Annotated in this window: 53 protein-coding genes, 2 tRNA genes and 1 other RNA gene (2 of these 56 cut by a window edge); 29 read left to right on the top strand and 27 right to left on the bottom strand. The window is 44.1% G+C overall.

Going from position 1 to position 57,671, the window contains the following annotated elements; genetic code table 11:
- The 4 genes from ABNE31_RS16265 to ABNE31_RS16250 form a co-directional block, all read left to right on the top strand.
- Positions 1–893 carry the 3' portion of a glycoside hydrolase family 30 protein gene (locus ABNE31_RS16265; protein ID WP_349351884.1) on the top strand. Its footprint begins 622 nt before the window's first position, so the window shows 893 of its 1,515 coding nt (coding positions 623–1,515); the start codon falls outside the window, past its left edge; the stop codon is at positions 891–893.
- A gap of 11 nt (positions 894–904) precedes the next feature.
- Complete coding sequence (locus ABNE31_RS16260; protein ID WP_293282939.1) at positions 905–2,470, top strand: MFS transporter; 1,566 nt, start codon at positions 905–907, stop codon at positions 2,468–2,470.
- A 15-nt stretch (positions 2,471–2,485) separates the two neighbouring features.
- Entirely contained in the window at positions 2,486–3,394 is a 909-nt protein-coding gene (locus ABNE31_RS16255; protein ID WP_349351883.1) for a glycosyl hydrolase family 17 protein, read from the top strand.
- Between the two features lie 134 nt (positions 3,395–3,528).
- A complete protein-coding gene (locus ABNE31_RS16250) occupies positions 3,529–4,173 on the top strand; it encodes a flavin reductase (RefSeq protein ID WP_349351882.1) in 645 nt (214 codons plus the stop codon).
- A gap of 205 nt (positions 4,174–4,378) precedes the next feature.
- Here the strand turns inward: ABNE31_RS16250 and ssrA are convergent.
- Positions 4,379–4,777, bottom strand: a transfer-messenger RNA (tmRNA) gene (gene ssrA, locus ABNE31_RS16245).
- A 331-nt stretch (positions 4,778–5,108) separates the two neighbouring features.
- Between ssrA and ABNE31_RS16240 the strand changes: the two genes are divergently transcribed.
- From ABNE31_RS16240 to ABNE31_RS16220, 5 genes are all read left to right on the top strand, one after another.
- Positions 5,109–6,314: an NAD(P)-dependent oxidoreductase gene (locus ABNE31_RS16240; protein ID WP_349351881.1), complete on the top strand. Its 1,206-nt coding sequence runs from the start codon at positions 5,109–5,111 to the stop codon at positions 6,312–6,314.
- Between the two features lie 82 nt (positions 6,315–6,396).
- Complete coding sequence (locus tag ABNE31_RS16235) at positions 6,397–6,666, top strand: hypothetical protein (protein ID WP_349351880.1); 270 nt, start codon at positions 6,397–6,399, stop codon at positions 6,664–6,666.
- Between the two features lie 107 nt (positions 6,667–6,773).
- Positions 6,774–7,229 (top strand): small multi-drug export protein, encoded by a 456-nt coding sequence (locus tag ABNE31_RS16230; RefSeq protein ID WP_349353057.1) that lies wholly within the window; start codon positions 6,774–6,776, stop codon positions 7,227–7,229.
- Between the two features lie 106 nt (positions 7,230–7,335).
- Positions 7,336–8,205 carry a DUF808 family protein gene (locus ABNE31_RS16225; RefSeq protein ID WP_349351879.1) on the top strand — a complete coding sequence of 290 codons (870 nt, stop codon included), beginning with the start codon at positions 7,336–7,338 and terminating at the stop codon, positions 8,203–8,205.
- Between the two features lie 20 nt (positions 8,206–8,225).
- Positions 8,226–8,594, top strand: a complete 369-nt coding sequence (locus ABNE31_RS16220) for a DUF1801 domain-containing protein (RefSeq protein ID WP_349351878.1) — start codon at positions 8,226–8,228, stop codon at positions 8,592–8,594.
- A gap of 4 nt (positions 8,595–8,598) precedes the next feature.
- Here ABNE31_RS16220 and kdsA read toward each other — a convergent pair whose 3' ends face one another.
- On the bottom strand, positions 8,599–9,417 hold the full coding sequence (gene kdsA, locus ABNE31_RS16215) for a 3-deoxy-8-phosphooctulonate synthase (RefSeq protein ID WP_293283120.1): 819 nt from the start codon (positions 9,415–9,417) through the stop codon (positions 8,599–8,601).
- Between the two features lie 73 nt (positions 9,418–9,490).
- Here kdsA and ABNE31_RS16210 point away from each other — a divergent pair, with 73 nt between their 5' ends.
- Entirely contained in the window at positions 9,491–10,066 is a 576-nt protein-coding gene (locus tag ABNE31_RS16210) for a hypothetical protein (RefSeq protein ID WP_349351877.1), read from the top strand.
- Between the two features lie 106 nt (positions 10,067–10,172).
- On the opposite strand, the gene ABNE31_RS16205 is transcribed toward ABNE31_RS16210, so the two are convergent.
- The 5 genes from ABNE31_RS16205 to ABNE31_RS16185 all read right to left on the bottom strand — a co-directional run bounded on the left by ABNE31_RS16205 (position 10,173) and on the right by ABNE31_RS16185 (position 12,010).
- On the bottom strand, positions 10,173–10,475 hold the full coding sequence (locus tag ABNE31_RS16205; RefSeq protein ID WP_349351876.1) for a HigA family addiction module antitoxin: 303 nt from the start codon (positions 10,473–10,475) through the stop codon (positions 10,173–10,175).
- A 13-nt stretch (positions 10,476–10,488) separates the two neighbouring features.
- Positions 10,489–10,770: a type II toxin-antitoxin system RelE/ParE family toxin gene (locus ABNE31_RS16200; protein ID WP_349351875.1), complete on the bottom strand. Its 282-nt coding sequence runs from the start codon at positions 10,768–10,770 to the stop codon at positions 10,489–10,491.
- 241 nt (positions 10,771–11,011) lie between these two features.
- Positions 11,012–11,335 carry a type II toxin-antitoxin system PemK/MazF family toxin gene (locus tag ABNE31_RS16195; protein ID WP_349351874.1) on the bottom strand — a complete coding sequence of 108 codons (324 nt, stop codon included), beginning with the start codon at positions 11,333–11,335 and terminating at the stop codon, positions 11,012–11,014.
- Complete coding sequence (locus tag ABNE31_RS16190) at positions 11,326–11,571, bottom strand: AbrB/MazE/SpoVT family DNA-binding domain-containing protein (protein WP_349351873.1); 246 nt, start codon at positions 11,569–11,571, stop codon at positions 11,326–11,328. Before ABNE31_RS16190 ends, ABNE31_RS16195 begins: the two co-directional genes overlap by 10 nt.
- 94 nt (positions 11,572–11,665) lie before the next feature.
- Positions 11,666–12,010, bottom strand: a complete 345-nt coding sequence (locus ABNE31_RS16185; RefSeq protein WP_349351872.1) for a hypothetical protein — start codon at positions 12,008–12,010, stop codon at positions 11,666–11,668.
- A 118-nt stretch (positions 12,011–12,128) separates the two neighbouring features.
- Between ABNE31_RS16185 and ABNE31_RS16180 the strand changes: the two genes are divergently transcribed.
- Both ABNE31_RS16180 and typA read left to right on the top strand, forming a co-directional pair.
- Positions 12,129–12,686 (top strand): hypothetical protein, encoded by a 558-nt coding sequence (locus tag ABNE31_RS16180; protein WP_349351871.1) that lies wholly within the window; start codon positions 12,129–12,131, stop codon positions 12,684–12,686.
- Positions 12,687–12,783: 97 nt separating this feature from the next.
- On the top strand, positions 12,784–14,583 hold the full coding sequence (gene typA, locus ABNE31_RS16175) for a translational GTPase TypA (protein WP_293283126.1): 1,800 nt from the start codon (positions 12,784–12,786) through the stop codon (positions 14,581–14,583).
- A gap of 151 nt (positions 14,584–14,734) precedes the next feature.
- On the opposite strand, the gene ppgK is transcribed toward typA, so the two are convergent.
- The 4 genes from ppgK to ABNE31_RS16155 all read right to left on the bottom strand — a co-directional run bounded on the left by ppgK (position 14,735) and on the right by ABNE31_RS16155 (position 18,035).
- Entirely contained in the window at positions 14,735–15,493 is a 759-nt protein-coding gene (gene ppgK / locus ABNE31_RS16170; RefSeq protein WP_179384398.1) for a polyphosphate--glucose phosphotransferase, read from the bottom strand.
- 96 nt (positions 15,494–15,589) lie between these two features.
- Positions 15,590–16,273 carry an ATP-binding cassette domain-containing protein gene (locus tag ABNE31_RS16165; RefSeq protein WP_179384397.1) on the bottom strand — a complete coding sequence of 228 codons (684 nt, stop codon included), beginning with the start codon at positions 16,271–16,273 and terminating at the stop codon, positions 15,590–15,592.
- Positions 16,274–16,350: 77 nt separating this feature from the next.
- On the bottom strand, positions 16,351–17,481 hold the full coding sequence (locus ABNE31_RS16160; RefSeq protein ID WP_349351870.1) for a DUF3137 domain-containing protein: 1,131 nt from the start codon (positions 17,479–17,481) through the stop codon (positions 16,351–16,353).
- Between the two features lie 8 nt (positions 17,482–17,489).
- Complete coding sequence (locus ABNE31_RS16155; RefSeq protein ID WP_349351869.1) at positions 17,490–18,035, bottom strand: LemA family protein; 546 nt, start codon at positions 18,033–18,035, stop codon at positions 17,490–17,492.
- Between the two features lie 257 nt (positions 18,036–18,292).
- Between ABNE31_RS16155 and ABNE31_RS16150 the strand changes: the two genes are divergently transcribed.
- From ABNE31_RS16150 to ABNE31_RS16130, 5 genes are all read left to right on the top strand, one after another.
- Positions 18,293–21,316, top strand: a complete 3,024-nt coding sequence (locus ABNE31_RS16150; protein WP_349351868.1) for a tetratricopeptide repeat protein — start codon at positions 18,293–18,295, stop codon at positions 21,314–21,316.
- 12 nt (positions 21,317–21,328) lie between these two features.
- Entirely contained in the window at positions 21,329–23,077 is a 1,749-nt protein-coding gene (locus ABNE31_RS16145; RefSeq protein ID WP_349351867.1) for a TonB-dependent receptor, read from the top strand.
- Between the two features lie 102 nt (positions 23,078–23,179).
- Complete coding sequence (locus tag ABNE31_RS16140; RefSeq protein ID WP_349351866.1) at positions 23,180–24,268, top strand: OmpA family protein; 1,089 nt, start codon at positions 23,180–23,182, stop codon at positions 24,266–24,268.
- 109 nt (positions 24,269–24,377) lie between these two features.
- Complete coding sequence (locus ABNE31_RS16135) at positions 24,378–24,974, top strand: hypothetical protein (protein WP_349351865.1); 597 nt, start codon at positions 24,378–24,380, stop codon at positions 24,972–24,974.
- Positions 24,971–26,590 carry an amidohydrolase gene (locus ABNE31_RS16130; protein ID WP_349351864.1) on the top strand — a complete coding sequence of 540 codons (1,620 nt, stop codon included), beginning with the start codon at positions 24,971–24,973 and terminating at the stop codon, positions 26,588–26,590. Before ABNE31_RS16135 ends, ABNE31_RS16130 begins: the two co-directional genes overlap by 4 nt.
- On the opposite strand, the gene ABNE31_RS16125 is transcribed toward ABNE31_RS16130, so the two are convergent.
- The gene (locus tag ABNE31_RS16125; protein ID WP_349351863.1) at positions 26,578–27,195 is read right to left on the bottom strand and encodes a DUF2911 domain-containing protein; all 618 of its coding nucleotides are present in this window, start codon (positions 27,193–27,195) and stop codon (positions 26,578–26,580) included. The genes ABNE31_RS16130 and ABNE31_RS16125 overlap by 13 nt on opposite strands.
- A gap of 238 nt (positions 27,196–27,433) precedes the next feature.
- On the opposite strand from ABNE31_RS16125, the gene asnB reads away from it, so the two are divergent.
- Positions 27,434–29,104, top strand: a complete 1,671-nt coding sequence (gene asnB / locus ABNE31_RS16120; protein WP_349351862.1) for an asparagine synthase B — start codon at positions 27,434–27,436, stop codon at positions 29,102–29,104.
- A 119-nt stretch (positions 29,105–29,223) separates the two neighbouring features.
- Here the strand turns inward: asnB and ABNE31_RS16115 are convergent, their stop codons facing one another.
- The gene (locus ABNE31_RS16115; protein ID WP_349351861.1) at positions 29,224–29,739 is read right to left on the bottom strand and encodes a hypothetical protein; all 516 of its coding nucleotides are present in this window, start codon (positions 29,737–29,739) and stop codon (positions 29,224–29,226) included.
- Positions 29,740–30,075: 336 nt separating this feature from the next.
- Between ABNE31_RS16115 and gyrB the strand changes: the two genes are divergently transcribed.
- Both gyrB and ABNE31_RS16105 read left to right on the top strand, forming a co-directional pair.
- The gene (gene gyrB / locus ABNE31_RS16110; protein ID WP_293283147.1) at positions 30,076–32,016 is read left to right on the top strand and encodes a DNA topoisomerase (ATP-hydrolyzing) subunit B; all 1,941 of its coding nucleotides are present in this window, start codon (positions 30,076–30,078) and stop codon (positions 32,014–32,016) included.
- Positions 32,017–32,089: 73 nt separating this feature from the next.
- Entirely contained in the window at positions 32,090–33,100 is a 1,011-nt protein-coding gene (locus tag ABNE31_RS16105) for a DUF6588 family protein (protein ID WP_349351860.1), read from the top strand.
- Positions 33,101–33,180: 80 nt separating this feature from the next.
- Here the strand turns inward: ABNE31_RS16105 and ABNE31_RS16100 are convergent, their stop codons facing one another.
- Complete coding sequence (locus tag ABNE31_RS16100) at positions 33,181–33,552, bottom strand: hypothetical protein (protein ID WP_179384384.1); 372 nt, start codon at positions 33,550–33,552, stop codon at positions 33,181–33,183.
- 246 nt (positions 33,553–33,798) lie between these two features.
- Here ABNE31_RS16100 and mdh point away from each other — a divergent pair, with 246 nt between their 5' ends.
- Positions 33,799–34,725, top strand: a complete 927-nt coding sequence (gene mdh, locus ABNE31_RS16095; RefSeq protein ID WP_179384383.1) for a malate dehydrogenase — start codon at positions 33,799–33,801, stop codon at positions 34,723–34,725.
- Positions 34,726–34,948: 223 nt separating this feature from the next.
- Positions 34,949–37,915: a protein translocase subunit SecDF gene (secDF, locus tag ABNE31_RS16090; RefSeq protein WP_349351859.1), complete on the top strand. Its 2,967-nt coding sequence runs from the start codon at positions 34,949–34,951 to the stop codon at positions 37,913–37,915.
- Positions 37,916–37,973: 58 nt separating this feature from the next.
- Here the strand turns inward: secDF and ABNE31_RS16085 are convergent, their stop codons facing one another.
- The 7 genes from ABNE31_RS16085 to ABNE31_RS16055 form a co-directional block, all read right to left on the bottom strand.
- Positions 37,974–39,437, bottom strand: a complete 1,464-nt coding sequence (locus tag ABNE31_RS16085) for a glycosyltransferase (protein WP_349351858.1) — start codon at positions 39,435–39,437, stop codon at positions 37,974–37,976.
- Between the two features lie 82 nt (positions 39,438–39,519).
- Positions 39,520–40,770 carry an ATP-binding cassette domain-containing protein gene (locus ABNE31_RS16080; RefSeq protein ID WP_349351857.1) on the bottom strand — a complete coding sequence of 417 codons (1,251 nt, stop codon included), beginning with the start codon at positions 40,768–40,770 and terminating at the stop codon, positions 39,520–39,522.
- A gap of 47 nt (positions 40,771–40,817) precedes the next feature.
- Positions 40,818–41,303: a DUF192 domain-containing protein gene (locus ABNE31_RS16075; RefSeq protein ID WP_349351856.1), complete on the bottom strand. Its 486-nt coding sequence runs from the start codon at positions 41,301–41,303 to the stop codon at positions 40,818–40,820.
- A gap of 3 nt (positions 41,304–41,306) precedes the next feature.
- Positions 41,307–42,269 (bottom strand): prolipoprotein diacylglyceryl transferase, encoded by a 963-nt coding sequence (lgt, locus tag ABNE31_RS16070; RefSeq protein WP_179384378.1) that lies wholly within the window; start codon positions 42,267–42,269, stop codon positions 41,307–41,309.
- A gap of 69 nt (positions 42,270–42,338) precedes the next feature.
- Positions 42,339–42,560, bottom strand: coding sequence for a membrane protein insertion efficiency factor YidD (gene yidD / locus ABNE31_RS16065; protein ID WP_166248910.1), 222 nt, complete (start codon positions 42,558–42,560; stop codon positions 42,339–42,341).
- A 63-nt stretch (positions 42,561–42,623) separates the two neighbouring features.
- Positions 42,624–43,010 carry a DUF779 domain-containing protein gene (locus ABNE31_RS16060; protein WP_257023973.1) on the bottom strand — a complete coding sequence of 129 codons (387 nt, stop codon included), beginning with the start codon at positions 43,008–43,010 and terminating at the stop codon, positions 42,624–42,626.
- Position 43,011: 1 nt separating this feature from the next.
- Entirely contained in the window at positions 43,012–44,535 is a 1,524-nt protein-coding gene (locus tag ABNE31_RS16055) for an aldehyde dehydrogenase family protein (RefSeq protein WP_293283165.1), read from the bottom strand.
- A 210-nt stretch (positions 44,536–44,745) separates the two neighbouring features.
- Between ABNE31_RS16055 and ABNE31_RS16050 the strand changes: the two genes are divergently transcribed.
- A complete protein-coding gene (locus tag ABNE31_RS16050) occupies positions 44,746–45,657 on the top strand; it encodes an AraC family transcriptional regulator (protein ID WP_349351855.1) in 912 nt (303 codons plus the stop codon).
- On the opposite strand, the gene cysS is transcribed toward ABNE31_RS16050, so the two are convergent.
- The gene (gene cysS, locus ABNE31_RS16045) at positions 45,654–47,135 is read right to left on the bottom strand and encodes a cysteine--tRNA ligase (protein WP_349351854.1); all 1,482 of its coding nucleotides are present in this window, start codon (positions 47,133–47,135) and stop codon (positions 45,654–45,656) included. The genes ABNE31_RS16050 and cysS overlap by 4 nt on opposite strands.
- A 15-nt stretch (positions 47,136–47,150) precedes the next feature.
- Positions 47,151–47,831, bottom strand: a complete 681-nt coding sequence (folE, locus tag ABNE31_RS16040; protein ID WP_179384373.1) for a GTP cyclohydrolase I FolE — start codon at positions 47,829–47,831, stop codon at positions 47,151–47,153.
- Positions 47,832–47,964: 133 nt separating this feature from the next.
- On the opposite strand from folE, the gene ABNE31_RS16035 reads away from it, so the two are divergent.
- Complete coding sequence (locus tag ABNE31_RS16035; protein WP_349351853.1) at positions 47,965–49,767, top strand: T9SS type B sorting domain-containing protein; 1,803 nt, start codon at positions 47,965–47,967, stop codon at positions 49,765–49,767.
- 115 nt (positions 49,768–49,882) lie between these two features.
- Entirely contained in the window at positions 49,883–51,325 is a 1,443-nt protein-coding gene (locus tag ABNE31_RS16030; RefSeq protein WP_349351852.1) for a T9SS type B sorting domain-containing protein, read from the top strand.
- Between the two features lie 52 nt (positions 51,326–51,377).
- Here the strand turns inward: ABNE31_RS16030 and ABNE31_RS16025 are convergent, their stop codons facing one another.
- Both ABNE31_RS16025 and ABNE31_RS16020 read right to left on the bottom strand, forming a co-directional pair.
- Positions 51,378–52,880, bottom strand: a complete 1,503-nt coding sequence (locus tag ABNE31_RS16025; protein ID WP_349351851.1) for an outer membrane protein transport protein — start codon at positions 52,878–52,880, stop codon at positions 51,378–51,380.
- A 39-nt stretch (positions 52,881–52,919) separates the two neighbouring features.
- Positions 52,920–54,239: a hypothetical protein gene (locus ABNE31_RS16020; RefSeq protein WP_349351850.1), complete on the bottom strand. Its 1,320-nt coding sequence runs from the start codon at positions 54,237–54,239 to the stop codon at positions 52,920–52,922.
- Positions 54,240–54,333: 94 nt separating this feature from the next.
- Here ABNE31_RS16020 and proS point away from each other — a divergent pair, with 94 nt between their 5' ends.
- The 4 genes from proS (at position 54,334) to rpsT (ending at position 56,388) form a co-directional block, all read left to right on the top strand.
- Positions 54,334–55,809: a proline--tRNA ligase gene (gene proS, locus ABNE31_RS16015; RefSeq protein ID WP_349351849.1), complete on the top strand. Its 1,476-nt coding sequence runs from the start codon at positions 54,334–54,336 to the stop codon at positions 55,807–55,809.
- Between the two features lie 81 nt (positions 55,810–55,890).
- Positions 55,891–55,962 (top strand) — tRNA-Glu (locus ABNE31_RS16010).
- 67 nt (positions 55,963–56,029) lie between these two features.
- Positions 56,030–56,101: transfer RNA gene (locus tag ABNE31_RS16005), tRNA-Glu, on the top strand.
- 35 nt (positions 56,102–56,136) lie between these two features.
- On the top strand, positions 56,137–56,388 hold the full coding sequence (gene rpsT / locus ABNE31_RS16000) for a 30S ribosomal protein S20 (protein ID WP_179384367.1): 252 nt from the start codon (positions 56,137–56,139) through the stop codon (positions 56,386–56,388).
- Positions 56,389–56,453: 65 nt separating this feature from the next.
- Here the strand turns inward: rpsT and ABNE31_RS15995 are convergent, their stop codons facing one another.
- Together ABNE31_RS15995 and ABNE31_RS15990 are read right to left on the bottom strand one after the other, a co-directional pair.
- Positions 56,454–57,140 (bottom strand): hypothetical protein, encoded by a 687-nt coding sequence (locus ABNE31_RS15995; RefSeq protein ID WP_306013460.1) that lies wholly within the window; start codon positions 57,138–57,140, stop codon positions 56,454–56,456.
- A 104-nt stretch (positions 57,141–57,244) separates the two neighbouring features.
- Positions 57,245–57,671 carry the 3' portion of a hypothetical protein gene (locus ABNE31_RS15990; RefSeq protein ID WP_349351848.1) on the bottom strand. Its footprint extends 263 nt past the window's final position, so 427 of the gene's 690 nt are visible here — the last part of the coding sequence; its start codon lies off the right edge, out of view — the gene reads right to left on this strand; it ends in the stop codon at positions 57,245–57,247.

Genomic DNA, 57,671 nt, shown 5'->3' with positions numbered 1-57,671 from the left:
CTATCTGGGGAATTACCGTGGAGAACGAACCCTTGGGCAACGATAACAACTGGGAGAGTATGCATTTTACCCCGGATGAAATGACCGCATTTGTAAGGGATTATTTAGGGCCACAATTGGAAAAGGATGGACATCAGGTCAAAATATTGGGGTATGATCAGAATAGGGAGCATTTGGATACTTGGGTAGACAGTATGTATCGTGACGAATCCACTTCCAAATATTTTGATGGGACCGCCATACATTGGTATGCCAGCACCTACGAAGTGTTTCCAGATGCATTGCAATATGCCCATCAAAAGGCACCCAATAAACATTTGATTCAAACCGAGGCCTGTGTGGATGCCGAAGTTCCCAAATGGAAAGACGATGCTTGGTATTGGAGCAAAGAGGCAACGGATTGGGGTTGGGATTGGGCCCCTGAAAGCGAAAAACATTTACATCCCAAATACGTTCCGGTTTATCGGTATGCCCGGGATATAATCGGCTGCCTGAACAATTGGGTAGACGGTTGGGTGGATTGGAACATGGTTTTGGATAGGCAAGGAGGCCCAAATTGGTTCGAAAATTGGTGTGTGGCCCCTGTGATTGTAGATCCTGACCAGGATGAGGTTTATTTTACTCCTCTGTTCCATACGCTACAACATTTTAGTAGGTATATCCGTCCCGGAGCCTTCCGTATTGGGTTTGAGAATTCCGATGAAACCTTACAGGTAACAGCAGCACAGAATCCCGATGGGTCTATCGTTGCTGTAGTACTCAACCAAGCTTCCGAGGAGAAGCGGTTTGCGTTATCCTTGAACGGAGCGAGCAAAAATATACGTATTTCAGCCAATGCCATACAAACACTGACCATCAATAAAAAACCAGAGACAAGCACAAAAACTGACTAAACCAAACAATCATGGAAATCGTAAAAAAACTTTCAAAGGACAAAGTCCCGGTAGGGCAAAAGGCCGCTTTTGGGGCAGGTCATTTCATCTTAAATATCCTACCGGGTACGCTGGGAGTGTTCATACAGTTCTTTTTGTTGACCGCATGGGGGGTAGACCCCTTGTGGGCCGGACTTTTAGGAGGTTTACCGCGAATTTTTGATGCGATTACCGACCCTATTATGGGATTCATTTCGGACAATACAAAATCAAAATATGGAAGACGCCGACCTTACATTTTCTTAGGAGCCATCATCAGTGGTGTGCTTTTCTTTTTAATGTGGCAGTTGGATGATAATGCCTCCCAAACGTACATTATCTGGCATGTTATGGTCATTCAAATACTGTTTTTGGTTGGAAATACCATGTTTGCCACCCCATTGGTGGGTCTGGGCTATGAAATGACCTCCGATTACAACGAACGCACGAGGTTAATGAGTTTTGCCAACAGTATGGGTCAGATTGCATGGATGATTGTTCCATGGCTTTATGTCATCATTCCTGACTCCAATACCTTCAACACACAGACAGAGGGCGTAAGGACCATGGCATTGATAGTGGGGACCATGTGTGTGGTGTTCGGTATCCTGCCTGCTCTGTTCTGTAAGGGGATTGATGCGGCCCACATGGAAAACAGAAAAGAAATCAATTTTAAAACCTTGTGGTCCAATATGAAAGAACTGTTCAGGGGTATAGTGCAGGTTTCGAAAAACAAGCCCTTTATGAAGTTGTGCGGTGCGACATTCCTGGTTTTTAACGGTTTCCAATTGGTAGCCGCCTTCGGGGTTTTTATCATCGTGTTCTACATGTACAGTGGGAGCTACGAAATGGCAGGCACTTGGCCAGCTTGGTTCAATACCATTAATGCGATGATCACAGCGTTTTTGGTGATACCCATTATCACTAAAATGTCCAACAAATGGGGTAAAAAGAGAGCTTTCATCATTTCTACCGCATTGTCGGTTGTTGGTTATCTTTTAAAGTGGTGGGGATTTGATAAAGAACTGAACAATCAATTCAATGAAACAGGCTTTGGTAAAAGCTTGACTGCGGGAGTAGGGTCACTTTTTGAGTACCTAAACCCTATATTGAACGATGTAGGAATGTCTTGGTTCTCCATCAACCCCGATAACGATATCCCATGGCTCATCTTTGTACCCATACCTTTATTTGCCTTCGGAATGGGGGGACTCTTTACCTTGATGATGTCCATGACCGCCGATGTATGCGATTTGGATGAATTGGAAAATGGTATGCCACGTAAGGAAGGCACCTTTGGTGCCATTTATTGGTGGATGGTGAAACTCGGACAGGCCATTGCCCTAGTGTTGGGCGGTGTTATCCTAAAAATCGTGGGCTTTGACCCGAATATTACAGAACAGACTTTGGAAACCATGAACCGACTGAGGATTGCCGACATCATTATACCGTCATCCACGGCCGCACTTGCCATTTGGGTGATGTGGAAGTACAGTTTATCCGAACAGAGAGCCAAGGAAATCAAGGAGCAGCTTGTAGCCCGAAGAGGCGAACTCTAACCAAAAAAATAGCATATGTCATACAGAAAGGAACATCAATTTTCGTTGTCCAAAGCCGGGTATACCGACGGTTTGGGACTGGATTTGTATAAAATAACCGAAAAGGAGCTTAGGGAGCTATGGTTGGAAACAGTGCAGAGCGGAATGCACGGGCTTTGCTTCAGTATCTATGAGGACGGACAAAGTCCCGGTGATATTATTTCCAAGGAACAGGTTAAACGGAGGATGCAAATCATAAGGCCATATACCCAATGGGTGCGCTCGTTTTCCTGTATTGAAGGGAATGAACATGTTCCCGTAGTAGCCAAAGAATTGGGCATGAAAACCTTGGTAGGTGCTTGGTTGGGCTCGGATATGGAACTGAACGCCAAAGAAGTGGAAGGTCTCATTAAACTGGCCAAGGAAGGTTACGTGGATATCGCTGCAGTAGGCAACGAGGTCATGTATCGAGGTGATTTGACGGAGGAGCAATTGCTGGAATACATCCACACGGTAAAAAAGGCACTCCCGGATGTCACCGTGGGTTATGTGGATGCCTACTATGAGTTTTCCCACAGACCGAATATTACCAACGCCTGCGATGTCATTCTTTCCAATTGCTATCCCTATTGGGAAGGCTGCCCCATTGAATATTCCTTGAACCACATGCAACAAATGTATGGTCAGGCCTCGGATGCAGGTCAGGGAAAAAAAGTGATCATTACCGAAACAGGATGGCCTAGTCAAGGTGAAGGACTCAAGGGAGCGCATCCCTCTGCGGCAAATGCCATGAAGTATTTTATTGATACCCAAGTCTGGTCACAAAAAAACAATATCGAGGTCTTCTATTTTTCTTCTTTTGATGAAGCTTGGAAAATTGGTGACGAAGGTGATGTGGGTGCGTATTGGGGATTGTGGGACAAGGACGGGAAACTTAAATTCTAATTGGGATAGGACTCGGTTTAGTGGTCCAAAATTCCAAAGTATCTTTGTCTGAGAAAAGGATTTCATTCGATTGGTAGGATCATATAGCTAAGAAGCAATGGTGGTCGTCAATCCGAAATCGTCAAACAAAAAGGATGCAGTATTCAAATAAAGATATTTTGGAGCTGGACCGAGTGGTTCGTCTCAAGATCATTAATTCCATAACCGGAATCAAACCCGCCAATCTCATTGGTACCATGGATGGAAATCAAACCACCAACTTGGCCGTTTTCAGTTCGGTGGTGCATTTGGGAAGTCAGCCGCCTCTATTGGGTTTTGTGGCCAGGCCCAAAACTGAAGATTCTGGGCATACGCTGCGGAATATTGAAGAAAATGGCATGTACACCATTAACCATATCCATCCAGATTTTATCGAACGGGCCCATTATACCTCCGCCAAATTTGATCGCGGTGTCTCCGAGTTCAAGCGATGTGGATTCACGGAGGAATATATTCAAAATTTCGGAGCTCCCTTTGTAAAGGAAAGCACAATTAAAATGGGAATGCACTTAAAGGATATGATTCCTATTCCTATGAACGGGACAACCTTGGTTATCGGTGAGATAGCCCATCTTATTTTGCCAGATGCAGCTATGGAATCTGGCGATATTGATTTGGAACAACTACAGAGCACCGGTATTTCGGGTCTTAACAGCTATTACCAACTTAAAAAAGTGGCGCAATATCCGTATGTAAGGGTAGAAGAGGTGCCTGATTTTAAAAAACAAAAAAACCTGTAAATCAGTAATTTACAGGTTTAATGTGTTGTTTTGATAATGATTTAGTGGAGCGGGAGTGATTAACTTCGTTCCTTCCTCCTAACCAATGTTGCAAATAAGAAACCACGAAGCAGAAGCTTCATGTTTTGTATTTTATTCATTTACAAAACTTCGTTTTGACATTCCATAAAAAACAAAACCACGCCTTGGCGTGGTTTCTTGAGTGTAGTGGAGCCGGAGGGATTCGAACCCTCGTCCAAACAAGCAATAACCATGCTTTCTACATGCTTAGTATCTGCTTCATTTTCGATGCATACCTGACCAGATACGGCCTAATATACACTTAGCTTCTTTGGTTTTAGAGGTGTCGCCAAAGCGAACGAACACCCTTTTGTTGACTTTTTTGGTGCTCCTAAACGAATCGCCGTCAACAAGGGCTATTCAGGAACATCTCGCTTCCCTACCTTGTAGGGACGAGGCATATCCTACTATAATTCAGATTATGCGGCAAGAGCGTAATTATTTTCGCCAATTAAAAGTGTGAAACATGAGATTAACGAGCTATATCCCAGCGCTCGGCATGCTTACATCGCCATTGGTCTTGCTGTCAAAACCGGTCGGCCCCATAATGAGATAGCAAATTTCTAATTTGCGTTATCGAATTATGCCCTGAGTACTTCGTCTACGCTCAGCATAAACTACGTCGAAGGGCCAATAATCCTAAATTAAACTCACCTTTTTATCAAAGAACTCTGTTCCTACCGAACATATATAATTTTTGGGCGTTACCCAAATTGGCCAAAACCATATTTCGGTCGGGCTATCGGCCGTACATGGTACCTGCCTCTATCCCTAACGCGGTCGGCAAAGGTAAGGCATAACCATCAAACCATAAAAAGTTTGCTTGCCCAACCTTTTCCCCTTATTTTGGTCAACAATTATACCAAAAATACCATATGAAGTTCGGAATCATCAGGGAGCGCAAAAATCCGCCCGATCGTAGGGTGGTCCTGTCACCAGCAGAATGCCAAAATGTCCTTTCCAAATACCCAGCCGCCGAAATTAACGTGGAATCTTCCCCAATTCGGGTGTTTTCGGACAGTGAATATACCGAAAAAGGTATCCCTGTGGTAACCGATATGGATTCCTGCGATGTACTGCTCGGCGTAAAGGAAGTCCCTATCGATGCACTGATTCCCAACAAAAAATACTTTTTCTTTTCCCATACCATCAAAAAGCAGCCCTATAATCGGGACTTGCTAAGAGCCATTTTGGAAAAGAACATCGAATTGTACGACCACGAGGTCATCACCAATTCCAAAGGGGCAAGATTGGTGGCCTTTGGCCGGTATGCCGGTATCGTTGGTGCCTATAACGGCTTTAGGGCCTATGGTCTTAAATACGACCGCTACCAATTGCCCAAGGCCGAATCACTTTTGGACCAACAAGCGCTGATTGCGGAACTCAAGAAAATACAACTGCCCAATATCAAAATATTGCTTACCGGAAGAGGACGCGTGGGCAACGGCGCCAAAGAAATGTTGGACGCCATGGGATTGAGGGAGGTTTCTTCGAACGAATATCTGACAACTAATTTTCAAGAACCTGTGTACTGCCAAATCGATGTTTCCTACTATGTGAAACGCAAGGATGGGATAAAAGGTAACAAAGCCGATTTTTTTCAAAATCCAGGAGAGTATCGGTCCGACTTTTTTCGCTACGCCAAGGTTACCGATTTTTATATTGCTGGGCATTTTTATGGGGATGGCGCACCCTACCTGTACACACGCGAAGATGCCAAACATCCCGATTTTAAGATAAAAGTAGTGGCCGATATCAGTTGCGATATCGATGGTCCCGTGGCCAGTACCATTCGTCCCTCCACCATAGCGGAGCCCATTTACGGCTATGACCCGGAAACCGAATCGGAAACAGATTTTAAGGCAGATAATGCCATTGCCGTAATGGCCGTGGACAACCTTCCCTGCGAGTTGCCACGGGATGCCAGCGTTGGTTTTGGAGAAGCCTTCTCCAAACTCGTTATCCCTTCCTTTTTTAACAGCGATAAGGATGGCATTCTCCATAGGGCCCGAATGACCCAAAATGGCAAGCTGACCCCCCGCTACGCCTACCTTCAGGATTATGTGGACGGACAAGAGTGATCGTATATCCAAAAACATTCCCGAAAAGTTGGTAATGGGTTGTTTTTTAGTATATTGTATCTCTTAAACTTTTTAAAGGCACGTGAAGTTCAATTGGGTATTTTCTGGGGACGACAGTCCTGCAATGCAACGGACCTGTATCGATATGGAATACAGTCTACGGCCAAAAATCACAAGGTTTTTGTTGTCCCGTTTGGATGTGGATACCGACTTTACCAGTTTTCATTTTGATGTGAATGTGGATAAAAAATGGGTGTATATCTCCGAAAAAACGCCTATCGAATACATTCGCCAACTGCTGCCAGAATTTGATATGGTCATCAATGGAGATCCTTTCTCCTCGGTGGCGTAAAGCACCGTGGGCCGATTCTAAAATCACAATTAGTAAATATTTAAGGGTTTTGAGAGGGCAGGTTAGCTTAAACCTGAATATTTTTGCAAGTTCTAAACCTGTACAACTTGCATATCGATTTACTCATAGCGGCACTTTGGAGCCTTTCCCCCTTCGGAGAGGCAAAAGTTGGTATACCCTACGGGATTTATCAAGGTGCCAATGAATATCTGGTGTTTATCGTTTGCTTTGGAGCCAATGTACTGGTGTTTCCCCTCATGATGTTCTTTCTGGAATACATCAACCGTCACTTGATCAAATGGCGATTTTATAAAAAGTCGGCCGTTTTTGTTGGGCAACGTGCCAAAAAGGGCTCTGGAAAAAAGATACAGCGCTTTGGTTTTTTGGGGATTGTACTTTTTGTGATGATACCTTTCCCGGGAACCGGAGTCTATGCCGGGAGTATTGCCGCCTATCTTTTTAAAATGAAGAAGCGCGAAGCCTTTGCAGCCAATACCATCGGAATCTTCTTTTCTTCCTTGATCATTTGGGCAGCCACTTTGTTGTCCATGGAAGGCGCTTAAATCCATAAGTTTCTTATTTTTTAAGATATCCCATACAGTTTGTTAGTGAGGTATTTGTTTATTTTGTCCTCAAAGAAGACGAATACACTAACCATTAAATATTACTATGGCTTCTGGATTTTTTGCAGTATTGGATGATATCTCCGCCCTCATGGACGATGTGGCGACCATGAGCAAGGTGGCGACCAAAAAAACAGCGGGCATTTTGGGCGACGACCTGGCCGTAAATGCAGAGAAAGCGACAGGCTTTTTGGCCAGCAGGGAGATTCCCGTGCTTTGGGCCATAACAAAAGGCTCTTTTTTGAACAAATTGATCATTCTCCCCGTGGCTTTTTTGCTTAGTGCCTATTTGCCCACAGCCATCACCATCATTCTTATACTTGGCGGTATTTATTTGGCTTATGAAGGAGCGGAAAAGGTATACGAGTACCTGTTCCATCGAAAGGAGGAAGAGCAGTATGACGACCCCACGGAAGTTCCAGAGGAGGAATTGCCCGAGCTGGAAAAGAAAAAAATCAAACAGGCCATCATTACAGATTTTATCCTCTCTGTGGAAATTGTCATAATTGCATTGAGTACCGTGGTCAATGAAACCCTGACCATACAAATCGTGACGGTTTCCGTGGTGGCGCTGTTGGCCACTGTTGGCGTGTATGGTATTGTGGCATTGATCGTCCGGATGGATGATTATGGCTATCGACTCATCAACCTAAACGAGCGAACGGATAGTTTTTCGGATAAGGTAGGCCTAGTGTTGGTCAATGCACTTCCCAAGATCATTAAAGGATTGTCCGTTGTAGGTACCTTGGCCTTGCTCTTGGTATCGGGTGGAATTTTTAACCATAACATCAACTTTTTCCATCATTTAGTTCCTTCATGGCCCACCATGTTAAAGGAATTTGTACTGGGATTGGCGATTGGTCTTGTGGCCGTGCTGTTGATGCAGTTGGTGAAGAAATTGTTCAAACGTAAGTAAAGGTGTACTAGTTGACGATTATGAATCCAGCTGAAGACTATATTATCAACCAAAAAGAACCTTTTAGAAGCATTTTATTGCACCTAAAAGCGGTGATCGAATCAGTAGTGCCTCAAGTGGATATGAAGTATAAATGGAATATTCCTTGTTTTTATGCGGGGAAGCAACCCATTTGCTACTTGAATGTTTCCCCAAAAAAACGCTATGTGGACATCGCATTTTGGAACTCGGCCCATTTGACCTTGCATTTGGACAAAATGGTCACGGAGAACCGAAAAGTGGTCAAATCCCTACGGTATGCTACCTTGGAAGAAATCGACCAAGAGGTGTTGGTGGACGTATTGCAGGAATGTTACGCCCAAAAGCACAAAGGTTTTTATAAACGATAAAGGGTTATAGTGAATTAATGGTCTTTCGGATGGCCGTTAAATCAGTCAATAATTTCTCCAATAAACTTAAATCCAGCATATTGGCGCCATCACTCTTCGCATTGGCTGGGTCAAAATGGGTTTCCATAAAAAGGCCGTCCACACCCGCTGCAATGCCCGCTCGGGCCATAGTGCCTATGAGGGCAGGCCTACCGCCCGTTACCCCGGAAGATTGGTTGGGCTGTTGAAGGGAATGGGTCACATCCAACACCACGGGAGCGTATTGCTTCATCGTGGGAACACCGCGAAAATCCACAATCATATCCTGATACCCGAACATGGTGCCACGGTCCGTTATCCAAACTTGCTCATTGCCCGAGTCAATGACTTTGGCCACGGCATGTTTCATGCTTTCGGGGCTCATAAATTGCCCTTTCTTTAAATTGACCACCTTGCCCGTTTCGGCAGCGGCCACCACCAAATCCGTCTGTCGCACCAAAAAGGCGGGAATCTGGAGCACATCCACATATTCCGCCGCCATGGCTGCATCAGAAATTTCATGGATATCCGTAATGGTAGGAACACCAAAGGTGTCCGATACCTTTTTCAAAATCTTTAAGGCTTTTTCATCACCAATTCCGGTAAAGGAATCAATCCGGCTACGGTTGGCTTTTTTAAAACTTCCTTTGAACACATAAGGGATTTGTAGCTTGTCCGTAATGGCGACCACCTTTTCCGCTATGCGCATGGCCATATCTTCGCCCTCTATGGCACAGGGGCCTGCCAACAAGAAAAAGTTATTGCTGTCCGTATGTTTTAGTTGTGGGATTTTAGTGATGTCCATTTCTTAAAGTTTGCACAAAGATAGCATTAAACCGTGGCATCCTTTTTAGATTTATCAAGATAAACCATTACCTATGAAATACAGGATTATATTGTTGGCCTTTTGTTTGATCCCGTTCTTGTCACACGCCCAATGGCAAGAGCGGGGAGGCACCTTTGATTTGGTGCACTTGGAACGGCACCAGTTTCAATTGAATCTGTTAAGCCCTGGATTCACCTACGAATGGGGACTTTTTAAGAACCAAAGTGTTTCCTCCAACCTAGGTTTTGGCTTGGCCACTTATGAAGAAGGTTATGTGTTCGGATTGGCCATGAACAACCGCTATCGCTACTACCATAATTTTAATCGGAGGACAAGGATGGACAAAAACACTTCGGGCAATTCGGGCAACTACATTGCCGCGGCGCAAGCCATATTCTTTTCACAATTGCAGATTTCGACCAATGTTGACGCCGTAGGTGACTTTAATCTCGGATTCTTTGGAATGGTGTACGGCATTCAGCGTACCTACGAAAAGGGCTTTAATTTTAACGTGGAGCTTGGTGCCGGGTATTATCGGGGCGATGGTGTACCGAGCGGCTATGGGCCGTTGATCAATGTGACTTTGGGCTGGGTGGCCACCAAACGGAAGAAAAAGAACCGATTTTAAGGGTAAAAGTGGCCTAGGATATTTTTTAGTGAAGTTGGGATTAATACTGGTAACTAATTGACTATAATTCGCCAATTATTCAATTTAGTATTAATGAAGCAATGTGTCAGGCAACACTTTTATTGTCAAACTTTTCAATGCTATCCAGTTCCGCTTTCTTTTCCTCTCGCTCTTCTTCGATGTCGAAATCATCTTGCAATCCTAGCCAAAACTTAGCTGAGTTTCCGAAATACTTACCTAGTCGAAGTGCTGTATCCGCTGTTACTCTGCGACGTCCCTTGATAATCTCAGAAATTCTAGTTTGGGGTATTTTTAAGTCTTTTGAAAGACGGTATGCCGAAATTTCCAGTGGTTCCAGAAATTCCAAATTCAAAACTTCTCCGGGATGTATGTTGGCCAACTTTTCCATTTTGTTCTTTTTTTTAGTGATAGTCGATAATTTCCACTTCGCTTGCGTTACCGCTGTTCCATTTAAAGATGATTCGCCATTGTTTGTTGATTCGAATACTGTAAAAGTCCTTTAGATTTCCGGACAATTTTTCAAGTCGGTTGGAAGGCGGAACTCTCAAATCCAAAGTGTCTTGCGAGTTGTTGAGCATCCTCAATTTCCGACGTCCAACATTCTGAATTTCAATTGGTATTTTTTTAACTCGGACACCGTTCCAAATCATTTCGGTTTCTTTCGAGCCAAATGAGACAATCATACTTTCGCTTCACGTTACTAACGTACAAAGTAAGCAAAAATTTTGCTTTGTGCAAAATGTTGACTAACGGGTACACGGCTATGGCCCTTTGATTAATGTTACTTTGGGCTGGGTGTCCACCAAACGGAAGAAAAGAACCGATTTTAGGGTAAAAGTGTTTTTTGAAACGATTTTTTATACCCGACAGCTGATTTTCAGATCATTTTGCTGACATTTCATTCTTGCTTATGTCATCGGCAAGTTAGTCCACAAAAGTTTCTTTGATAACCTCCTTACATTTTTCAATTTCGGATTTTGAAAGAGTTTCAAAAACCTTAAAGATTCGGATTTTGTCCACTGTCCGTATCTGGTCAATGGCAATCATTCCCTTTTTTTCGTTGTGTTTTACGGCAACTCGTGTTGGATACTTTTTAAGGTTGGTTGTCATGGGAGCAAGGACGATAGTATTCAGGTATTTGTTCATTTCATTTGGCGAAATGATGACGCACGGTCTTGTTTTTTTTATCTCGCTTCCGATGGTCGGGTCAAGGTTGACAAGAACGACTGCGTATTGCTTTAATTCCATTCCTCAAGGCTTTCGTCATCGAACACATCGTTCATAAGTAATTTATCGTCCCCGTTTTCACTCATTTTCTTAAATTCTTTCTCCCAATTTTTGCGTGGCAAAGCGATGGGTTTGAGAATGATTTGTTCTTCTTCAAGAATAAGTTCCACCTTGTCCTTAATATTATATTTTTTCAAAATGGTCTTGCTTAAACGAAGTCCTTTTGAATTTCCTATTTTGATTATTGATGTTTCCATAAGTCTAAAATGTTATTACAAAGTAAATACATTTTATTGAGGCTTCAAAATTTGTTTGGTGGTTGCCACCTTGGCTACGGCAAGTGATTGATTTTTATTCTCCACAAAAAATATCTGTCACTCGTAACGTATTAGGGTCAAATTCCAATCGCATATTATCTGAACCAGCAAATACCATAGGATATTCCAATGTATATTTAAGTTCACCTTGAATTTCAGAAACCATTATTCCACCAGAATTTTGGTGTTGAGTCCAATATTTGTATTTCAAATCACCAATTATTTCACGAGCCTTATTCAATGTCATTCCAATTTCAACCTTTTCACAATTCTTCCAGTATTCACGAGTCAGTTTTTCAGTCTGATAGAATCCGACCATTTTTGAAATCAAACTTATAATTCCAATAATCGCAAAAATGTATAGAATTGTTTTTTTCATGTTGAGCGCAAGGTTAAAACATCTAAAATAACGGATTTTACCCATCCTTACAGAATTTTCCTTTTATAGCATAATTTTTTAGCGAACTTGAGGTTATACTAGTACCAAATTAACCTACATGCGCCGATTCCTACTTTTGGCATGGCTTTTCTCAAGCTGTTTTGCAAACGCCCAATACGGGACCAATTGCGAGGTCCGTCAGTTTAAGCTCAATGCCTTTAACCCTGGTATCGAGTACGAAATGGCTCTTGGGGTCAACAGCACCTTGGATATTCGAGTGGCATATCAGGCTGCCTTGGAACCAGCAAGCTCCCAGCCCTTGGAAGATTTCGATTTTTTTCCGGCCATCACCGTTCAGAACAGATACTACCATAACCTCAATAGCCGTCAACGAAGACGCCGCTCCATTTATGGCAATTCAGGAAACTATATTGCACCATCCGTTGCTATTTTTTCACCCGGCAGCCGCGTGGTCGAAGGCCGTTTGGTGGAAGGCGTTCATGGCTACGGTGGACTGGTCTACGGCATTCAGCGCAGTTTTGATTCCGGCTTTAGTTTCTCCATCGATGCCGGTGCAGGGTACTACGTCGGACCCTTTAAAGGCAGTATTCAGCCCGTAGTCAACCTCAGTATCGGCTGGATTATCAGCGAAAAACGATGGTGTGTGGGTCTATAAGTTTGGAACTCCCACAAAATCAATAAGATAAAAATAACATTTGGGTGTATTGCCCAATGAAAAATAGGAGTATCTTTGCGGGCTTAAAATTTAGGTTATGTCCAAAATTAAAAACATCGCAATCATTGCTCACGTAGACCACGGTAAGACTACCTTGGTCGATAAAATTATGTACCACTGCCAATTGTTCCGTGAAAACGAGAACAAAGGCGACCTTATTTTGGACAACAACGACCTGGAAAGGGAGCGTGGGATCACTATCGTATCCAAAAACGTTTCCGTTGTTTACAAAGACACTAAAATCAACATTATAGATACCCCTGGTCACGCCGACTTTGGTGGTGAGGTAGAGCGTGTTTTGAACATGGCCGACGGGGTTTTGTTGTTGGTAGATGCCTTTGAAGGGCCTATGCCACAGACCCGTTTTGTGCTTCAAAAGGCGATTGACCTTGGTTTGAAGCCTTGTGTGGTGATCAATAAAGTGGACAAGGAAAACTGTACGCCAGAAGAAGTACACGAAAAAGTATTCGATTTGATGTTCGAATTGGGCGCCGAAGAGTGGCAGCTCGATTTCCCAACAGTATATGGTTCCGCCAAAAACAACTGGATGGGCGAGGACTGGAAAAAACCGACCGACAGCATTGAACCTTTATTGGATATGGTGATTGAGCACGTTCCTGAATTTAAACCCCAGGAAGGCTCTACACAAATGTTGATCACCTCGTTGGACTATTCTTCTTTTACGGGACGAATCGCCATTGGAAGACTGCAGCGTGGAACCCTACGCGAAGGGCAACAGGTTTCTTTGGTCAAACGAGATGGTTCGGTGGTAAAGTCACGCATTAAGGAGCTCTACACTTTTGAAGGATTGGGCCGCTTGCGCGTTGAAGAAGTGAAGGCGGGTGATATCTGCGCCATTGTAGGAATGGAAGGATTTGAAATCGGTGATACCGTTGCCGATATCGAAAATCCCGAAAAACTAAAGACCATCGCCATTGATGAGCCTACCATGAGTATGCTTTTCACTATTAACGATAGTCCGTTTTTTGGCAAGGATGGTAAGTTTGTTACTTCCCGTCACATTAAGGAGCGTTTGGACAAGGAATTGGAGAAAAACTTGGCACTTCGGGTTCAACAAACCGATAGCGCGGACAAGTTTTTGGTGTTTGGCCGTGGGGTACTGCACCTTTCTGTATTGATCGAAACCATGCGTAGGGAAGGGTATGAGCTTCAAATTGGTCAGCCGCAAGTTATTATAAAGGAGATTGATGGGGTAAAATGTGAGCCCGTGGAGCACTTGACCATCGATTTGCCTGAAGAAGTATCTGGAAAAGCGGTTGAAATGGTATCCATCCGGAAAGGGGAGATGACCAGTATGGAAGCCCGTGGTTCCCGAATGGTGTGTGAATTCATCATTCCATCAAGGGGCATTATCGGACTAAGAAACCAATTGTTGACCGCTACGGCTGGTGAAGCCATTATGGCCCACCGATTCTTTGAATATCAACCTTTGAAAGGAAATATCGCCCAGCGTTTGAACGGGTCGTTGGTTTCCATGGAAAATGGAACCGCAATTCCGTATTCTATTGATAAGCTTCAGGAAAGAGGAAAGTTCTTTATAGACCCGGGAGAGGAAATTTACGAAGGGCAGGTAATCGGGGAAAACTCCCGTCAAGACGATATGACCGTGAACGTGACCAAGACCAAAAAGTTGTCCAACGTGCGTTCGTCCGGTGCCGATGAAAAGGCAAAAATCGTTCCGGCCATCAAGTTTTCATTGGAAGAAGCCTTGGAATACATCCAAAAGGATGAATATGTAGAGGTAACGCCAAATCACTTGAGAATTCGAAAAATCTATCTAAAAGAGGTGGACAGAAAAAGGAATAAAGTGGTCTAAATTGTAAATCACTTTTTAGCATAAAAAAAGCGAGTGAGGAGCATTCTTCATTCGCTTATTTTTTTTAAAGGAGGTGGTTGTCATTCCGTGCCTTGACACGGAATCCATTTTTTTAGTTTATCTGCCATTCCTGAGGTCCAGAACCCAAAGACTAATGCAAATGCCCGTGGTGCTGTTCGCGCAAACACGCTACCGCAGCGCCGATGATGCCTGCATGGTTCATCAACTCCGCTTTGACCACTTCTGTATCAATTTTGATGCGATGACTGAATTCCTCCCAATTTTTGGAGGTTCCTCCACCTACAATAATCAAATCTGGACAAACGATAAGCTCTACGAGTTCCAAAAATTTGTTGAAGCGCTTACCCCATTTTTTAAAGCTCAAATCTTCGCGTTCCTTGGCAGAGGCAGCCGCCCACTTTTCAATTTTTTTGAATTTCTTATAGGGAATCTGGCCCAATTCAAAGTTTGGAATCAAAACGCCATTATAAAACGCACCACTACCAAGACCGGTACCTATGGTAATCATTACCACAAAGCCATCCTTTCCTTTGCCCACGCCGTAGTTCATGGAGGCGTATCCCGCAGCATCGGCATCGTTGAGTACGGTAAATTCATGTCCGGTATACTCGGTAAACAATTCGTCGATATTGACACCTACCCAACTTGGGTCCAAGTTTCCAGGGGATTTGCATACCCCATTTTTGACTATGGATGGAAATCCACACCCAACAGGACCTTCATAATTAAAGTGGTCCACAATTTTGGCCACTACTTTGGCCATATCTTTGGGTTTTTTGGATTTTGGGGTTGGGATTCGGAAACGCTCTGTCAACATTTCTCCGGTTTCGGCGTTTACGAGGGCACCTTTAATGCCCGATCCGCCAATATCAATTCCAAGAATTTCCATATATGGGAAGCAAAATTAGTTTAGGCAAAGTAACAAAAACTTTTGCGCATCCCGTAATTGTTTTGGAAATCGTCTGACAAGCAATGGAATAGCCCGCTAAACAGCCTTTTGGATGACTTCAAACACCTTGCTGCCATCACATTTTAGGGTTTTGTGCGGATATTTGAGGATTAAGGCGTAGTCGTGCGTGGCCATAATAATGGTGCGTCCGTTCTGGTTGATGTCCTGCAGCACCTTCATTACTTCTACGCTGGTCTGCGGATCGAGGTTTCCGGTAGGCTCATCGGCCAAAATAAGTTCGGGGTCGTTTAGAAGGGCCCTTGCAATGGCGATACGTTGTTGTTCGCCCCCGGAAAGTTCGTGGGGAAATTTAAAACCTTTGGTTTTCATACCCACTTTGTTCAAAACCTCCTCGATCTTATCGTCCATCTTTTTGGGGTCTTTCCACCCGGTAGCCTTCAGCACAAACTTTAAGTTATTGTTCACGTTTCGGTCGGGAAGCAACTTAAAATCCTGAAAAACAATCCCTAGCTTTCGCCTTAAAAAAGGGATGTCGCGTTCCTTTAGGGTTTTTAAATCAAAATCGACCACCTGCCCTGTTCCTTGCCTAAGCGGCAGATCGGCATAGAGGGTTTTCATAAAACTACTTTTCCCGCTCCCCGTTTTTCCGATCACATAGACAAACTCGCCTTTTTTTACCTCTAAATCAATATGGTTAAGGACTAGGTTCTCGTTTTGGAATACAGCAACGTCTTGTAATTTTACGATGGTCTCGGGCATATTTTCATTTCAATGGTTATACAAAAGTATTTGAAAATATGGTACGCCCTATCAAAATGCAACCTTTATCCATAATTTTAATTGGAAGCTACCGGAGTGTCGGCGTTCCAGATATTCCTATTGAGGTTTAGGTCTTCCACAATGCCCACCGCCGTGGTGATGTCTTCGTACAGTATGCCAAACACATCTGTTTCGGTTAGGTTTTTTTTCTTGTCCAAGCTCAAAAAACCATGGGCATGTCGCACCCCCATATACAATTTGTTTTTGTGAAACGATAGCAGGATGGGTTTGTTTATTTTCTGATAAAGTTGTGTTATCCTTTGCATCAAAGAGGGTGAAAGGAGGTAGCGAGCTTCAATTTGGTCCGTACCGTAGACTACAAAATGCTTTTCAAACTCAGGATCCTCCATCTTCACCAGTTGGCCTCTGGTCAGGTTGAGACTTTGGAGGGTTTGGGCTACATATCCAACCCGTTTCTCCAAGGTGTCGGGTAGGATTACGGTATGGCCCTTGAATTTTTTGGGGAAATCCACCACGGCAAACATCCCCACAAAATGGCTTCCGAAATAATCTGTGGAACGGTGTTTGGAAAACAACGGCCTTACTAAATTATAAGTGACCAATAAGTGCGGGAGCAAGGGAATGAACATGAGGTAGGAATTGTAAATCCCTTGGTTGATGATGTTGACATCTCCCATCAGGATAGAAGAATTGCCGACTTTTCCCCGTAATACTCCAAAGTTGAGGTTATGAAGGCTGGGCAACTTTTTATTCCTCTTTGCTGGAGTAAAACTATGAAGCAGCTTGCTCTCGGCAATTTGTTGTGGGGGGATTTGTTTATGTGACTCAAATTTGAATTCGGGAGCGATGTCATCCAAAGCTATTTTTAGAATCTCCCGTTCGGCTTGTTTGAACTTGTTTTTGAAGCGATAGGAGGCTATCATCAAAATAAAGAACAGAAGCCAATAGGCAGTCATGGCAAATTGAATGACACCAAAATTTTGAGCAGGCATAACCCGTGCCATCCATCTGCTGAAACCGATATTGTTAAAGAAAACCATCAAGACCAAACTCAACATACCCATTAAGAACAAGAGGATTAGCTTGTTGTAAACTCCTTGGTAAAATCGATACTTTTTTCTGACAATCTCAGCTTTTTGGAGCAAAGGAGCCACTTTGTCCAACAATTTCTGTTTGTTTTCCACCATCCCTTGTTTTAGAACGATACTTCAGGGGCCTTAGCCTCTGTTGGTTCGATGGTGAAAAGTGTTCTGTTGGTATAGCCCATCAGTTTTGCAACGATATTGGAAGGGAACATCTCCATACCATTGTTAAATGAATTCACCGCCGCGTTGTAGGCACGTCTAGCTGCAGATAATTGTTCTTCCATTTCGTTAAGACTGTTTTGCAGCAGCGCAAAATTCTGATTGGCTTTGAGTTCAGGATAAGCTTCTGCCCGTAGCTGTATGTTTCCCAAAAGCTTTCCTAGTTGGTTTTCCATCGTAAACCGGTCATTGGGCGAAGTATCCTTATTCAAGAGTTTTTCCCGTAGCTGGGTGAGTTCGGTAAGCGTTTCACGCTCGTGCTGCATGGCGCCTTTCACCGTATTGACCAAGCGTGGAATCAGGTCCGTTCTTTTTTTAAGCATCACATCAATGCCACTGTACGCTTCTTCGACCTTGTTTTTTTTGCTGATGAGATTGTTGAACAGTAGAATTCCTAGCAACAAAATCAGCATGGGGAGGGCAATCAAATATGTCATTTCAACCAAATTAAAGTTAAACAGTTGGACAACGCCCAAAGGCATGCCCATTTTATTTCCGACCCTGTTGGGCCCTAGTATGTTGAGGTTGAAATCGCTGTGAGAAGCAAGATTTATTCACAGACCAATCAAAAGTACCAATTCGGCCTGATTCGTCCAACAGCGCATCGTAAATTTCGTCAAATGACATTAAAAATATACTTTGGCCTTAATTTTGACGTTATGAGTACAGTCAATCGAGAAGAGCGTAGAACACTATGAATCGAAAAAACCTCCTACTGTTTCCCATTTTAATGGGAACTTTTTTTGTGCTTTCTGCACAGGAAACCAAAATATACACCCACGAAAATAAAGTGTATCAAGATGCCTTGGCCCTCTACAACAATGGTCAGTATCAAGCCGCACAAAACATTTTCGAATCGGTAAAGGCCACTACCAAGGATGGCGAAACCGAGGCCAATAGTGCCTACTATGCTGCCAATGCCGCTATTCGGTTGAACCAGCGTGGCGCCGACAAAATGATGGAGGATTTTGTGGAGCGCTATCCAACGTCCACCAAGCGGAATTCAGCCTTTTTGGATGTGGCCGACTATTATTTTGAAACCGGAAAATATCCCTACGCGCTCAAGTGGTACAAAAAGGTGGATGAGAATTCCATGCCCTACTCGGAGCGCGACCGCTTTAACTTCAACAATGGCTACGCGCTCTATGCTTCCAAACGTCCGCAGGAGGCCGAGCGTTATTTGAACAAGGTCACGACTTCCCAAAAATATGGCTCACAGGCCAAATATTATTTAGGGTATATTGCCTACGAACAGGACGATTACAATTCGGCAAGCGCACGTTTCGACCAAATTCAGGACCCGGAGTTGCTCAATGAAAAGCTTTCGTACTATCAGGCCGACCTGAATTTTAAGCTGGGCAAGTTTGAGGAAGCCATCGCCATGGCCAAAAAGCAATTGCCCAAATCGAACCGCGAAGAGGTTTCTGAACTCAATAAAATTATTGGTGAGAGCTATTTCAACCTGGAACAATACGCAGAAGCCATTCCCTATTTGGAAGAATACAGGGGCAAACGCGGCAAATGGAACAATACCGATTATTATTTGTTGGGATATAGCCACTACAAATTGGGCGACTACGAAAAGGCCATTCAACAATTCAACAAAATTATTGGTGGAAACAATGCCGTTTCCCAAAACGCCTATTATCATTTGGCGGAATGCTATTTAAAGCTCGATAAAAAGTCCGAGGCCTTGAATGCGTTCCGAAATGCTTCGCAAATGGACTACAGCCCCGAAATCCAGAAAGATGCTTGGTTGAACTACGCCCGTTTGAGCTACGAAATCGGTAATGCCTACGAACCCGTTCCGCAAGTGTTGACCACTTATTTGGAAACCTATCCGAAGGATGAGCACCAAATGGAAATTCAGGAACTGTTGGTGGATTCGTATATCACCTCCAGGAATTTTGAAGGTGCGATGCAGTTATTGGAAGAAAACCAGAACTACGCCAGCAAGGAAACCTATCAAAAGGTAGCCTACTATCGTGGGGTGGAGCTTTTTATTGACGGCGACTACGAAGCAGCTTGGGAACGTTTTGACAAATCTGTCAAAAGTGCTGCCAATCCTAATTTTGAGGTACGTGCGCTGTACTGGAAGGCGGAATCAGCCTATCGTTTGAACCGTTTTGAGGAAGCTTTGGTGGATTTTGTGCGGTTCCAGAAAGCTCCAGCGGCCAAATCGCTTTCGGAATATGAGCAACTGGATTATAATTTGGGGTATACCTATTTCAAATTGAAAGATTACAACAATGCCATTTCCTATTTTCAGAATGTGGTAGGTTCCAATGCCATTGATGATCAACGTAAAAATGATGGTTATCTGCGGTTGGGCGACAGCTATTTTGTGAACAGTAAATACCAACTGGCCAGAAAGGCTTACGATACATCATCAAAGATGAACGGTCCGGAACGGGATTACGCGGCATTCCAAAAAACGCTGTGTGATGGCTTTTTGGGCAACAATACTGCCAAAATTGATGGTCTCAACGAATTTTTGACCATGTTCCCGACCTCTTCTTTACGGGATGATGCCTTGTTTGAACTGGGCAACTCCTATATTAACAATAATCAAGAAAGTTTAGGGTTGCAAACCTACGACCGTATCGTTGATGAGTACTCGGGCAGCAAGTTCGCGCCCCGTGGATTGTTGCGTTCCGGTTTGGTCTACTACAATTCCAGTCGTAACCAACAAGCGTTGGATAAGTTGAAGGAAGTTGTGCAAAAATATCCCAACACCCAAGAGGCCAAACAAGCCGTGGCTACGGCCAAATTGGTTTATGTGGATGAGGGAAGGGTGAGTGAATATGCCGCATGGGCCCGAAACCTCGATTTTGTGGAGGTGACCGATACGGAGCTGGACAACGCCAGTTTTGAATCGGCAGAACGAAAACAAATTGAAGGCAAGACCGCCGCTGCCATTCGTGGATATGAGGATTACCTCAAAGAGTTCCCCAACGGATTGCATGCCCAAAATGCCAATTTTGCGTTGGCACAACTCTATTTTGCGAACGGAGAAAAAAGCAAGGCATTGCCCAAATACAAGGCCGTGGCCGATGGCGGGAATGGAGAGTACACCGAACAGGCCCTGACCCGTGTTTGTGAAATTTATGTGGAACAACAAGATTACACCAATGCCATTCCCTACCTGAAACGATTGGAAAATACTGCTGATATCTCGGAGAACAAAACCTTTGCACAGTCCAATTTGATGAAAGGTTTTTACGGTCAGAAGGATTATGCACAGACCATCGCCTATGCCGAAAAGGTGTTGAATGCTCCCAAAATAGACAATCGCATCAAAAGTGATGCTCACGTCATGATTGCACGATCTGCCATAGCCACGGATAATGAACAATTGGCCAAAACAGCTTATCAGGATGTGAAACAAATCGCATCGGGAGAGCTAGCAGCCGAAGCGTGGTACTACGATGCCTATTTTAAAAATAAGGAACAGAATTTTGAGGCATCCAATGAATCCGTCCAAAAATTGGCCAAGGACTACGCTGCTTACAAGGAGTGGGCCGGTAAAGGGTTGGTGATCATGGCCAAGAACTTCTACCGTTTGGGAGATGCTTTCCAGGCCACCTACATTTTGGAAAGCGTGATTTCCAATTTTTCCGAGTTTGAGGAAATCGTTTCGGATGCAGAAACAGAGCTGGCCACGATCAAGGCCAAAGAAGCCGAGAGCAATTCATCCGTAGATCCCAACCAAAACTAAACGAGACACAACATGCAAAAGAGAACCTATTATATATTTTCACTAGTTGTTTTGAGCCTTTGCGGAGTGGGTATTGCCCAAGAAGAGGATAATATCGGTACGGAAACGGTAACGGTGGTAAAACCATATTCCCCAACCGTTTCTGATGCCTTTAAGATCAAATCGTCTCCCAGTTTGAACGATTCCATTGTGCTACAAAAGAAAAAAATCAATTACAGCATATTCTCCGTGCCCGTAGCATCCACCTTTACCCCGGCGAAAGGAAAAGCATCGGGAGTGGAAAAAACACCACCACCCACCTTGTACAATTCATACGCATCGGTAGGTTTGGGCAATTACAACAACGCTTTGGTGGATTTTTACACCAGTAGGGAGTTCAATCGTGGCGAAGATTTGTTGGATTTTGGACTTACCCACAACTCATCACGTGGCGATTTGGATTCAACCCCTCTGGATACGGAATTTTACGATACCAAGTTAAACGCGTCCTACGCTAAAAAGGACAGGTACATGGATTGGGGAGCGGACATCGGTTTGGAGCATCAACTGTACAATTGGTATGGAATCCAGAGTGAATTCTTTACCGAGGATGAGATCAATGCGATGGACGAGCAGCAAAATTATTTCAATGCGGAGGTCAAAGCACACTTCAACATGGAAGATTCTTATTTCAAAAGTGGAAATGTGTTGTTGAGACGATTCTGGGACGCTACGGAATCTACGGAGAACAGGGCTGTTATCAACCCCACCTTTGAACTTCCGATTACGCAGGAGTTGCTTACTATCGGAGCAAAGGTCGATTATGTAGGCGGTAGTTTTGAAAATGGCTCGATTACCGAAACGACCAATGAAGGACAGAAAAACTATAGCCATCTGCAAGCAGGAGTCACACCAAGTTTGTTGGTTCTTCGGGATGACCTTACCTTGAATTTGGGGGCCAACATCGTCTACGGACTGGATATGGAAAACAGCGAGAACAACTTTTATATCTACCCAGCGGTTACCGCATCATATTGTGTCTTGGATGAAAATGTGATCGCCTACGGGGGTATTGAAGGGGAGTTGGCTCAAAATTCCTATCACGATTTTGTAAATGAGAACCCTTTTGTTTCGCCAACTTTGGATATTACCCCTACCGATCGACAGTACGAGGGCTATTTGGGATTGAAGGGCCAGTTGACTTCCAATGTGGGATACAATATCAAAGGCTCGTATATGGCAGAGAACAGGAAACCATTGTTCATTCACAACCCAATCAACACCTTAAGGGACGATGAGAAAAGCTATACGTTCGGTAATTCCTTTCAGGTGTTTTATGATGATGTAAAAACTTTGGGTGTTTTTGGTGAAATCAATGTGGATGTGAACCGTAATTTCTCCTTGGGCGTGAATGCGGAATTTTACGATTATGACACCGAAACGGATAATCCTGCGTGGAACTTGCCTTCTATTAAAGGCTCCGTTTTTATGGACTACCAAATTAGCGAACAGTGGTATATGGGGGCCAATTTGTTTTATGTGGGCGAAAGGGAAGATTTATTGTCCCAAATTGACCCGCTTAATTCTCAATTGCAATTCGATCAAGTCACCCTCGATGGATTTTTTGATGCCAATGCACACGTAGGATATCGATTCAACGACCAGCTTTCCATTTTCGTGAAGGCTTCCAATATCGCCAACAACAATTATCAGCGTTGGGCCAATTTTAGGGTACAAGGGTTCCAGGCTTTGGCAGGTGTGTCCTACAAGTTTGATTTCTAACCTGTAGGGAAATACGCAATAAATTGTTAAAAATACCGTTCATTATTTTCGGTCAATTTATTGATTGCTCAGTAGTTGACCGTTCCTATTGAAACGGAAACCATGCAACCACGACCATTACAAAACCTATTTTTATACCTTGTTTTAACGAGTTTCTCGTTGGGGTTTGGCCAGAATTTGGTGCAGAATGGTGGATTTGAGGACTATGTATCCTGTCCCGTTAAAATGAGCAATCTTAACAAGGATGCCGAGTATTGGAGCGCCCCAACCTTGGGAACCACAGATTATTTTAACGAATGTAGTCGTACCAAGTTGGGCGTTCCCATGAACTTTAAAGGAAGGCAGGAGCCTTATGAGGGAGCAGGATACGCTGGAATGTACCTGTACGCGCCGAGAGATTACCGGGAATATATCCAGGTTCCCCTAACGGAAACTCTTCAAAAAGGAAGTCGGTACAGACTCACCTTGTACATCAGTCTTTCGGAAAAATCAGATGGAGCCGTAATGGATATGGGAGCTGTATTTGCTGAAAAATTACTTTCCGTACATACCAAACGCGAACTTTCCCAAGGTGAACTTTTGGCATCTACTGTCCAAACCACTCCCATCAAACAGTTTCCGGTCACAGGGTACTATCAGGATAAACAACAATGGATGGAACTCAGTTTTGACATGGTAGCCAAGGGTTTTGAACGCTATCTGATTTTGGGAAATTTCAAAAGTAATGTCGGGACCAATTACTTGGACAATACCGATGCATCTCAACCGAACGAGGGCTATGCCTACTACTATCTAGACGATATCTCATTGACCTACCTTGGTCCAGAATACCAAACAGACGAGGTATATGTGCTGGACCACGTTAACTTCAACTTTGACCGTTTCGATTTGCAGCCCAAAGCGGAGCAAAGCCTTCGGGATATTTATGAATATTTGATGAAAAATCCTGAATTAAAGGTCGCCATTAGCGGACATACCGATGATTTAGGTTCCGATGCCTACAATGATATCCTTTCACGGGAGCGGGCGAGTAGCGTAGCGCAGTATCTGATTGATCTTGGACTGGACAAAAATCGGATTACATCCAAAGGGTACGGAGATAGTAAACCTTTGGACACTACCTTAACCGACGAAGCCCGAAGAAAGAACCGTCGGGTAGAGTTTGTGATGACAAAGTTTGAGGATAATTAGTTATCCGTCAATTCAAACAGGTCATCCATCAGATCAGAAGGGGCATTGATCAATTGGTGAAGATAAAAACAATTTGATAACCTATTTTAGAGGTTAAAGTATTTTAACCATGAGGTTATTTGTTGCATGTATTATTCTTTTGGGCGCTTTTTTATCGTTAAATGCACAAGCTTATCCGCATCCACAGCACGGATCTAATTTTTATTCTTCTGAATCATATTCTGTAGCTTCTTATGATTTCGAAAAATATGGGTATTTACCAGATTCAACCCTAACTTACAATAAAGAGGAACATTCGGTTTATCTTTTGAAAGAGCAGGACACTATCAATGAAATAGGCAGTTTTCCAATTTCCGAATTGCATTATTCTGATTTTTATGTTTGGATAAACGAATCTCCAGGAATAAATGGCGTTGAAAGAGTCATTCTTGTAGACCATCTTTTTTCAAACTGCGGAGATTCTTTAACCTCATACTATTTTCTAGAAATGTCTGACGGGTCAATCGATTGGTTACCAACTTTAACAACCATGAACTTAGGTGATGAGTTACATTATTATCAATACCGATTTCCAAATGAAAAGTTTGGTGTAAAAGATAAAGTTGTACAAGGTTTTTTGGATTTGACACAGGCAAGTGAATTTAAGTCATTTGAAAAAGAAACGGTATTTTTATGGGATGGTAAAAAACTAATCCCAGAACAATGAAAAAATTTACACTGCTGTTTGTTATTCCTCTACTCTTTTCATGTAAGACCAAAGAAGAGGTGGACCTGATTGTCACCAACGCAAATATCTACACCGTAGATGCCAATTTTTCTAAAATAAACAGCTTTGCCGTCAAGGATGGAAAGTTTGTTGCTGTAGGTGATTCCGAAGAAATTACACAAAAATATGATGCTGCCGAACAATTGGACGCCGAAGGCAAGACCATAGTTCCAGGCCTTATTGATGCCCATTGCCATTTTTATGGATTGGGACAAAACCAACAAGTAGTGGATTTGGTGGGTACGCAAAGCTTTGACGAAGTTGTGGAACGGGTTGTGGCATTTCAAAAAGAACGGCCTTCAAATTTTATCCGAGGTAGGGGTTGGGACCAAAACGATTGGGAAGTGAAAGAATTCCCGACCAAGGATAAGTTGGATGAATTGTTCCCGGACACTCCCGTAGCGCTGGAGCGTGTTGATGGTCATGCCTATTTGGTCAATCAAAAAGCATTGGATATGGCTGGGATTACGACCGAGACCCAAACCGAAGGCGGGGAAATTGTAAAAGAAAATGGTCTGATTACTGGTGTATTGGTGGATAACCCCATGGCTTTGGTGGATAGGGTGATTCCCGAAGCCAGCTTGGAACAAAAAATACAGGCACTAAAAGATGCTGAGAAAATATCGTTGGACTACGGACTGACCACCGTAAACGATGCAGGTTTGCCCCGGGATATCATCGAGCTTATCGATAGTTTACAGCAAGCCGATGAATTGTCGATTCGGGTGTACGCCATGGTATCCAACTATCCAGAAAATCTGGATTATTTCCTGAACAAAGGCATTATTAAAACCGATGAATTGAATGTTCGTTCCGTAAAAGTGTATGGCGATGGGGCCTTGGGTTCACGGGGAGCGGCCTTGAGAGCGCCATATTCCGATAAACCGGGACATTTTGGGGCGATGGTCACCCCGGTAGATCAAATTGAAGCCTTGGCAGAGCGCATTGCGGCCACCGATTACCAGATGAATACCCATGCCATTGGCGATTCTGCCAATATCGTGGTGCTTCGTGCCTACAAAAAAGCCTTGGAGGGCAAAAGCGACCGTAGATGGAAAGTGGAACATGCCCAGGTGATTACGCCCTCCGATTTTGATTATTTTGAAAATGGAATCATACCCTCCGTGCAACCTACCCACGCTACCAGCGATATGTATTGGGCTGAGGATAGATTGGGCGAGGAACGCGTTAAAGGAGCCTACGCCTTTAAGGATTTGCTCGACAAAGCCGGACTGGTAGCCTTGGGAACCGATTTTCCGGTGGAACAAGTGAGTCCATTTTTAACCTTTTACGCAGCGGTGGCCCGTCAAGATTTGGAGCAATATCCCGAAGGTGGTTTTCAAATGGAAAATGCCTTGAGCAGGGAAGAAACCTTGAAGGGAATGACGATTTGGGCGGCCTATTCCAATTTTGAGGAGGATGAAAAAGGAAGCATTGAACCAGGGAAATTCGCGGACTTTGTGGTGTTGAGCGATGATTTGATGACCATTCCATCGGAAGAGATTCCCAACGTAACCGCTGAGCAGGTTTTCTTGGGAGGAGTTCAGAAGAAATAGGAGAACTTTCTTAAGAAAGAACAATAAAAAAAGCCCCAGATTGGGGCTTTTCTGATTTGATATCCTACTAGATTAGTAACTGATAGGCAAGGTAACTCTTGTGTTCCCCATCCCATAACCAAGTTGCCATCGTCATCAAAAGCAATTCCGAAGGCTTCCAATTCCTCACTGTCCATGGAAGGGGTGGCCATAGCGCGTACCACATCGGCATCGCTATCATAGGAGTAAGCACCCCATTGGTGTAGGTTGTTGTTCAAGATAACGGTCCATTCATCTTCCCCAGGTATGGTGAACAAGGAATAAGAACCTGCCTTGATGGTTTTTCCCCCGATCATGGCATCTGTATAAAATGTGATTTCGGTGGCCTCATTGGCTCCGGTTCTCCAAACCTTTCCCACAGGGGCCAATTCGGCAAGACTACGTCCCTTTAATTGTGGACGGCTGTAAATAACACGTGCCATTTTGTTAGCTTCCCTTGAACTTGCTGGGTAATAGGCAATATCGGCCGGACTTTTGTCCAATCCGCTAAATTTCTGTGCCGTGGCATCAGTGGTAAATACCAAACTGGTGCAGAGCACTACTAATAATACGGTTAATTTCTTCATGATTGTGATTTAAGTTCCTAGTTTAAGGAGTTGATTAAATGATATTCAAATATACAGACGAGAAAATTAAGCAACCTTACAATGCGTTCGGAATAAAAGCATAAAAGCAAATATGAATTACAATTAATAATAAATAGGCAGTTTAATATATAATAATATAAGCCAAATTGGATATATACTTTTGTTTTTTAATGTTAAAATTCATTTTTGTTTTAAAATTGTTATAAATTATAATGATATGTGTGGAATTGTATGCGCATTTGATGTGAAGGAAAGTACGGAAGTGCTTAGGCCCCAATTGTTGGAGATGTCGAAGAAGGTTAGACACCGTGGGCCAGATTGGAGTGGGATTTACTCTGATGAAAAAGCCATTTTGGCCCATGAGCGATTGGCTATTGTGGACCCGGCTTCGGGTAAGCAGCCGCTATTGAGCGCGGACGGGAAATTGGTGTTGGCCGCCAATGGTGAAATCTATAACCATCAAGAGTTGAGAAAACAGTTCGAAGGAGAATATCAATTCAGGACCCAGTCGGATTGCGAAGTAATTTTGGCCCTTTACAAAGAAAAAGGTGTTCACTTCATCGATGAAATGAACGGAATTTTTGGTTTTGCCATTTATGATTCCGAAAAGGACGAATATTTTATTGCCCGCGACCATATGGGCATCATTCCCCTATATATTGGATGGGATAAGAACGGTACATTTTACGTTGCCTCCGAGCTAAAGGCCCTGGAAGGCACCTGCTCCAAGATACAGTTGTTCCCTCCGGGACACTATCTGCACAGTTCCGATGGGGAATTTGTGAGATGGTACAAACGCGATTGGATGGAATATGATGCGGTTAAGGAGAATGAAACCAGTATCCAAAAAATCAAGGATGCCTTGGAAGCTGCGGTGCATCGTCAGTTAATGTCCGATGTGCCTTACGGTGTATTGTTGTCTGGAGGCTTGGATTCTTCGGTAACATCGGCCATTGCCAAAAAATATTCCCAAAAACGAATCGAGTCTGGTGACACTGCCGATGCATGGTGGCCACAACTCCATTCGTTCTCCGTGGGACTGGAAGGTTCCCCGGATTTAGCTGCCGCCCAAAAGGTGGCAGACCATATAGGAACCGTGCACCATGAGATTAAATTTACCATCCAAGAAGGACTAGATGCCATAAAAGATGTTGTATATAATCTAGAAACTTACGATATTACGACAATAAGAGCCTCGACACCAATGTATTTAATGGCAAGGGTCATTAAATCCATGGGTATAAAGATGGTCTTATCCGGGGAAGGAGCAGATGAACTTTTTGGAGGATATCTTTACTTCCATAAGGCGCCAAGCCCAAAGGATTTTCATGAGGAGACCGTTCGGAAATTGGATAAACTTCATATGTACGACTGTCTCCGAGCCAACAAATCTTTGGCCGCTTGGGGCATAGAAGGCCGAGTGCCTTTCTTGGATAAAGAGTTTATGGATGTAGCAATGAGCATCAACCCAAAAGATAAAATGATCAATGGAGAACGCATGGAAAAATGGGTGGTGCGCAAGGCTTTTGAGGACTATTTGCCAGAAAGTGTGGTATGGAGACAGAAAGAGCAGTTTTCGGATGGCGTTGGATATAGTTGGATAGATACCTTAAAAGCTTTGGTGGAGGAGGAGATTTCGGATGAGCAGTTGCAAAACGCCCATTTCAAGTTTCCAATTCAAACACCGACATCAAAGGAAGAATATTATTATCGTTCCATTTTTGAAAGCCATTTCCCTTCGGATGCTGCGGCATTGAGCGTTCCACAGGAACCATCGGTAGCCTGCAGTACCAAGATTGCCCTGGAGTGGGACGAAGCGTTTAAAAACATGAATGATCCATCGGGAAGAGCAGTGGCTAAGGTTCATACCGATGCATATGTGAAATAGCCCCCTTTACCAACCAACGATATGAAGCAGTAAATCTAACATTTGTTTCATTTTTAATTAGTCCGAAAAGCCCCTTATTCAAGGGGCTTTTTAGTTGCATCAAAAATGTTGTGATCTAACTAGAAGTGAAGTGCAAAACCTATACGGAATTCAAACATGCCCTCTTCTGTAAAATCCTCGTTAAGGCTCAGGTTATAGCGCAAACCGGGCTCAATGCTAACCATATCGCCAATAAAGATGGCGTAACCTCCTTGGAATCCCAACCATAGGGGATTTTCGGTTGCATCTTGCAGGCTGGCTCCGGTAACATCCAATTGAACGGGGATGGTATTGATGATGTAATATTTAGCACCCAATTTGTATGAGAAAATGCTTGTTCCATCAAAATCGGAGTACCCAAGTCCAACCTTGGCAGCTAAGTTATCCGCAATAAAATATCCACCTTCGGCCCCAATGCTCCAAATGGTAAGGTCGTCAATGCTAACAAGTCCAAAACCGGTATTGGCCGTGTGTGCAACACCGGTATCCCCACCGCCAAAACCTGTATTGGCTTCTATCAACCAGCTGCCTTTGTCGGTCTGGGTTCCATCTTGTGCGTTACTTGTAAAGGTAAACCCGATTGCCACAGCAATCATAAAAATTGTTTTTTTCATCATGTAAAATTTAGGATTAAAGGTCCGAAAGTATAACTTTTTTCAATGCTCGATGATTTTTTATTGAAAATTGTAAAAGCATATTTAGCACTGTTCAAATCGACGCAGTAAGTACGTTGTTTCACCTAAACAAAACTTAAAAAGGATGTGGTTTTTATAGAAATCACTGAATATGGAAATTAAGGAGGAAAAGAACTGTGTTTTCCACAGGTTTTTGTTGATAACTTAGATGGTCCAAGAGGCTTCAATCGCCTATTTCTACTGGCTATTCACTATATTTGTAAGATTTGAAATTTTGAGCCAAATACCGATAAATATATGAGCGAAGAAGCGAACAAGAAACAGTACTCGGCGGATAGTATCCAGGCCCTTGAGGGGATGGAGCACGTACGTATGAGACCTTCCATGTATATTGGAGATGTAGGGGTCCGTGGATTGCACCATTTGGTGTACGAAGTAGTGGATAACTCCATTGATGAGGCCATGGCGGGCCACTGTGATAGGATTGATGTGATCATCAACGAAGACAACTCCATAACCACAAAAGATAACGGAAGGGGAATCCCCGTAGACCTGCACAAAAAGGAAGGTGTTTCCGCCCTGGAGGTGGTCATGACCAAAATTGGTGCAGGGGGTAAGTTCGATAAGGATTCTTATAAAGTCTCTGGTGGACTTCACGGTGTGGGTGTTTCTTGTGTGAATGCCCTGTCCTCCCATTTAAAAGCTACCGTTTACCGCGATGGGAAAATTTGGGAACAGGAATATGAAAGGGGAAAAACCCTTTATCCGGTAAAAAGTGTGGGCGAAAGCTCCGAAACGGGTACCATTGTCACCTTTATTCCCGATAATACCATATTTACCCAAACCACAGAATATAGTTACGAAACCCTTGCCAACAGGATGAGGGAACTATCATACCTTAACAAAGGGGTGACCATAACCTTGACCGATAAAAGGCGCAAGGACGAAAAAGGAGAGTTCATTTCCGAAACATTCCATTCCGATGAAGGTTTAAAGGAATTTATCAAGTTTTTGGACGGCACTCGTGAGCCTTTGATCCAAAGTGTGATATCCATGGAAGGCGAAAAGAACGGCATCCCTGTAGAAGTGGCCATGGTCTACAATACCGGTTACACCGAAAACTTGCACTCCTATGTGAACAACATCAATACCCACGAGGGGGGTACGCACCTATCAGGTTTTAGGAGGGGATTGACCACAACTTTGAAAAAGTACGCGGACAACTCCGGGATGTTGGACAAGCTTAAGTTTGAAATTTCCGGGGATGATTTCCGGGAAGGACTTACCGCTATTGTTTCGGTAAAAGTGGCAGAGCCTCAGTTCGAGGGTCAGACCAAGACCAAATTGGGTAACCGAGAGGTGACCAGCGCCGTGAGTCAGGCTGTTTCCGAGATGTTGACCGATTATTTGGAAGAGAATCCAGATGACGCCAAACAAATCGTGGAAAAAGTAAAACTGGCCGCACAGGCAAGACATGCTGCTGCCAAGGCCCGTGAAATGGTTCAGCGAAAGAACCCGATGAGCGTAGGCGGTTTGCCAGGAAAGCTATCCGACTGCTCCGAGCAAGACCCGACCAAATGCGAAGTATTCCTGGTAGAGGGAGATTCCGCAGGTGGAACGGCCAAACAAGGTCGAGATCGGAATTTTCAAGCGATTCTTCCATTGCGAGGTAAAATCCTGAATGTGGAAAAAGCCATGCAGCACAAGGTGTTTGAAAATGAGGAAATCAAAAATATCTATACCGCGTTGGGAGTTACCATCGGAACAGAGGAAGATAGCAAGGCCCTGAACTTGGACAAGCTGCGTTACCATAAAGTAGTCATCATGTGTGATGCGGATGTCGATGGTAGCCACATTGAAACCCTTATTTTGACCTTCTTCTTCCGTTATATGAGGGAGTTGATAGAAGGAGGGCACGTTTATATTGCGACTCCGCCATTGTATTTGGTGAAAAAAGGAGCAAAAAAGCGCTATGCGTGGAACGATAAGGAGCGGGACGCCATCAATGCAGAAATGGGTGGTGGGGCAAGCATCCAACGATACAAGGGTCTTGGTGAGATGAATGCCGAGCAGCTTTGGGATACCACCATGAATCCAGATTTTAGAAAATTACGTCAGGTACAGATTGACAATGCAACGGAATCCGACCGTATTTTCTCCATGTTGATGGGAGATGAAGTGCCGCCAAGACGTGAATTTATCGAGAAAAATGCCGTCTATGCCAATATAGACGTATAAATAACCTAGATTTCACAACAAAAACTCGCCCCACAAAGGCGAGTTTTTTAGTTTTGGTCAAAACTTCAATCATATGAAAAGAATAGTATTAGGCTTAGCACTGGTTTCCATGACCATGGCAAAGGCCCAGGATCTAAACGATATTTTCGTATCGGGCGTGGCAGATGCTGAACGATTTGCCAATGCCTATCTATCGCCCGTTTCCGAAGGAACCCTTTACAGTATTTCCACCGGATGGTACAATACTGCAGATGCAAAGCCCTTGGGAGGTTTTGAAATTTCCCTAGTTGGAAACCTGACCGGATTTAAAAATAAGGACGACAAAAAAGCATTCCTTTTAGATCCAGCGGATTATGAAAACCTTGATTTTGTGAGCAGCCCCGGCCAACCTCGACTAGTGTCTACCGCTTTGGGCGACATTGATGGAGTCGATGTGTTCGTAGAAGATGAAAGTGGTTTGTTCCGGGAGGAATTTGAACTTCCATCGGGACTTGCAGGTGAAAATCTCAATTTCATCCCTTCGGGATATCTTCAGGCCAGCGTAGGTTTGGTCAAAGGGTTAGAGGTAAAAGCACGCTTTCTGCCACAGATCAAATTTGAGGACGATGCCAAAATAGGATTGTTCGGTGCAGGTTTGCAGTACGATTTCACCAAGATGCTACCGGCAGACAAAGTGTTGCCTGTGGCCATTTCTGCGGTTATCGGCTATACCAATTTGAACGGTGAATATGATTTTACTGACTCTTCTACCATTCAGGGGAGTGACCAGCGCCTAGATGCTTCCTTTAGAACTTGGAACTTTAGCGCTGTGGTTTCCACCAAAAATATTCCTGTCATCAATTTTTATGGAGGATTGGGTTACATTACGGGAAAATCGGACATCGATTTATTGGGAACCTACGAGGCAAATGGACCTTTCTTCACCGAAACCGTAACAGACCCTTTTTCGGTGTCGCAAAACGCAAGTGGCGTTAACGCCAATCTGGGTACCAAGATAAAATTGGGCTTTTTTAGGCTGAATGCCGAATACAATATTGCCGAATTCAGCACCTTCACCTTTGGTGTCAACTTTGGATTTAGGTAACGAGCAACCCAACTGACCGACCAAAAATAAAGAAGGCCCCGCTCCCGGGGCCTCCTATTTTCATATATGTAGCCTTCACGTTACTCCCTGGTGGCGAAGACCGAGCCATTGTCCAAGGTTAAGATTTCTGGTTTTTTGGCTTTTTCCAAGCTTACAGTGATGTCTTTCACTTGGGGATCGCCATATATAATGGTGTAGGTCCCGTTTTCTTCGGACCATTTAAAATCGGTGTAAAAAGTCAATTTGGAATTGGAGTAGGTCTGGTACCTACCTAAATAAACATCGTTAAAAATCCACTCTTCGCGAGTAGTGTTGGTTCCCTTGCCTTCAAGGGTAGCAGATTCAGTTTTTGACCAGATGCCCAAGATAGGGTCGTGGTTCTCGGGTACGCGAGTACAGTTGCTGATGGCGATGATGCCAACAATCGACAACAATGAAAAGAGCTTTTTCATAGGTCAAGTAGGTTACGTTAAATTTGGGACTATTAGAACGTTGGTTTGTGACAATGTATTGTATGAAAAATGGAAAATAATTGCATTTGGTTTTGGACAATGATGTAGGTCATGTTGGAGTAGACAATCCAAATTGATGGGAACAAGCTGCCATTTGTACAAAAGAAGCCCCTAAAACTGGTAAAAGTCAGCTTTTTTCTGATGCAAATGCCTTATTTTTGAGGACTAAAATTTAAATCTATACACATGAAAGTTACCGTAGTTGGAGCTGGTGCAGTGGGAGCAAGCTGCGCTGAATACATAGCGATGAAAAATTTTGCGTCAGAAGTTGTTTTATTGGATATCAAAGAAGGTTATGCCGAAGGAAAGGCCATGGATTTGATGCAAACCGCCTCGTTGAACGGATTTGATACCAAAATTACAGGAAGCACCAACGATTATGGCAAAACTGCGAACAGCGATATCGCAGTGATTACCTCTGGAATACCACGTAAACCGGGCATGACCCGTGAGGAATTGATCGGAATCAATGCTGGAATTGTAAAAACGGTATCCACCAGTCTTTTGGAGCATTCTCCAAACGTGACCATTATTGTGGTAAGCAACCCTATGGACACCATGACTTATTTGGTGCACAAGGCCACAGGCTTGCCAAAAAACCGAATCATTGGTATGGGAGGCGCCTTGGACAGTGCACGCTTTAAATACAGATTGGCCGAAGCCTTGGGAGCACCTATTTCCGATGTAGACGGTATGGTAATCGGTGGGCACAGCGATACCGGAATGGTTCCTTTGATCGGGCATGCCACCCGTAACAGCGTAAAGGTTTCCGAATTCCTATCCGAAGAAAAAATGAACTGGGTCGTGGAAGAGACCAAGGTAGGAGGGGCCACATTGACCAAATTGCTCGGAACCAGTGCTTGGTACGCGCCTGGAGCTGCTGTTTCTGGTTTGGTGCAGGCCATTGCATGTGACCAAAAGAAAATGTTCCCATGCTCTACCATGTTGGAAGGCGAGTACGGTTTGAACGATATCTGTATCGGAGTTCCCGTAATCTTGGGCAAGAACGGTATCGAAAAAATCGTGGAAATCGAACTATCTGATGCCGAAAAGGCCAAAATGCAAGAGAGTGCCGAAGGTGTTAAAAAAACCAACGGACTGCTAGACGTGTAGCCTATTTCGAAATAAGTTACTGAATTGCCATTTCTGACGTAACCCCTAAGGAAATTGCCCATCGGTTTTTGGGAGATTCCAAGGTTTGTCGGGAATGGCAATTTCTTTTTTGGCGCATAACCATCAACAGGAATTGCAATTACATCAAATTCTATTGTCAAATCTTATCGGAAATGATATATTTGCACGCTGTTTAAGAAAACTTCTATAAAATTAACAATCAATGCAGAATAAAGGACTTATAAGGCTTTTCGCTATCCTTTTTGGCTTGGTGAGCATCTATCAGTTGTCTTATACTTTCATCACTAACAAGTTGGAGGGAGATGCTGAAGCTTACGCAGTTAGCCAAATTTCGGAGGCTGAGGAAGACTATGTTGCAAAGCGTGAAGCTTTAGAGGCATCGTATTTGGACTCCATCAGTGACAACACTGTTTTGGGCTATACGAGCTATGGGGAAGCCAAAACGAAAGAGTTGAACAAAGGATTGGACCTTAAGGGAGGTATTAACGTGACCTTGCAGATTTCCGTGAAGGATATCTTGAAAGGCCTTGCCAACAATACCAAAAATCCGGTCTTCAACAAAGCATTGGCCGATGCCGACCAAGCTTCTACCAGTAGTGATGCCACCTATTTGGAATTGTTTTTTGATGCTTTTGACAATATCAAAGGAGATACAAAATTGGCATCGCCCGATATTTTTGCCAACAAAGGACTTAGTGACGATATCAATTTCCAAATGGGAGATGAGGAGGTAAAGCCCATCATCCGAAGAAAGATTGATGAATCCATTGTTTCTGCATTTGAGGTACTCCGTGAGCGTATTGACGGTTTCGGGGTTACCCAGCCCAATATTCAGCGGGAAGGAAATTCGGGAAGAATCGTGGTTGAGCTTCCAGGAGCGAAGGACATCGCCCGTGCCCAAGAATTATTATCTAGTACGGCACAATTGGAGTTCTGGGAAACCTATCCGCAGAGCAACCAAAGTTTGGGTACTTTCTTTGTAAATGCCAATGAGCGTTTAAAAGAGATTTTGGAGCCATCGAATTCCGAAGAAGAAGTGGCAAAACCTGAATCCGAGATCGATTCCCTACTTTCGGACGTTGCTCAGGATTCATTGGATATGACCGCAGAGGCCAATCCACTATTGGGGAAATTGCTTCCGGCAAACCCTGGCAGTCATGCCATTGCACGTGCCATGGTTTCCGATACTGCCGAGTTGGGTAGCTACTTGAGAATGCCCGAGATCAAAAGATTGTTGCCAAACGATATCCAGTTCACCAAATTCCTTTGGGAAAGACCGTCCCAAGATGCTGAAATCGTGGATTTGTATGCGTTGAAATCCAACAGGGAAGGCACACCACGAATCAGTGGAGATGTGGTTTCCGATGCACAGGATACCTTTGACCAGTTCAATAAGCCAGCTGTAAGCATGACGATGAACACTCGTGGTGCCAAGGAGTGGGAAGAATTGACTGGTGATGCCTACAACAACCAGACAGGGATAGCCATTGTTCTGGATAATAAAGTATATACAGCGCCTGGAGTTTCCTCTGGACCCATTTCCGGTGGCCGTTCAGAGATTACAGGTACGTTTACGGTAAACGAAACCAAGGATATCGCCAACGTATTGCGAGCAGGTAAATTGCCGGCTTCTGCTGAAATTATTGATTCTTTCGTGGTAGGACCTTCTTTGGGTCAGGAAGCCATCGACAGTGGTTTGATGTCCTTCGTGATTGCCATGCTATTCGTTTTGGTATGGATGATTTTCTACTATGGTAGAGCAGGTGTCTTTGCCGACATTGCACTTTTGTTCAATATTCTTTTGATTTTTGGTGTATTGACGAGCCTTGGTGCGGTATTGACTTTGCCCGGTATTGCAGGTATCGTATTGACCATTGGTATGTCGGTGGATGCCAACGTACTTATTTTTGAAAGGGTCAAGGAAGAACTGGATAGAGGAAAAGGAAAGGCCCAAGCCATCGCCGATGGTTTTGGAAATGCACTATCTTCTATTTTGGATGCCAATATCACTACAGGACTTACAGCGATTATCCTCTTTATTTTTGGATCAGGACCAATTAAAGGTTTCGCTACCACCTTGATGATAGGTATTGTGACGTCCTTGTTCACCGCTATTTTTGTGACCCGATTGATGATCGAGGCCTATACCAGTAAAAAAGGTCGTCGATTGGATTTCTGCACAGGTATCACCAAGAACTTGTTCAAGAACTTGAGCATTGATTTCTTGTCCAAGCGCAAAATATCATACATTGTTTCTGGAATCCTTGTTGCTGTGAGTGTGTTCTCTTTAGCAACCAAGGGACTTCAACAAGGTGTTGATTTTGTAGGGGGACGTTCTTATCAAATTCGATTTGAAGATCCCGTGAATCCATCCGAAATTGCCGGTGATTTGACCTCTGTTTTTGGAAGTGGAACCAATGCAAAGACCTTTGGTGCCGCCAATCAGATTATCATCACCACCAATTACAGATTTGAAGAAAACGGTCCAGAAGTGGATACCGAGATCCTGAACGAAATGTTCACCCAAATTCAAAAGTATTTCCCTGATGGTACCACCTATGACGACTTTAAGCCAGGAGGTACAGCAGAGGATTTAGGGGTGTTGAAATATCGAAAGGTAGGTCCTACCATTGCAGACGATATCAAGAAAGGCGCTATTTTGGCCATTATTGCCTCCTTGGCAGTGGTGTTCCTTTATATCCTTTTGCGATTCAGAAAATGGCAATTCTCCTTGGGTGCCGTTGTTGCGGTTTTCCACGATGTTATGGTGGTATTGGGTATTTTCTCATTGACAGGAAGTATTATGCCTTTCAATATGGAAATTGACCAAGCCTTTATTGCGGCCATACTTACGGTAATCGGTTACTCGCTTAACGATACGGTGGTTGTTTTTGACCGTATCCGTGAAATCACTGGTTTGAAAGGATTTAACGACGGAGTTAATATCAACTCCGCTTTGAACAGCACCTTGAGCCGAACATTGAATACCTCCCTCACTACGTTGATCGTATTGTTGGCCATCTTCATTTTTGGAGGTGAAAGCCTAAGAGGATTTATGTTTGCAATGATTGTTGGTGTGATTGTGGGTACCTATTCCTCTGTATTTATCGCAACACCAATTATGTTCGATTCTTTGAAGAAGAAAATTGCTGCTGCTACAGGAGCATAGTTTTTCGTTTTTTATATTACACTTTACAATAAAGGCCCTTTTTTAAGGGCCTTTGTTTTTATATTCTGTTGGCGGACAATGTTCCTAACCAGGACAATAACTGACTGAACAGGGTGAAATTCTGTATGACCCTTAATTGTCCATTAAAGCCCCATTTGTCCCGCTCCTTGGGATGATTGAGCATATAGGCCATGGTTTTCGCCAAACTATCAATGTCCGTAGGGTCAGGGTTAATTTGACCGGTCTTGTTATGCACCACTTGATATTTCAGTCCCGCAGCATTGGATACCAACACAGGTTTTCTTTTCCACATGGCCTCTGTGGCCGTAAGTCCAAACCCTTCTTGAATGGAATTTTGTGCAATAATGCTCGAAGTTCGTTGGAGCGCATTTACAATGAGCGCATTTTGTTTGGGATTGTCCAAGGGCAGCAATAGAATGGCAATATCGTTTTGCATGCTAGGGTCCACCTGTTTGTAGGTTTCTGTGAGTTCCTGGAGCACTTCTTTGCCTTCAGGATCATCCGATACAAAGGCCGGGTCGGGTCCTCCCATCACCAATAAGGTCATTTCAATCCGCTTGTATTCCAAACTATCCGGATCGCCGTGTTCTCTGTTGTCCAGTTTCATTTTGATGAAAGCCTCCATCAACTCCTTGAAACCTTTGAGGCGGTCCCAGCGCGATATTTCCGTGATAATCGGCCGGTAGATCAAATCCAAGTTCTGGCCTGCATCCAACACATCGAAAGAGCCATCGGGCATCACCTTGCGAACCAAATGTTCGTAGCGGTGGTACAAAATCGCCTTGTGATCGTCCAGTACACCGGATTGATACAGAATACCAATACACTTGTGCAATTGTAGTTCCCGGTTTTTATGGCTCAAGGGGTCAATAGCCGGAGGGATAATGGAGGTACGGTTTTTCAAAGGCTTGGGCACGTAAGAGGGGAGACTGAACACAAAATGATCATAATCGTCCGTGTAAGGTTCCAAAAATTTCCATACGGCATCGGTCACTTTGGTATCTTCCTCCAAACCAATATGACATCGCCAAATAATGGAAACCTGTTTCTCTTTTTTGATAATGGCCGCAAGGGGCATGGGTTGTGGGTCGTGCACCACCACAATGTCACCATCCTTGATGAGTTCCAATGCCTTTGCGAGATTGTTTCGGTTGACTTCTTCGTATATCTTACGGTCTTCCCCAGTAAAAGCACCGGTACCACTTCCGTGTATGGCATTGTGTATGCGCTTGGTCAGATCAAAAAAGGCCTCTTTTTTGGCTTCGATGACCAGCCATTCGATGGATACGCCAAGTTCGCGCAATATCCGCATTTGACTCGGGAGCATTTCGGCCACCCCACCGCCAATGGCCGTGGAGTTGATCATCCAAATGGTACTGCCTTTAAGGGATTCAATAGGGTCTTGGGCCTGTTCCATAAAGTCCAGAACAGAGGAATAGAGCGAGCCGTACGCCTTGTAGTCTACAAGTTTGGCGCCTGGCTTTACATTGATTTTTTGCATGTAAGGGAAGGGTTACTGTTTGATTTCCTTATAAGATAACAAAAAATCGGGTGAGTTTGCTAAATTGTTGTTTATGAGATTCTTATGATTGAACCTGAGTCCCTTTTGAACCCTTTTCACCAAGGGATAGTTCGTAAATGAACGTTGGTTCCAGTTGGGGCTCTTTGCGATGGGAAACAAAAACAATGGCTGTTTCGCTTTCTTTGGCGATTTTGTTCACCAAGGCTACAAAGAGTGAGGCACTGGCATCGTCCAGACCGGCTGTGGGCTCGTCTAGAATCAATAAGGGTGGATGTTTCACCATGGCACGTGCCATCATGACCAAACGTTTATCCCCGTCGGATAGGTCCCTGAAATGTTCTTTTTTTCTTTCTTCCAATTGTAAAAGTTGGAGCCACTGGCGGGCAAGCTTGATTTCACTGTCCGTAGGCTGCACGTAAAGCCCAATGGAATCGTGTAGCCCAGAGATGATCATGTGCTCCAAGCTATGGTAGCCGCGAAATTTATCGGTAATGGCCGGCGTGTAGTATCCAATTTTCTGCTTCAGGTCCCAAACACTTTCACCGCTTCCCTTTTTTTGTCCAAAAATGGTGAGATCTTGTCCGTACCCTTTATGGCTGTCACCGGTAATCATAGAGAGGAGGGTAGATTTTCCACTGCCGTTAGGTCCAATCAGTTGCCAAAATTCACCGCGCTTAATAGTCCAGTTAATCTGATCGAGCACAGATTTACCATCGAAGCTCACGGATACCCCTCTAAAACCGACCAATTCATGATGGTCTACCTCTATGCGCTTCAACGGTGATGGGATGTTTCCCTGAAAGGGGTCCGATGCCAATTGGGTATCGTTCCAAAAATCATCTGGGGATGGGTAGGGCAGAAGTTGCTCCCTTTTCAATTTGAAAAAGTGGGTTGTACATGGGAGAATATCATTCAATCGACTGACGACCTGTACTAGCGTTTTGGTTTTGGAGATTTCCAATAATTGATCCTTAAGCTTGTCTTGGGTAGCAACATCCAAATTATCGAACGGATTCACCAATACCATAAAGTCTGGGTTTTGTTGGAGCAAATAGTTGAGCAGGGCCTTTTTTTGCTCCCCACTGCTCATGGTCTTGAGCGGTTGATCGCCATTCTTGGTCAAAATTTTGATATCGTGCCGATCTTCCTCATTCATGTACCGATGGATTTCGGAACGGGAAAATAGCAGCCCATTTAAGCCCTGCAGATCCGTCAGTCCTTTCACGGCTTTGTTTTGAAGTAACCGTTGCACCAAAGGCTCAGTATTGGAATTGTTTTGTATGAGAATCGCGTAGCTTTTGGTCGGCTTCATTTGGGTAAAGGTCTTTTCCCAAAATTACGATTATCCGTCAGTTTGGACTATAATCTTGAAAAACTGATGCTATCCCCGACCTGTAGCCCCAGTTGGTCGGAAAGGCCAGCATTGATTTCGAGCACATATTTCGCAGGAACATTGGATGGCAAAGTGTTCTCATTGAACGGCTGCGCATTTTTCTGGAAGCTCACAATTTTCATCCCTGAGTTGATGTAAATTATATCCAAAGGAATTTCTGTGTTCTTCATGTAAAAGTACTGCAAGGCCTCAGTGGGTTGCACAAATAACATCCCCCGGTCGGTTTTCATCGATTTTCGGTACATGAGACCGGTTTGGGTCTCATATTCCGTTTCGGCAATCTCAATATCAAAATTGGCCTTGATGGAGTCCGTTTCGGTGGACAATACCTTGAGTTCCCCTTCTTTGGTAAAAGAAATGGTCTCGGTTTTTATAGCACTTTTTGACTCGGTTTTGCACGAGGCAACAGCAAATATAAATACCAATAATCCGATGCTTTTAAGGTAAGCCATAATTTAAATTTCTACTGGAGTGGGTTTTGCCATAAAATAGAAACCGATGATGATCATGGGAAGGCTCAACCATTGTCCAGTGGACAACAATCCCAGCGATTCCTCGAAGCCGCCTTGGCTTTTTTTGTAAAATTCCACAAAGAACCGGACCACAAATAAGAGCACCAAAAAGAGTCCGAAAAGGAATCCTGACTTGTTTTTCCAATCCGTTTTCCAGTAGAGCAGATAGAGTCCCAAGAAAATCAAAATATAACCAAACGCTTCGTAGAGTTGTGCGGGATGTCGATACGGGATGGCCTCCAAAATATTAGCGTATTCAGGATTATGCTGAATGGCTTTGTAAGCGGCATTTGGAGTTTCTTCCTTCGTCAGGGCCATGGCTTTATAGGCTGGCATATCGTCGGAGTCGCGGATAAATCGGGTGGCCAAAAAATAGGATTCATCCACCTTTCTTCCGTTGATTTCGGAGTTGAAAAAGTTTCCGAACCGCACAAAGGCGGCGCCAATGGCCGAAGGGATTACCAATCGGTCCAACAACCAGAGCATTTTCATGTCCTTCCATTTCAAGGAGTACAATCCAATTCCTATAATGGCAGCAATGGTGGCCCCATGACTGGCGAGACCTGTAAAACCTGTGAACTCATACCCATTTATAAGGCCAAACAGCGAGCTGTTGGCACTTTCACGTATCGGTAAAAGGATTTCCGCCAAATGGTCTTGGTAGTACTCCCAATCATAAAAAAATACATGTCCCAATCGAGCTCCCAGCATAATGGAAACCACGGTGTAGATGAAAAGGGAATCCAGTTTTTCCATGGACTTCTTTTCGTTCAGGAATATTTTTTTCATGATGAACCAGCCCAGGACAAAGGCCGCTATCCAGAGCAGATTGTAGTATTTTATCTGTATGAAACCCAGTTTAAAAAGGGTTCCTTCGGGGTTCCAGTCAAATCCTAGAAAGTACATGTGCATAAATTTTAGGGACTAATATAACTACTTTGAGCGGTTGCTCGACGTTATTTAAACTTCAATTTTTTAAGGTACAGGATCGTAGCCGCTTCCACCCCAAGGATTACAGCTGGCGATTCGTTTGATGGAGAGCCATCCGCCCTTGAACAAACCGTGCTTTTTTAAGGCCTCCAAGGTATATTGGGAACACGTAGGGGAATAGCGGCATGTGGAGGGGAGCATGGGAGAGATAAAAAGTTGGTAAAAACGCACCAATAAAACAAACGGTGCTATCAAAATTTTCTTCATGGCATCTTCGACTGATACGAAGGAACAAGGTAACAAAAAGCCCCGATAAAATCGGGGCTTGCTTTAAACTTCTTCTCCAGATTGCACAGGTTCCAGATGGTCCCGTTCTTCATCCGTGTAGAGTCGAGACTTGATGACAAAACGGATTCCCAATGGAATTTCCAAGCTAAAACTGGCACCTCTTCCAGTGGTTACATCCACCGTAAGCTGTGTGTGCTTCCAGTATTCGAACTGGTCCTTGCTCATAAAAAAATCGCAACCGTGAATGGTGCCCAATTTCACATCGTTCTCGTTGAGCATTAATTCACCTTTGGGGAAGCACATGGGCGAAGAACCGTCACAACAGCCCCCACTTTGGTGGAACATGAGCTCACCATGGCGTTCCCTGAGTTGGTCAATGATTTTTATGGCATTGTCCGAAACCAATACACGTTTTATCAACTGCTCCATCCTAGAAAAAGCCCAGTTTGTTCTTGTCATAAGAAATCAACATGTTCTTGGTCTGTCTGTAATGGTTGAGCATCATTTTATGGGTTTCCCTTCCGATACCTGATTTCTTATAACCACCAAACGGAGCATGTGCAGGATAGGCATGGTAACAATTTACCCAGACCCTGCCAGCTTGTATCTGTCGTGAAATTTTGTAGGCCTGGTGCATATCGCGGGTCCAAACCCCGGCACCCAATCCATAAAGGGTATCATTGGCAATTTCCAAGGCTTCAGCTTCGTCTTTAAAGGTGGTAACACAGACCACGGGACCAAAGATCTCTTCTTGGAACACCCGCATCTTGTTGTTTCCTTTCAGTATGGTGGGTTGGATGTAGTATCCACCTTCAAGTCCTTCATTGTAGGCAGCTTCGCCGCCGGCAAGGACTTCGCAGCCTTCTTCCTTACCAATTTGGATGTAATTAAGTATTTTTTCGTACTGGTCATTTGAAGCCTGTGCGCCCATCATGGTATTTGGGTCCAAAGGATGTCCTAGCTTAATGGCCTTTGTGCGTTCCACCACACGTTCAATAAAGGCATCAAAAATGCTTTCCTGCACTAATATCCGGGATGGACAAGTACACACTTCGCCTTGGTTCAATGCGAACATCACAGCACCCTCCAAACACTTGTCAAAGAATTCGTCATCGGCCTCCATAATGCTCTCAAAGAATACATTTGGGGATTTTCCTCCCAATTCCAAGGTGACGGGAATAATATTTTTGGATGCGTATTGCATGATCAATTGTCCGGTAGTAGTCTCCCCGGTAAACGCAATTTTGTTGATTCTTGGACTGGACGCCAAGGGCTTTCCTGCTTCCAAACCAAATCCGTTGACGATATTGAGCACCCCAGCTGGAAGAATGTCCTCAATCAGTTCCATTAAAATCAAAATTCCTACAGGTGTTTGCTCGGCAGGTTTTAGAACAACACAGTTGCCTGCTGCCAAGGCCGGTGCTATTTTCCAAGCGGCCATTAAAATTGGGAAGTTCCAAGGAATGATTTGTCCCACGACCCCCAGTGGTTCCAATATATTCATCGAAACCGTGTTGGCATCCAATTCGCTTACGGAGCCTTCTTCGGCACGGATAACCCCTGCAAAATATCTAAAGTGGTCAATGGCCAAGGGCATGTCGGCCGCACGGGTTTCGCGGAGGGCCTTACCATTGTCCCAAGTTTCGGCCCGGGCCAAAACTTCCAAATTGTTTTCCATCACATCGGCAATCTTCAATAACAGATTGCTACGGTAAGTGGCGGAGGAATTGTTCCATTCTGGAGCTGCTGCCCAGGCGGCATCAATTGCCTTGTCCACATCTTCTGAGGTAGATCTTGCTATCTTGGTGAACGCATTTCCGTCTACAGGGGATACGTTGTCAAAATATTCTCCTTTGGTAGGAGGGGTCCATTTGCCACCAATGTAATTTTCATATTGGTCCTTAAACTTAGGTTTTTCCAGAACGTTTCGTTCCGTAGTTTGTACATTGCTCATAATACACGTTGTTTTAGTTAATTGTTATGTGCACCATCACTTTTTAAGTGACTGATTCTAAAAGTATTGATTTTGAGCGCCGTATATCTGACGTATTCTATTAATGACATGACCAATCCTCTTTGAATTTGTATTTTTAACAAAAAACACCATTGTATTTTTTATATTTAATAAGTTTTTTTTTAAAATATTAAGGAGTAAACACTGAGTATGCAGTTGCCCGAACGATTTTTTAAGGAAAGAAAATTGGAGCATTTGGTAGAAAACCAAACGTCCTACACGCTGAACAATGCTGCGATGCATGTTTTTGAAACGCATTTGCAGGCAGAAAAGGTATTGCTGCAATTTGACCAACCCGTGTTGGCTTCCATGTTGATCGGAAAAAAGGTGATGCACTTACGCGACAAGAATTCTTTTGATTTTTTGCCAGGTGAATCCCTGATCTTGCCCTCAAACGAAGTAATGTGTATCGATTTCCCCGAAGCCAACCAAGAGAATCCGACCCGTTGTCTCGCCATGGCGATTTCTGATGAAAAAATCAATAAGGTCATCAATTTAATGAATGAATCCATGCCAAAGCATGATGGCTCCGAATGGGCCTTGATGGATTACAACTACCACTTTACCAACGATACCAGCATTTATGGAATCATTCAGCGGCTTTTGTACTTATTTACCGAAAACCACCCTTCCAAGGACTTTTTCGTGGATAACATGCTCCAAGAGTTGATCATCCGCATTTTGCAGGGCAACCGACGTGAAAACTATACCCAAAATGCATCCAAGTTGAGCTCCAACAATCGCTTGGCCTATGTGGTGGAGTATATTGCCAATCATTTGCACGAACCGATATCCGTAAGTGATCTGAGCAAAAGAGCCTGCATGAGCGAATCTCATTTTCATAAAACCTTTAAGGAGGAGTTGGGAATTACACCTATTGACTACATCAATAGTGAGCGCATTAAAATGGCCATCAAGTTATTGAAGGACCCGGATAAAAAAATAAAGGAGATCTATCTGGAATGCGGTTTCGAGAACCGTTCCTATTTCAACCGGTTGTTCAAACGAAAAATCCATGTTTCGCCCGGAGAGTACCAGTCAAAATTTATGAAAAATGCCTAATTAACGCTGAAGGTCGTCCCGTCCTTGCCATCCTTAATCTGAATTCCCAAGGCGACTAGTTGATCTCGAATTTTATCGGAGGTGGCAAAATCCTTTTTCGCACGAGCTTCGTTCCTGATATCAATCAACAATTCCATGACACCGTTCAAGGTATTGGAGTCATCTTTCGCCATGGATTGATTTTCTATGCCCAGTACGTCGTAAACAAAGGCCTCCAATGTTTTCTTCAATTCCTCCTTGTCTTCGGCAGAAAGGGTTTCCTTGTCCTCTTTGATAAGGTTGATGTGCTTCACGGCCTCGAACAAATGAGCGATTAGTATCGGGGTATTAAAATCGTCATTCATGGCATCATAGCACTTCTGCTTCCATGCGGTTACATCAAAATCCGATTTCGCCCCTGTTTTTAAAGTATCGATACTGTCCAAGGCATCCATCAAGCGGTTATAGCCCTTTTCCGAAGCTTGCAAGGCTTCATCACTAAGATCTAAAATACTGGTATAATGGGCCTGCATCATAAAAAAGCGGACCACTGCAGGGGTGTAGGGCTTGCTTAAAATGTTGTTGTCACCGCTGAAGATTTCCGCAGGATAAATATTGTTGTCCGTGGATTTGGACATTTTTTTACCGTTCAAGGTCAGCATATTGGCGTGCATCCAATAGTTGACGGGCGATTTGCCAGTGCTGGCCTCTGCCTGGGCTATTTCGCATTCATGATGCGGAAACTTAAGGTCCATCCCGCCGCCATGGATATCAAAGGTTTCGCCCAGATATTTGGTACTCATGGCTGTGCATTCCAAGTGCCAACCGGGAAAACCATCGCCCCAAGGGGACGGCCAGCGCATGATGTGCTGTGGCTCGGCTTTTTTCCAAAGCGCAAAATCCTGTGGGTTTCTTTTTTCGTCCTGGGCCGTTAGCTCGCGGGTGTTGGTGATCATATCTTCCAACTTTCTGCCGCTTAATTTTCCGTAATCGTGATCTTTGTTGAACTTGATCACATCAAAATAGACCGAACCGTTGGCTTCGTAGGCATAGCCTTTTTCAAGAATATCCTTGATAATTTCTATCTGCTCTATGATATGTCCCGTAGCGGTAGGCTCAATACTTGGTGGCAACAGGTTGAACAACTGCAAGGTGTTGTGAAAATCCACCGTGTAGCGTTGCACTACCTCCATGGGTTCAATCTGCTCCAATTTGGCCTTTTTTGCAATTTTGTCCTCACCCTCATCCGCATCGTTTTCCAAATGTCCGGCATCGGTGATGTTCCGAACATAACGGACTTTGTATCCCAAGTGTTTGAAATACCGAAAAATCATGTCGAAGGACATGAAGGTGCGACAGTTCCCCAAGTGCACATTGCTGTATACCGTTGGACCACAAACATACATGCCTACGTGGCCTTCGTTTATGGGCTGGAACACGTCTTTTTTTCCGGTAAGCGAGTTATGGATGCGTAAGGTTTGGTCTTTATACAATTGCATTTAAACGGTTGGTGTTTAAAATTCGGTATCCAGATTGATGTAGTCCAAAAATTCCCTTCTTGTGGCCTCTTCCTTGAATTTACCGCCATACTCTGCGGTTACGGTGCTACTATCGATATCGCGGATGCCCCTGGAATTGACACAAAGGTGTTTTGCATCGATAACGCAGGCCACGTCTTCTGTGCCCAACACTTTTTGAAGCTCCTTGACGATTTGGATGTTCATTCGCTCTTGCACCTGTGGACGCTTTGCAAAATAATCCACAATTCGGTTCATTTTGGAAAGTCCAACAACGGTCCCGTTGGAGATATAGGCAATATGCGCCCGCCCAACAATGGGCAACAAGTGGTGTTCGCAGGTGGAATACACTACGATATTTTTTTCGACCAACATTTCGCCGTACTTGTACTTATTGTCAAAAGTGGACGATTTGGGTTTTCTGTCCGGATGCAATCCTCCAAAAATTTCCTGTACGTACATTTTGGCCACCCTTTTTGGGGTACCTTTCAAACTGTCATCATCTAGGTCAAGACCCAGCGTAAGCATAATTTCCCTGACGCTTTTTTGTATTCTTTCGATTTTTTCTTCGTCGCTCAATACAAAAGCATCCTCTCGTAAAGGGGTATCCGATGAGGAACCTACGTGGTCGTTCCCTCTTTCTTCATATTGTTCTTCCAATGCCTGCTCTAATTTCATAGGTACTGCTTGTGGAGGGCAAAGATATACATTAATGAACGATTTAACATCTGGTATCTGGGGTTTGACAACATAAATTATTGTTAAGGCAAGGCGTGCGGTACTTTTATAATGCCCAAACCTACAGTCTTTTATGTGGAAACCTATTTTAAGGACCTTATTGTTTTTACTGTTCTGGCAAACTGCACAAGGGCAGGTGGCCCAAGATTGCTCCCAGGCCATTCCCATTTGCAGCAATACCCCAATTAATGGCGGAACCAATGGTTTTGGTGCCGATGACTTCAATGGCGCCTCCTCCAGCGGTTGCTTGGAGCAGACCACCACAGGAGCCATAGAATCCAATTCGGCTTGGTACCGTTTTAGAACGGCCGAAGCTGGTCAATTGGGCTTTAATATTGGGCATAATAGCAACGAGGATTGGGATTTTGCGCTCTATCGTGCTACCGATTGCAACAATTTGGGCGACCCCGTTCGATGTAATTTTTTCGACAACAGCGAGAATACCAGTTTTATTGGGGTGGGAGAGGACCCTACGGGCGATGAAGATTCCGTACACTATGAAGACTGGCTACAGGTAGAGGCTGGGGAGGATTATTATCTCTTCATCAATAATTTTAGCAATATCAATTCTGGTTTTTCCATTCAGTTCACCGGAAATGTATGGGTAGATTATCCCAACAGTGCTTTGGATTGTTCCATTGTCAGCAATTTGTTGGGTCCGCCCATTACCGTTTGCGAAGGTGAAACCGTAGTCTTGGATGCCACAACTTCTGGAGCTTCGGGTTACGAGTGGTATCGTGATGGTGGGACTGGCTTTCAGTTGATATCAGGTGCTGCTGGTGCTACGTATACCGTTCCGGATTCGGGCACGTACCGCGTTGTGGTCCTTACTTCAGCAGAAAATATAGTAAGTGATGTCCAAGTCGGATTTAATGAAGTACCGGTTACGGGGATGTTGACAAATGAGACCCTCTGTTTTGAACCGGATATGATCTTTGATTTAAATGTCAAAAATACAGAAGCCCTTGGGGGAATGGATGCTGATGCTGTTATCGTGAGTTATCATGGTACCCAGGCCGATGCGAATGCTGGCGTAGCCCCTCTAGATCGGAATCATTTGCTGTCCGCTGGCTCGGAAACCATTTACGTAAGGACAACCTCATTGGCAAACCCAGATTGCTACGATGCCTCCCAAAGCTTTGCCATCAACGCCATAACTACTCCAGTTTTAACTTTTGATGAGCAGGTTGTCATCTGTGAAGCCGTCGGAACTCTGGAAATCGGGGAAACGCAGCCCAATCCTGATTACACTTACCAATGGAGTTCGGGAGAGCAAACCCCGTCCATTTTGGTATCCGAAGCCGGAGAATATGTCTTAACGGCAACCCATCAATCCAATGGAATTGTTTGTGAGGCTACCAGAACGGTGGTGGTCGAGATATCGACTATGCCCCAAATCTCCAGTATCGATATAGCCGATATGAGCGTCAATAATTCGGTTACCATCAATACGGAGAGTGGTGGAACGTATGAATTTAGTCTGGATGGTACAGATTTTCAAAGCAGCAATGTGTTCCAAGGTGTTCCTCCCGGTTTGCATATGGTACGCATGCGAGACCTGTATGGCTGTGGTGAGGTAGAAGAAGAAATTGTGGTAGTGGGCTATCTTTCCGCTTTTTCGCCCAATGGCGATGTGCTCAATGAGACTTGGCAGATTGAGGGACTTTCTACTTTAAACTCTCCTATTGTTACCATTTATGACCGCTATGGTAAACTCATCAAACAGATGAACGAGTTTGACGCAGGTTGGGATGGCAATTTTCAAGGAAAGCCGCTGCCATCAACCGATTATTGGTTCAAATTGTCCTACATTGATGCAGATGGTAACCGTACCGTTGCCAAATATTTGCAAAGCCATTTTTCCTTAAGGCGATAGCTAAGTGTTGCCGTTTGTCGATTAACGGTAAATTTCTTCGATGACCGTATACTAAAACCGTAGGTTAGCGAGTTATACTGCTAATAAGCAGCATAATCAATAGCCCCAAAATTCTATGAGAGCTCTATTCAGCGCTATCTGTTTTTTTCTTGTATGCCAGTTGGTCAGCGCGCAAAACTCCCCAGATTGTAGAACAGCGATTCCTGTTTGTGCCGATGCTCCCATTTTGGGAACCACGGACGGAGGTGGGGACATTGACGATTTCGACCCTGAGGTCATCACCCAAACCGGATGCTTGGAAAAGGGAAGTGTAAGTTCGGCCAATATCGAAAACAACACCGCTTGGTATGTGTTTAGGGCGGGTACCGACGGACAAATCGGTTTTGATATTGAGGCCCTTCCGGTTACCCCGGGAAGTCCAATTACCGCCGAATGGGATTTTGCGTTATACGGTCCTTTTGATGAAACTTCCAATGAGAATTTTTGCACCATAGTTGGGGATGGGACTGCCCAGCCCATTCGCTGCAATTACGAATACAACGAAACAGGGTTCACGGGGATTGGGGTCAATCCCGTAAATGGCAGGGAAGGAGCCCCGTTCGTAAAAGGGAGTCAAAACACCTATGATGAATGGTTAAATGTAAGACAAGGTGAAATATACTACCTCTACATCAACAATTACAACACCAATTTTGATGATGAACCAGAGGACTTTATCCTCACTTTCACGGGATCTTCTGTAGATGAAGACCAAAATACGGCATTGGACTGCAGTTTGCGCGATGAATTTTTAGGCTTTGATATCGTTGCCTGCGAAGGCGACCCGGATATTGTTTTATCTGCCCTTAATTCACCTGCAGGTCCCAATATCGCCAATGTTACGTGGAGTGTTGATTTTGATGATGACGGTGTTATCGACCAAATTTTGGCGAATGGAGCTACGGAGACCGAGTTGACCGTTTCAAGTCCTAATTCCGGACGTTATTTTGTTTCCATTGAAACCAATCAGGCGACCATTATAACGGATGATGTATTGATTACCTTTTACGGCACTCCTGAATTGGATGAGGTTCGGGTCATCGACGATTTGGTCAACAGCGACCAGACGGACCCCTATAATATTGAAATTGTTCCCGTAGGAGACGGAAATTATGAATATGCCATCAACGGAGGGGAATATCAGGACGACCCTGTGTTTTTGGATGTGCCCCCTGGAATAAACACCGTGGTCATCAACGATAAGAATGGCTGTGGGACCACTGAACCTATCGAATTTTTGGTCGTGGGCTATCCCAAATTTTTTACGCCCAATAGTGATGGTGCCCACGATAATTGGACCGTGTACGGGGTAGAGGAGTTGGGGAATCCTGTGGTGTATATTTTCGACCGTTACGGAAAGTTACTAAAGCAGGTTGATGTAAACGTCGGTTGGGACGGTACGTTTAATGGAAGGGATATGCCTTCATCCGACTATTGGTTCCGACTGGAATATGAGCGCAACGATGAAAATGTTATTGTTGCCAGGTCCGTGCGAAGACATTTTTCGCTGGTACGATAGATAAAAAAAGGCCGGAATTTCTTCCGACCTTATCGCATTATATTTTCTTTTTCTAGAATTTAAAGGTATAGCCCAAGGCAATATTTGTGTTTACACGATTAATGAGGGCGGCACTGTCCACACCACCATCAAAAAAGAAGGAATTGGTATCCTGCTCAGTGCGGCTATAGGCCAAATCCAAACGGTTGGCACCAAAGGTATAACCAATACCTGCTGAAAATCCGTTAAGGTCGCCCACAAAATTAGTATCCTCATAAGGACTTTGCTCATACCGGTAACCAGCTCTTAGACTTACTTGCTCAATTCGGTATTCCCCGCCCAAACGGAATGCATTCACTGCTCCCAAGGTGTTTCCTATAAATTCGTTTTCATCGGCAAAGCTTGGGTCGGAAGTAGGTCGCAGTTCAGCTTTGGACATATCTTGATAGGAGTAGTCAAAGCTTATCAATCCATCCTGACCAAATACCAAAGCCAAACTTCCGGTGTATTTTTCAGGAGTCTTTATGCGATATTCTTCATACAAATTCACAATATTGAAATTTATAAAGTCGATGTCGGGGACCGCTAAATTGGAATTGATGCGCTGCGAGGTATCGTCTGCAAGCCTATACCAAGTAGGGGATTGATAACTGGCACCCACTCGTACGGTTTGATTCAATTTTGCAATCGCGCCCAGGCTAAAAGAGAATCCATTTCCCTCTGTACGTAGGAGGTTGTCAAACGCAATGGTCTGTATAGGCGAATCTGCATCGTAACCTTGTTCGTCCAAAAGGCTAACTCTTTCATAGAGTACATTGTGGAAATTTAATGAGGCTCCCAAGTACAAATTGTCTTCATATTGAGTGGCAAAATTGGCCGTGAATTTACTGTTGAATCCAGAAGTGCTCTGTTGATACCGCTGATTAACCGTGCCGTATTGGGCATTGGAGAAATAGTCTGTGTTTTGGTCGACATCATCTACGGGTTCTATGATACCCGCTTGGAAGCCCAAGAAAGCCTGCTGGGCGGAGTACCCTAAATTGGCTCCGATATCCAGATAAGCATCTTCCACAAATTCACCTTCCTGTGTGCGCAAGGGACCCAATGGTTCGCCTTGTGCAAAGTTGAGAAAGTAATTATCGACACCGACAGCGGTACTGCCCGATGCAAAATAGGTGTTGTCAAAATTTCGGGCCAAATCATAATTAAAGGCCAATGCTATTTTTTTCCAAGGGCTATCGTTGGACGAATTAAATACAAGTACACCCCCAACCTGATTAAATTCCAAGGAATTATCCGTGGTGTTGGTTAGCGTACCACCATACAGGGCATCGTTGTTCCTATGATAGTTGGAACCTGTAATACTGATTTCACTAAAGTTGAACACGGCTGAACCTGCTGGGTTCACGTTAAGGGCGGACAAATCGCCACCTAAGGCTCCAAACGCCCCGCCCATAGCCTGAAACCTTGCGGTTCCCTGTAGGTTCTCGGTGCTATAGCGTACCACGTCATCAATGGTTTGTGCGCTTGCAAAAGTGCATGCCAATACCATGATGAAAGTTGAGATTCTTTTCATTTCTTGTGATTTAGATTAATCGATAAATTTATGGAATGATTATGGTCTTCCGCCACCGCGTCCGCCTCTACTACCGCCAGAAGAACGTGAGGCTCCTCCAGAGGAACGTGAACCTCCCGATGATCTGCTAACGCCGGAACTTCTAGAGCTGCTTCCAGAGCTGCGGTAGCTTCCGCTAGACCTACTGCTCCTAGAGTATCCACTGCTACGATAGCTTCGGGAGCTCGCACCGCTCGAAGAACGATTGTAGCTTCTGCTGGGCGAGTAGCCTCTTGAAGACCGTGTTCCGGAACTTCTGTTATAGCTTCGGGTCGCATTACTGCCATTATAGCTTCGGTTGCTTCTAGTGGAAGGCGATGTTCCGTACCTATTATTATATGATCTTGAACTTCTATTGTAGCCGGGCGATGTTCGTGTACTTCTACTGGTTCTGTAATTGCGGTTTCTGGCCAAGGCATCGGCACTTACCGTTCTCCGCACATTGGAGCGATTACTGTAGCCACGGGCACTGCGACTTGCCAGGTTATTGCTTCGTCCAACGGTTCTGTTGGAACGGCCACTATTATATCTAAATCCATCAGCATATCTTCTGTTGGTGCGCGAAGCGATGGTAGTTCCAGGTAGATAGGAATACCCGCGTCTGCCCGAGATGCGAGCGTAATTTCTGCCGTAATATCCTCTTCCAACGAACGGACGGTTCCAATATCCGCCCCAGCCCCAGCCGGCATTCCAGCCCCAACCAAGGCCTCCCCAGCCCCAGCCAGCGTTCCAGCCCCAGCCGCCGTTCCATAACCAAGGGTCGTTCCAGCCCCAGCCGGCATTCCAGCCCCAACCAAGACCTCCCCAGCCCCAGCGGTTCCATCTCCATGGGTTGTTCCAGCCCCAGCCAGCGTTCCAGCCCCAACCGGCGTTCCATAGCCAAGGGTCGTTCCAACCCCAGCCCCAGCTGTTGTCATAAACATTTATGGAAATATTGGAAGGATTGTCCCCCCAACCGGGATTACCATTATAGTTATTGTTGTAGGCAAAATAATCGGTTTGCTCACCATAGGGAATGGTATCATTTTGTGTTTGACTGGAGTAACTGTCAACATCGGTAAAAACCTCACTGTCCAAAATTTCACCGTATTCATTTGCTTTATCACCAAAATAATCCCCGTAGATATTATTTTCCTGCTGCTCCACCCTTTCGGCTTGTGCATTTCTCTTTTCTACGCTCACTACACGATTATTGGGAGTGTATATGCCATCATCATAATAGGAAGCCTGCTGATATGAACCACAGGAGGCCATAAAAAGGGCGGCAACCATCAATATGGCGGGGGTTCGTAATTTATTGTGAAGTAAAGACTGTAACATGGTGCAATTTTTATTGTTGAACATACTAAAAATAATTAGTTTTACCCAATCATTTCACTATTAAAGACACAAGTTTTGTGCCAAACTTCAATTAATGGGTAAAAATTTAACGAGCAGAGCGGAGGATTATTCCAAATGGTATAACGAACTGGTGGTAAAGTCGGATTTGGCCGAAAACTCGGGGGTCAGGGGTTGTATGGTTATCAAACCCTACGGATATGCCATTTGGGAAAAGATGCAGGGACAATTGGATAGGATGTTCAAGGAAACGGGCCACGAGAACGCCTATTTTCCACTGTTCATACCTAAATCCTATTTGAGCAAGGAGGCCAGCCATGTGGAAGGATTTGCCAAGGAGTGTGCCGTGGTTACCCATTACCGTTTAAAAAATGCGGAAGATGGCAGTGGTATTGTCGTGGATGAGGATGCCAAATTGGAAGAGGAGCTTATTGTTCGACCCACCTCCGAAACGATTATCTGGGATACGTATCGAAAATGGATTCAATCCTATCGGGATCTACCCTTGAAAATCAACCAATGGGCCAATGTGGTGCGTTGGGAAATGCGGACCCGTCTTTTCTTGAGGACGGCAGAGTTTTTATGGCAGGAAGGCCACACGGCCCATGCCACACGTGAGGAAGCTTTGGAAGAAGCTGAATTGATGATGAACGTGTATGCCGAGTTTGTTGAAAACTACATGGGCGTGCCCGTGATCAAGGGAACCAAAACCGAAAGTGAACGTTTTGCCGGAGCAGAGGAAACCTATTGTATCGAAGCCCTTATGCAGGACGGTAAAGCATTGCAGGCGGGTACTTCCCACTTTTTGGGGCAGAACTTTGCCAAGGCATTCGATGTGAAATTTGCCAATAAGGAAGGTTCCCAAGATTATGTTTGGGCCACTTCTTGGGGTGTTTCCACCCGATTGATGGGCGCCTTGGTCATGACCCATAGCGACGATAATGGTTTGGTGCTTCCTCCCAAGTTGGCGCCGATACAGGTGGTGATCGTCCCCATTTATAAAGGACTAGATCAATTGGACGCGATTTCCGAAAAAGTGGAGCCCTTGGTAAAGGAACTTCGTAGTAGAGGAATTACGGTGAAGTACGATACTCGCGATACCCACAAACCGGGCTTTAAATTCAACGAGTACGAATTAAAAGGGGTTCCCGTCCGATTGGCAGTGGGTCAGCGCGATTTGGCCAACGGAACATTTGAGGTGGCACGAAGGGACACTTTGACCAAGGAGATCGTGAAAGCCGATGAGGTGGTGGACAAAGTTGTGGCCTTAATGGATGAAATCCAAGAGAACATCTTTAAAAAGGCATTGGACTACAGACAAGAACATATTACCGAAGTGGATTCCTATGAAGAATTCAAAAAGGTAATCGAGGAGAAAGGTGGATTTGTTTCCGCGCATTGGGACGGTACCGCCGAAACGGAAGATAAAATTAAGGAGGACACCAAAGCTACGATTCGTTGCATTCCCTTGGATGCATCGGAGGATGCAGGCAAGTGTATGGTAACAGGAAAGCCATCGGTTCGGAGGGTATTGTTTGCCAAAGCCTATTAAGCAGCTTGCAAAAAATAAAAAATACTGTTGCAAGACTTAAAAATAGTTGTATTTTTGCATCCGCAATTATGCAAGCATAATGGCCCGTTCGTCTAGGGGTTAGGACGCCAGGTTTTCATCCTGGTAACAGGGGTTCGATTCCCCTACGGGCTACAAAAGAAGGTTTAAGCGAAATTTGCTTATTTTGAGCCTTAACGTTCAAACCTTATATTGACATAATGGCCCGTTCGTCTAGGGGTTAGGACGCCAGGTTTTCATCCTGGTAACAGGGGTTCGATTCCCCTACGGGCTACAAAGAAAGTTTTTAGAAAGAATTAATTGTAAGCAATGGCAAACCATAAGTCAGCATTAAAGAGAATCAGAAGAAACGAAGCAGTACGTTTGCGTAACAGGTATCAGCACAAAACCGTGCGTAATGCCATCAAAAAATTGCGTAACGAAGAAGACAAGAAAGCTGCTGAAGCTTTGTTGCCTACTGTTGTTGGCATGATCGATAAATTGGCCAAGAAAAATATCATCCACAGCAACAAGGCGGCCAACCTTAAGAGCAAATTAATGACCCAGGTTGCAGGAATGTAATCTTGAATCATTTTTTAAATAGCATCAAGCGTCTCCATAATGGGGACGCTTTTTTTGTTGTGATATTATCTAAATGCCCTCCTTTTATGAGTGAGTACCCCGATTAGAAAGGAGCCGTACATAAACAGTATCAATACCCATAGTATGCTTCGTAAACGATATTGTACCCATATTTTTGGTGCCTCGTAACCAATCAGGATGAGATAGGGAAAGAAGACATGGAAAACCACCAGTCCCAAACTGGTCCAGAACATTAGGTTATACTTCATAGGTTGAGGATGGGTCTCGTTCCTTTTTTCTTTAAAATAGAGCCAAATCACAAATAAAAGTATCATGGACGCCACGAGATCTGCGTAATAGAGGTTGGAATAAAACGGATCTTGAAAGAAAAGGCTTAGTCCGTAGGAACCAAGGCTCGTCACGGCACCTACAATGATCCATTTTTTGTATTTGTCCGTCTTTACCAAGCGCCAATAGAGGTAATAGAAAAACGCAAATGAAATCACGGAATAAATATTGTAGATGATTACGTTGTACCAATCGTAATTACTGTCGCTCACCACTTGAAACTCATCATGGAATTTGATGAAATATCCCAACAATTCTGTTAAAAACGTGTACATGAGGTACATGGGGTAATACTTCATGGGGGTGTCAAAATACGTGTGGTAACGGGACATGGCCACAAGCCACACAATCAGGTAGAAGGGAATGATGTACTGCTCGCTAAGAAATTTAAATAGTTCCTCCATGGGTATGGGCTACCTGATTGGCTGTCAGTAGTTTTCTGTGTTCGTAAAAATACATAAAAAGCCTCCACGAGGGAGGCTTTCTTTTGGAACTTGTATCATTATGCTTATCGAAAAGCCTTTCTTTTGCCTATCATTAGCCCAAATATGATAATTAGGTACATTAGGGCTATGGCGGTAAGTAACAAGGGTCTAAAGTATACCTGAACCCCAATGTTGAGGTCCAAAAGATAAATAGTGGAAATGATCGGGAAAAGTGAATAAAAAACGAGAATACCTGTGCTGACCCAAAACATTAAATTATATTTTAAGGGCTGAGGCAACTGCTCCAACTGCTTTTCCCTGAAGTAGGAAAGTACGATGTAGACCATCATCACCGAGCCGATGATATGTGCATAGGTCATTTGATTGTGCAATGGATTGTAGGCTATGGCATTTACAAGGTATGACAATCCACAGATTCCCATTAAATATCCGATCTGTTTTTTTAGACCTTGGTTATGAAGTACCTTTTGATAAACCCCAAAAAAGAAG

The organism is Flagellimonas sp. MMG031 (genome assembly GCF_040112705.1).
In the GTDB taxonomy this organism is placed as follows: domain Bacteria; phylum Bacteroidota; class Bacteroidia; order Flavobacteriales; family Flavobacteriaceae; genus Flagellimonas.
This window is presented reverse-complemented; position numbering and strand designations above follow the sequence as displayed.

What these genes read in the sequence shown, in the direction of transcription:
- ABNE31_RS16035 (WP_349351853.1), top strand. Translation starts at nt 47,965, where the DNA reads ATGTGGAAACCTATTTTAAGGACCTTATTGTTTTTACTGTTCTGGCAA.
- ABNE31_RS16205 (WP_349351876.1), bottom strand. Translation starts at nt 10,475, where the DNA reads ATGGAAAAGTTGGCCAACATACATCCCGGAGAAGTTTTGAATTTGGAA.
- ABNE31_RS16240 (WP_349351881.1), top strand. Translation starts at nt 5,109, where the DNA reads ATGAAGTTCGGAATCATCAGGGAGCGCAAAAATCCGCCCGATCGTAGG.
- ABNE31_RS16075 (WP_349351856.1), bottom strand. Translation starts at nt 41,303, where the DNA reads ATGGCTTACCTTAAAAGCATCGGATTATTGGTATTTATATTTGCTGTT.
- proS (WP_349351849.1), top strand. Translation starts at nt 54,334, where the DNA reads ATGGGTAAAAATTTAACGAGCAGAGCGGAGGATTATTCCAAATGGTAT.
- ABNE31_RS16020 (WP_349351850.1), bottom strand. Translation starts at nt 54,239, where the DNA reads ATGTTACAGTCTTTACTTCACAATAAATTACGAACCCCCGCCATATTG.
- ABNE31_RS16255 (WP_349351883.1), top strand. Translation starts at nt 2,486, where the DNA reads ATGTCATACAGAAAGGAACATCAATTTTCGTTGTCCAAAGCCGGGTAT.
- cysS (WP_349351854.1), bottom strand. Translation starts at nt 47,135, where the DNA reads ATGCAATTGTATAAAGACCAAACCTTACGCATCCATAACTCGCTTACC.
- mdh (WP_179384383.1), top strand. Translation starts at nt 33,799, where the DNA reads ATGAAAGTTACCGTAGTTGGAGCTGGTGCAGTGGGAGCAAGCTGCGCT.
- ABNE31_RS16210 (WP_349351877.1), top strand. Translation starts at nt 9,491, where the DNA reads ATGAAATACAGGATTATATTGTTGGCCTTTTGTTTGATCCCGTTCTTG.
- lgt (WP_179384378.1), bottom strand. Translation starts at nt 42,269, where the DNA reads ATGTACTTTCTAGGATTTGACTGGAACCCCGAAGGAACCCTTTTTAAA.
- ABNE31_RS16060 (WP_257023973.1), bottom strand. Translation starts at nt 43,010, where the DNA reads ATGGAGCAGTTGATAAAACGTGTATTGGTTTCGGACAATGCCATAAAA.
- ABNE31_RS15995 (WP_306013460.1), bottom strand. Translation starts at nt 57,140, where the DNA reads ATGGAGGAACTATTTAAATTTCTTAGCGAGCAGTACATCATTCCCTTC.
- secDF (WP_349351859.1), top strand. Translation starts at nt 34,949, where the DNA reads ATGCAGAATAAAGGACTTATAAGGCTTTTCGCTATCCTTTTTGGCTTG.
- ABNE31_RS16125 (WP_349351863.1), bottom strand. Translation starts at nt 27,195, where the DNA reads ATGAAGAAATTAACCGTATTATTAGTAGTGCTCTGCACCAGTTTGGTA.
- ABNE31_RS16145 (WP_349351867.1), top strand. Translation starts at nt 21,329, where the DNA reads ATGCAAAAGAGAACCTATTATATATTTTCACTAGTTGTTTTGAGCCTT.
- ABNE31_RS16155 (WP_349351869.1), bottom strand. Translation starts at nt 18,035, where the DNA reads ATGACATATTTGATTGCCCTCCCCATGCTGATTTTGTTGCTAGGAATT.
- ABNE31_RS16080 (WP_349351857.1), bottom strand. Translation starts at nt 40,770, where the DNA reads ATGAAGCCGACCAAAAGCTACGCGATTCTCATACAAAACAATTCCAAT.
- ABNE31_RS16185 (WP_349351872.1), bottom strand. Translation starts at nt 12,010, where the DNA reads ATGAAAAAAACAATTCTATACATTTTTGCGATTATTGGAATTATAAGT.
- ABNE31_RS16130 (WP_349351864.1), top strand. Translation starts at nt 24,971, where the DNA reads ATGAAAAAATTTACACTGCTGTTTGTTATTCCTCTACTCTTTTCATGT.
- kdsA (WP_293283120.1), bottom strand. Translation starts at nt 9,417, where the DNA reads ATGGACATCACTAAAATCCCACAACTAAAACATACGGACAGCAATAAC.
- rpsT (WP_179384367.1), top strand. Translation starts at nt 56,137, where the DNA reads ATGGCAAACCATAAGTCAGCATTAAAGAGAATCAGAAGAAACGAAGCA.
- ABNE31_RS16050 (WP_349351855.1), top strand. Translation starts at nt 44,746, where the DNA reads ATGCAGTTGCCCGAACGATTTTTTAAGGAAAGAAAATTGGAGCATTTG.
- ABNE31_RS16150 (WP_349351868.1), top strand. Translation starts at nt 18,293, where the DNA reads ATGAATCGAAAAAACCTCCTACTGTTTCCCATTTTAATGGGAACTTTT.
- ABNE31_RS16165 (WP_179384397.1), bottom strand. Translation starts at nt 16,273, where the DNA reads ATGCCCGAGACCATCGTAAAATTACAAGACGTTGCTGTATTCCAAAAC.
- ABNE31_RS16115 (WP_349351861.1), bottom strand. Translation starts at nt 29,739, where the DNA reads ATGATTGCTGTGGCAATCGGGTTTACCTTTACAAGTAACGCACAAGAT.
- ABNE31_RS16105 (WP_349351860.1), top strand. Translation starts at nt 32,090, where the DNA reads ATGAAAAGAATAGTATTAGGCTTAGCACTGGTTTCCATGACCATGGCA.
- ABNE31_RS16260 (WP_293282939.1), top strand. Translation starts at nt 905, where the DNA reads ATGGAAATCGTAAAAAAACTTTCAAAGGACAAAGTCCCGGTAGGGCAA.
- ABNE31_RS16135 (WP_349351865.1), top strand. Translation starts at nt 24,378, where the DNA reads ATGAGGTTATTTGTTGCATGTATTATTCTTTTGGGCGCTTTTTTATCG.
- ABNE31_RS16190 (WP_349351873.1), bottom strand. Translation starts at nt 11,571, where the DNA reads ATGGAAACATCAATAATCAAAATAGGAAATTCAAAAGGACTTCGTTTA.
- ABNE31_RS16030 (WP_349351852.1), top strand. Translation starts at nt 49,883, where the DNA reads ATGAGAGCTCTATTCAGCGCTATCTGTTTTTTTCTTGTATGCCAGTTG.
- typA (WP_293283126.1), top strand. Translation starts at nt 12,784, where the DNA reads ATGTCCAAAATTAAAAACATCGCAATCATTGCTCACGTAGACCACGGT.
- ABNE31_RS16055 (WP_293283165.1), bottom strand. Translation starts at nt 44,535, where the DNA reads ATGAGCAATGTACAAACTACGGAACGAAACGTTCTGGAAAAACCTAAG.
- yidD (WP_166248910.1), bottom strand. Translation starts at nt 42,560, where the DNA reads ATGAAGAAAATTTTGATAGCACCGTTTGTTTTATTGGTGCGTTTTTAC.
- ABNE31_RS16220 (WP_349351878.1), top strand. Translation starts at nt 8,226, where the DNA reads ATGAATCCAGCTGAAGACTATATTATCAACCAAAAAGAACCTTTTAGA.
- ABNE31_RS16140 (WP_349351866.1), top strand. Translation starts at nt 23,180, where the DNA reads ATGCAACCACGACCATTACAAAACCTATTTTTATACCTTGTTTTAACG.
- ABNE31_RS16225 (WP_349351879.1), top strand. Translation starts at nt 7,336, where the DNA reads ATGGCTTCTGGATTTTTTGCAGTATTGGATGATATCTCCGCCCTCATG.
- ABNE31_RS16160 (WP_349351870.1), bottom strand. Translation starts at nt 17,481, where the DNA reads ATGGTGGAAAACAAACAGAAATTGTTGGACAAAGTGGCTCCTTTGCTC.
- ABNE31_RS16100 (WP_179384384.1), bottom strand. Translation starts at nt 33,552, where the DNA reads ATGAAAAAGCTCTTTTCATTGTTGTCGATTGTTGGCATCATCGCCATC.
- ABNE31_RS16250 (WP_349351882.1), top strand. Translation starts at nt 3,529, where the DNA reads ATGCAGTATTCAAATAAAGATATTTTGGAGCTGGACCGAGTGGTTCGT.
- ABNE31_RS16200 (WP_349351875.1), bottom strand. Translation starts at nt 10,770, where the DNA reads ATGATTGTCTCATTTGGCTCGAAAGAAACCGAAATGATTTGGAACGGT.
- ABNE31_RS16025 (WP_349351851.1), bottom strand. Translation starts at nt 52,880, where the DNA reads ATGAAAAGAATCTCAACTTTCATCATGGTATTGGCATGCACTTTTGCA.
- ABNE31_RS16180 (WP_349351871.1), top strand. Translation starts at nt 12,129, where the DNA reads ATGCGCCGATTCCTACTTTTGGCATGGCTTTTCTCAAGCTGTTTTGCA.
- ABNE31_RS16195 (WP_349351874.1), bottom strand. Translation starts at nt 11,335, where the DNA reads ATGGAATTAAAGCAATACGCAGTCGTTCTTGTCAACCTTGACCCGACC.
- folE (WP_179384373.1), bottom strand. Translation starts at nt 47,831, where the DNA reads ATGAAATTAGAGCAGGCATTGGAAGAACAATATGAAGAAAGAGGGAAC.
- asnB (WP_349351862.1), top strand. Translation starts at nt 27,434, where the DNA reads ATGTGTGGAATTGTATGCGCATTTGATGTGAAGGAAAGTACGGAAGTG.
- gyrB (WP_293283147.1), top strand. Translation starts at nt 30,076, where the DNA reads ATGAGCGAAGAAGCGAACAAGAAACAGTACTCGGCGGATAGTATCCAG.
- ppgK (WP_179384398.1), bottom strand. Translation starts at nt 15,493, where the DNA reads ATGGAAATTCTTGGAATTGATATTGGCGGATCGGGCATTAAAGGTGCC.
- ABNE31_RS16085 (WP_349351858.1), bottom strand. Translation starts at nt 39,437, where the DNA reads ATGCAAAAAATCAATGTAAAGCCAGGCGCCAAACTTGTAGACTACAAG.